General features: G+C 42.1%; 50 protein-coding genes (2 of these 50 running past the window's edge). 42 read left to right on the top strand and 8 right to left on the bottom strand.

What is annotated here, in order from left to right:
• Both rpsR and DW930_RS05490 read left to right on the top strand, forming a co-directional pair.
• Positions 1-133: the 3' portion of a 30S ribosomal protein S18 gene (gene rpsR, locus DW930_RS05495; protein ID WP_000068664.1), read on the top strand. Its footprint begins 107 nt before the window's first position; 133 of the gene's 240 nt are visible here — the last part of the coding sequence; its start codon lies off the left edge, out of view; it ends in the stop codon at positions 131-133.
• A 330-nt stretch (positions 134-463) separates the two neighbouring features.
• Positions 464-982, top strand: a complete 519-nt coding sequence (locus DW930_RS05490; protein ID WP_120701662.1) for a GNAT family N-acetyltransferase — start codon at positions 464-466, stop codon at positions 980-982.
• Between the two features lie 38 nt (positions 983-1,020).
• Here the strand turns inward: DW930_RS05490 and DW930_RS05485 are convergent, their stop codons facing one another.
• Positions 1,021-1,695 carry a DUF1129 family protein gene (locus tag DW930_RS05485; RefSeq protein WP_023024262.1) on the bottom strand — a complete coding sequence of 225 codons (675 nt, stop codon included), beginning with the start codon at positions 1,693-1,695 and terminating at the stop codon, positions 1,021-1,023.
• 28 nt (positions 1,696-1,723) lie between these two features.
• Positions 1,724-2,668 carry a magnesium transporter CorA family protein gene (locus DW930_RS05480; RefSeq protein WP_117744639.1) on the bottom strand — a complete coding sequence of 315 codons (945 nt, stop codon included), beginning with the start codon at positions 2,666-2,668 and terminating at the stop codon, positions 1,724-1,726.
• A 121-nt stretch (positions 2,669-2,789) separates the two neighbouring features.
• Between DW930_RS05480 and uvrA the strand changes: the two genes are divergently transcribed.
• The 5 genes from uvrA to nusB all read left to right on the top strand — a co-directional run bounded on the left by uvrA (position 2,790) and on the right by nusB (position 8,599).
• Positions 2,790-5,615, top strand: a complete 2,826-nt coding sequence (gene uvrA / locus DW930_RS05475) for an excinuclease ABC subunit UvrA (protein ID WP_117744638.1) — start codon at positions 2,790-2,792, stop codon at positions 5,613-5,615.
• Entirely contained in the window at positions 5,612-6,679 is a 1,068-nt protein-coding gene (locus DW930_RS05470; protein WP_123159525.1) for a Xaa-Pro peptidase family protein, read from the top strand. Before uvrA ends, DW930_RS05470 begins: the two co-directional genes overlap by 4 nt.
• 512 nt (positions 6,680-7,191) lie before the next feature.
• Positions 7,192-7,752, top strand: coding sequence for an elongation factor P (efp, locus tag DW930_RS05460; protein ID WP_023027202.1), 561 nt, complete (start codon positions 7,192-7,194; stop codon positions 7,750-7,752).
• A 36-nt stretch (positions 7,753-7,788) separates the two neighbouring features.
• Entirely contained in the window at positions 7,789-8,178 is a 390-nt protein-coding gene (locus tag DW930_RS05455; protein ID WP_006595687.1) for an Asp23/Gls24 family envelope stress response protein, read from the top strand.
• On the top strand, positions 8,171-8,599 hold the full coding sequence (gene nusB, locus DW930_RS05450; RefSeq protein ID WP_023024252.1) for a transcription antitermination factor NusB: 429 nt from the start codon (positions 8,171-8,173) through the stop codon (positions 8,597-8,599). The genes DW930_RS05455 and nusB overlap by 8 nt, the downstream gene beginning before the upstream one ends.
• Before the next feature lie 53 nt (positions 8,600-8,652).
• Here the strand turns inward: nusB and DW930_RS05445 are convergent, their stop codons facing one another.
• On the bottom strand, positions 8,653-9,618 hold the full coding sequence (locus tag DW930_RS05445) for a LacI family DNA-binding transcriptional regulator (protein ID WP_023024250.1): 966 nt from the start codon (positions 9,616-9,618) through the stop codon (positions 8,653-8,655).
• Positions 9,599-11,053, bottom strand: a complete 1,455-nt coding sequence (locus tag DW930_RS05440; RefSeq protein ID WP_023024248.1) for a sucrose-6-phosphate hydrolase — start codon at positions 11,051-11,053, stop codon at positions 9,599-9,601. Before DW930_RS05440 ends, DW930_RS05445 begins: the two co-directional genes overlap by 20 nt.
• A gap of 380 nt (positions 11,054-11,433) precedes the next feature.
• On the opposite strand from DW930_RS05440, the gene DW930_RS05435 reads away from it, so the two are divergent.
• From DW930_RS05435 to DW930_RS05420, 4 genes are all read left to right on the top strand, one after another.
• Complete coding sequence (locus DW930_RS05435) at positions 11,434-13,353, top strand: sucrose-specific PTS transporter subunit IIBC (protein WP_123159523.1); 1,920 nt, start codon at positions 11,434-11,436, stop codon at positions 13,351-13,353.
• Between the two features lie 199 nt (positions 13,354-13,552).
• Positions 13,553-14,446 carry a fructokinase ScrK gene (scrK, locus tag DW930_RS05430; protein WP_117744633.1) on the top strand — a complete coding sequence of 298 codons (894 nt, stop codon included), beginning with the start codon at positions 13,553-13,555 and terminating at the stop codon, positions 14,444-14,446.
• A 108-nt stretch (positions 14,447-14,554) separates the two neighbouring features.
• Positions 14,555-14,965 carry a peptide deformylase gene (locus DW930_RS05425; protein WP_123159522.1) on the top strand — a complete coding sequence of 137 codons (411 nt, stop codon included), beginning with the start codon at positions 14,555-14,557 and terminating at the stop codon, positions 14,963-14,965.
• A 44-nt stretch (positions 14,966-15,009) separates the two neighbouring features.
• Positions 15,010-15,525 (top strand): phosphatase PAP2 family protein, encoded by a 516-nt coding sequence (locus DW930_RS05420; protein ID WP_123159521.1) that lies wholly within the window; start codon positions 15,010-15,012, stop codon positions 15,523-15,525.
• Between the two features lie 212 nt (positions 15,526-15,737).
• On the opposite strand, the gene queG is transcribed toward DW930_RS05420, so the two are convergent.
• Positions 15,738-16,877, bottom strand: a complete 1,140-nt coding sequence (gene queG, locus DW930_RS05410) for a tRNA epoxyqueuosine(34) reductase QueG (RefSeq protein ID WP_123159520.1) — start codon at positions 16,875-16,877, stop codon at positions 15,738-15,740.
• A 143-nt stretch (positions 16,878-17,020) separates the two neighbouring features.
• Here queG and manA point away from each other — a divergent pair, with 143 nt between their 5' ends.
• The 6 genes from manA to recG all read left to right on the top strand — a co-directional run bounded on the left by manA (position 17,021) and on the right by recG (position 25,420).
• The gene (gene manA, locus DW930_RS05405; RefSeq protein WP_123159519.1) at positions 17,021-17,965 is read left to right on the top strand and encodes a mannose-6-phosphate isomerase, class I; all 945 of its coding nucleotides are present in this window, start codon (positions 17,021-17,023) and stop codon (positions 17,963-17,965) included.
• Positions 17,966-18,172: 207 nt separating this feature from the next.
• Positions 18,173-20,692: a preprotein translocase subunit SecA gene (gene secA, locus DW930_RS05400; RefSeq protein WP_023024235.1), complete on the top strand. Its 2,520-nt coding sequence runs from the start codon at positions 18,173-18,175 to the stop codon at positions 20,690-20,692.
• Between the two features lie 20 nt (positions 20,693-20,712).
• Complete coding sequence (locus tag DW930_RS05395; RefSeq protein WP_023024233.1) at positions 20,713-21,744, top strand: 3-deoxy-7-phosphoheptulonate synthase; 1,032 nt, start codon at positions 20,713-20,715, stop codon at positions 21,742-21,744.
• 83 nt (positions 21,745-21,827) lie between these two features.
• The gene (gene acpS, locus DW930_RS05390; protein ID WP_023024231.1) at positions 21,828-22,190 is read left to right on the top strand and encodes a holo-ACP synthase; all 363 of its coding nucleotides are present in this window, start codon (positions 21,828-21,830) and stop codon (positions 22,188-22,190) included.
• Positions 22,180-23,307: an alanine racemase gene (gene alr / locus DW930_RS05385; RefSeq protein WP_123159518.1), complete on the top strand. Its 1,128-nt coding sequence runs from the start codon at positions 22,180-22,182 to the stop codon at positions 23,305-23,307. The genes acpS and alr overlap by 11 nt, the downstream gene beginning before the upstream one ends.
• Positions 23,308-23,404: 97 nt before the next feature.
• Positions 23,405-25,420, top strand: a complete 2,016-nt coding sequence (recG, locus tag DW930_RS05380; RefSeq protein ID WP_123159517.1) for an ATP-dependent DNA helicase RecG — start codon at positions 23,405-23,407, stop codon at positions 25,418-25,420.
• 356 nt (positions 25,421-25,776) lie between these two features.
• Here the strand turns inward: recG and DW930_RS05370 are convergent, their stop codons facing one another.
• The gene (locus DW930_RS05370) at positions 25,777-26,739 is read right to left on the bottom strand and encodes an asparaginase (RefSeq protein WP_123159516.1); all 963 of its coding nucleotides are present in this window, start codon (positions 26,737-26,739) and stop codon (positions 25,777-25,779) included.
• A gap of 64 nt (positions 26,740-26,803) precedes the next feature.
• On the opposite strand from DW930_RS05370, the gene DW930_RS05365 reads away from it, so the two are divergent.
• Positions 26,804-28,231 (top strand): Cof-type HAD-IIB family hydrolase, encoded by a 1,428-nt coding sequence (locus DW930_RS05365; protein WP_123159515.1) that lies wholly within the window; start codon positions 26,804-26,806, stop codon positions 28,229-28,231.
• A gap of 169 nt (positions 28,232-28,400) precedes the next feature.
• Here the strand turns inward: DW930_RS05365 and DW930_RS05360 are convergent, their stop codons facing one another.
• Complete coding sequence (locus DW930_RS05360) at positions 28,401-28,853, bottom strand: universal stress protein (protein WP_123159514.1); 453 nt, start codon at positions 28,851-28,853, stop codon at positions 28,401-28,403.
• A gap of 213 nt (positions 28,854-29,066) precedes the next feature.
• Here DW930_RS05360 and DW930_RS05355 point away from each other — a divergent pair, with 213 nt between their 5' ends.
• From DW930_RS05355 to DW930_RS05315, 9 genes are all read left to right on the top strand, one after another.
• Positions 29,067-30,281: a pyridoxal phosphate-dependent aminotransferase gene (locus DW930_RS05355; RefSeq protein WP_123159513.1), complete on the top strand. Its 1,215-nt coding sequence runs from the start codon at positions 29,067-29,069 to the stop codon at positions 30,279-30,281.
• Positions 30,282-30,618: 337 nt separating this feature from the next.
• A complete protein-coding gene (gene codY, locus DW930_RS05350) occupies positions 30,619-31,407 on the top strand; it encodes a GTP-sensing pleiotropic transcriptional regulator CodY (protein WP_023024217.1) in 789 nt (262 codons plus the stop codon).
• Entirely contained in the window at positions 31,407-31,976 is a 570-nt protein-coding gene (locus tag DW930_RS05345; protein ID WP_023024215.1) for an isochorismatase family cysteine hydrolase, read from the top strand. Before codY ends, DW930_RS05345 begins: the two co-directional genes overlap by 1 nt.
• 136 nt (positions 31,977-32,112) lie before the next feature.
• The gene (gene gatC, locus DW930_RS05340) at positions 32,113-32,415 is read left to right on the top strand and encodes an Asp-tRNA(Asn)/Glu-tRNA(Gln) amidotransferase subunit GatC (RefSeq protein ID WP_117744623.1); all 303 of its coding nucleotides are present in this window, start codon (positions 32,113-32,115) and stop codon (positions 32,413-32,415) included.
• Positions 32,415-33,881, top strand: a complete 1,467-nt coding sequence (gatA, locus tag DW930_RS05335) for an Asp-tRNA(Asn)/Glu-tRNA(Gln) amidotransferase subunit GatA (protein ID WP_123159512.1) — start codon at positions 32,415-32,417, stop codon at positions 33,879-33,881. Before gatC ends, gatA begins: the two co-directional genes overlap by 1 nt.
• The gene (gene gatB, locus DW930_RS05330; protein WP_123159511.1) at positions 33,881-35,326 is read left to right on the top strand and encodes an Asp-tRNA(Asn)/Glu-tRNA(Gln) amidotransferase subunit GatB; all 1,446 of its coding nucleotides are present in this window, start codon (positions 33,881-33,883) and stop codon (positions 35,324-35,326) included. The genes gatA and gatB overlap by 1 nt, the downstream gene beginning before the upstream one ends.
• A 196-nt stretch (positions 35,327-35,522) precedes the next feature.
• Positions 35,523-36,563 (top strand): 2,3-butanediol dehydrogenase, encoded by a 1,041-nt coding sequence (locus tag DW930_RS05325; protein WP_023024207.1) that lies wholly within the window; start codon positions 35,523-35,525, stop codon positions 36,561-36,563.
• Positions 36,564-36,718: 155 nt separating this feature from the next.
• Complete coding sequence (locus DW930_RS05320) at positions 36,719-40,417, top strand: pullulanase (protein WP_123159510.1); 3,699 nt, start codon at positions 36,719-36,721, stop codon at positions 40,415-40,417.
• Positions 40,418-40,528: 111 nt separating this feature from the next.
• Positions 40,529-41,440, top strand: a complete 912-nt coding sequence (locus tag DW930_RS05315) for a DMT family transporter (RefSeq protein WP_120701676.1) — start codon at positions 40,529-40,531, stop codon at positions 41,438-41,440.
• Between the two features lie 184 nt (positions 41,441-41,624).
• Here the strand turns inward: DW930_RS05315 and DW930_RS05305 are convergent, their stop codons facing one another.
• On the bottom strand, positions 41,625-42,245 hold the full coding sequence (locus DW930_RS05305) for a TVP38/TMEM64 family protein (RefSeq protein ID WP_023024202.1): 621 nt from the start codon (positions 42,243-42,245) through the stop codon (positions 41,625-41,627).
• Between the two features lie 173 nt (positions 42,246-42,418).
• Here DW930_RS05305 and DW930_RS05300 point away from each other — a divergent pair, with 173 nt between their 5' ends.
• The 15 genes from DW930_RS05300 to DW930_RS05230 form a co-directional block, all read left to right on the top strand.
• On the top strand, positions 42,419-42,946 hold the full coding sequence (locus DW930_RS05300) for a YqeG family HAD IIIA-type phosphatase (protein ID WP_123159640.1): 528 nt from the start codon (positions 42,419-42,421) through the stop codon (positions 42,944-42,946).
• 2 nt (positions 42,947-42,948) lie between these two features.
• The gene (gene yqeH / locus DW930_RS05295; protein WP_023027189.1) at positions 42,949-44,055 is read left to right on the top strand and encodes a ribosome biogenesis GTPase YqeH; all 1,107 of its coding nucleotides are present in this window, start codon (positions 42,949-42,951) and stop codon (positions 44,053-44,055) included.
• 218 nt (positions 44,056-44,273) lie between these two features.
• A complete protein-coding gene (gene yhbY / locus DW930_RS05290; RefSeq protein WP_006595720.1) occupies positions 44,274-44,585 on the top strand; it encodes a ribosome assembly RNA-binding protein YhbY in 312 nt (103 codons plus the stop codon).
• Between the two features lie 21 nt (positions 44,586-44,606).
• A complete protein-coding gene (locus tag DW930_RS05285) occupies positions 44,607-45,239 on the top strand; it encodes a nicotinate-nucleotide adenylyltransferase (protein WP_120701677.1) in 633 nt (210 codons plus the stop codon).
• On the top strand, positions 45,236-45,832 hold the full coding sequence (yqeK, locus tag DW930_RS05280; protein WP_120701678.1) for a bis(5'-nucleosyl)-tetraphosphatase (symmetrical) YqeK: 597 nt from the start codon (positions 45,236-45,238) through the stop codon (positions 45,830-45,832). Before DW930_RS05285 ends, yqeK begins: the two co-directional genes overlap by 4 nt.
• Entirely contained in the window at positions 45,833-46,333 is a 501-nt protein-coding gene (locus DW930_RS05275) for a cysteine hydrolase family protein (protein WP_120701679.1), read from the top strand. It begins immediately after the preceding gene.
• Positions 46,334-46,347: 14 nt separating this feature from the next.
• Positions 46,348-46,701, top strand: coding sequence for a ribosome silencing factor (gene rsfS, locus DW930_RS05270; protein WP_120701680.1), 354 nt, complete (start codon positions 46,348-46,350; stop codon positions 46,699-46,701).
• A gap of 207 nt (positions 46,702-46,908) precedes the next feature.
• A complete protein-coding gene (locus DW930_RS05265; protein ID WP_279387258.1) occupies positions 46,909-47,649 on the top strand; it encodes a class I SAM-dependent methyltransferase in 741 nt (246 codons plus the stop codon).
• A 6-nt stretch (positions 47,650-47,655) separates the two neighbouring features.
• Positions 47,656-48,750, top strand: a complete 1,095-nt coding sequence (locus tag DW930_RS05260) for a nucleotidyltransferase (RefSeq protein WP_123159508.1) — start codon at positions 47,656-47,658, stop codon at positions 48,748-48,750.
• A gap of 250 nt (positions 48,751-49,000) precedes the next feature.
• The gene (locus DW930_RS05255) at positions 49,001-49,255 is read left to right on the top strand and encodes a type II toxin-antitoxin system Phd/YefM family antitoxin (protein WP_207801602.1); all 255 of its coding nucleotides are present in this window, start codon (positions 49,001-49,003) and stop codon (positions 49,253-49,255) included.
• A 3-nt stretch (positions 49,256-49,258) separates the two neighbouring features.
• On the top strand, positions 49,259-49,513 hold the full coding sequence (locus tag DW930_RS05250) for a Txe/YoeB family addiction module toxin (RefSeq protein WP_013903192.1): 255 nt from the start codon (positions 49,259-49,261) through the stop codon (positions 49,511-49,513).
• 120 nt (positions 49,514-49,633) lie between these two features.
• Positions 49,634-51,742: a class I SAM-dependent DNA methyltransferase gene (locus DW930_RS05245; protein ID WP_123159506.1), complete on the top strand. Its 2,109-nt coding sequence runs from the start codon at positions 49,634-49,636 to the stop codon at positions 51,740-51,742.
• Positions 51,735-53,036: a restriction endonuclease subunit S gene (locus tag DW930_RS05240; protein ID WP_123159505.1), complete on the top strand. Its 1,302-nt coding sequence runs from the start codon at positions 51,735-51,737 to the stop codon at positions 53,034-53,036. The genes DW930_RS05245 and DW930_RS05240 overlap by 8 nt, the downstream gene beginning before the upstream one ends.
• 53 nt (positions 53,037-53,089) lie before the next feature.
• Positions 53,090-55,831: an SIR2 family protein gene (locus DW930_RS05235; RefSeq protein WP_123159504.1), complete on the top strand. Its 2,742-nt coding sequence runs from the start codon at positions 53,090-53,092 to the stop codon at positions 55,829-55,831.
• Positions 55,832-55,865: 34 nt separating this feature from the next.
• Positions 55,866-57,671 carry the 5' portion of a DEAD/DEAH box helicase family protein gene (locus DW930_RS05230; protein WP_123159503.1) on the top strand. 1,164 nt of this gene lie beyond the right edge of the window, so 1,806 of the gene's 2,970 nt are visible here — the first part of the coding sequence; its start codon is at positions 55,866-55,868; its stop codon lies beyond the right edge, outside the window.

Genomic DNA, 57,671 nt, shown 5'->3' with positions numbered 1-57,671 from the left:
TTTCGTTTCAGAACGTGGGAAAATCCTTCCTCGTCGTGTAACTGGAACTTCAGCGAAGAACCAACGTAAAGTAACAACAGCTATCAAACGCGCTCGCGTAATGGCTTTGATGCCTTTCGTAAACGAAGATTAAAAAAGAGGTCCAGTGGACCTCTTTTTCATGAGCTTGAAAACAAGAGAGCGAATAAGACCCTTACGGGTCTTTTTTTCAGATCCAGTGGACCTCTTTTTCATAAGCTTGAAAATAAGAAAGCGAATTAAGACCCTTACGGGTCTTTTTTTACGAGCCTGGAAATGTGAGAGCGAGTTGAGGTCCAGTGGACCTCTTTTTCATGAGTTCGGAGATTAGAGAGCGAGTCCAGACCCAGGTGGGTCTTTTTTTCAGGTCCGGGGGGACCTCTTTGACCTTTCCTAAGCTCTAATCATGCTATAATGAGGGGAGAAATATATCAAGGAGCGCAACATGAAGGAAAGTACGATCATCAGAAGGATGATGAAATCTGATATTGAAGAGATCTCTCAAGCCTTTATCCATCAAGGGTGGCTGGGTAGAGAGGATACCTTGACCAGCTATTTGCAGGATCAGGAGAATGGAGAGAGGGATGTATTAGTAGCTGACTTTGATGGAAGTGTGGCAGGTTATATCACTATATTGCCTGATGCCAAGCACGGTCCTTTCGTGGGAGTCTATCCTGAACTAACTGATTTTAATGTTTTTGAGCTATTTAGAAATCGAGGAATTGGGAATCAACTCCTAGAGGAGGCGGAAAAAAGAGTCGGGCTACTGTCAGAGATTGTTACTTTAGGGGTTGGTTTACACTCGGGTTATGGCCCGGCTCAAAGGCTTTATGTTAAACGGGGGTATATCCCAGATGGATCTGGAATTTGGTTTAGGGATCAGCCCTTGGCCCCTTACAGTCCATGTGAGAACAATGATGACTTAGTTCTCTATTTTTCAAAAAGGTTGAACAAGGAAATATAGTAAATCAAAAAACGGATGAAATTTTCATCCGTTTATTTTTAGCGTCGTTGAGGTGCTGTATTGGCGCTCTTGATATTGTATTTTTTCTTCAAGTAGTAGCGGAGAAGAAGAGCCCCACCACCGAGTAAGAGCATGAACCAGTTTGGTACACGCGGGTTGAGGAATTGTGGGAGCAGAGCAGTGACCATGAGAATCACCACCCAAAGAATCATCGCCAACATTAAGATAGGGAGTGACTTGGTTAGAGCCGGACGTTTCATGCCACGTTTTGAAACATCGTAGTACTGATAGAAGTAGTAATACATCAAATAGAGCACAACCCCACCAGCCAAGCTACCAAGAGTCAAGGTGAGAAGTCCATAAGTAGTTCCCTGAGGTGCAAATAAGTTCATGAAGGCTGAAATCGCAGCAAAGAGACCGAAGACAAGAAGGAAGGAATCCGTAATCATGAGAAGAGGAGTATCATTTTCTTTTGGATGCTCTTTTTCATAGCGTTCCTGATTGCTAAATGCATTGGCCCAAACAGTTGGCGCTCCAAAGAGAGTTCGTGCCGTTACTCCTTTTGGTTGGTTTTCAAAGATAGCTGGAAGAATCTCTTCAATTAGGCTGGTAGCCTCTTCTTCCGTTTTGCCATTTTCAATCAATTGGTGTTTAGCGATACGAACGAATTCTTGGTTTTTCTTACTTAATTGGGTCAAATCAAATTGAGACATACATACTCCTTAGTGTTATTTGTAGGTGTTAGAACCATTTTTTATGGATGAGGTAGACGACGAGGGAGCCGGTCATGGCGAAGGCGATAAAGATAATGAGCCAAAAGGCATTGGGTTCCCCGTTGAGCGGAAGATCATTGTTCTTGAAGTTCATCCCGTAGGCCGAGAAAATCATGGTTGGAATGGACATGACGATGGTCACCATGGCCAAGGTCTTCATGATATTATTCTGGTTGTTGGAGATGATCGATGCGAAGGTATCAGTCATGGAGTGGAGGATGTTTCCATAAATATCCGCCATCTCGATGGCCTGTTGGGTCTCAATCAAGGTATCTTCCAACAAGTCCTCGTCTTCCAGGTATTTCTTAATATTGCTGGTAGCGCTGGTTAATTTTTTAATCACGCGCTCATTAGTTTTCAGAGAGGCCTTGAAGTAGACGATGGTCTTTTCCAGCTCCATCAGTTCAATCAGTTCTTCGTTTCGAGTCGACTTGTGCAGTTGACTTTCAATCTGTTCACTCTTGCGATCCAAGGTACGAAGCGCGGTCAAGTAGAGCTCGGCATTTCGATAAAGGATCTGAAAGATAAAGCGAGACCGCATGAAGGTATAGAAATTCCGCAAGCGACGATTGATAAAGGAGTCTAGGAGAGGCAACTCTTCCAAACAAGTGGTGATGATAGCCTCTTCTGTTAGGATGATTCCCAAAGGGATGGTGACATAGTAGGTCTGATTGTTCCGTTCTTCCTTGATGGGAACGTCCACGATGATCAAGGTATACTCATCTTCGATGGTCATACGGGACATTTCTTCCGCATCGAGTGGTGCCCGTAAGTCGGCAATATCGATGTTAAAAGCAGAGGCGATTTCCATCGATTCACTTTGGGAAGGATTGACAAGGTTGATCCAGCTACCGGGTTCCAGTGTCTCTATTTCTTTAAATTCAGTCGTTGTTGATAAAAAGACCTGTTTCATGGTGCCTCCCCTTGTTTTTTTACACCTTAACATTATAACAGAAAAAGCACGCTTTTGGATAAAAGAATGCTGAAAAATTTGATATAATGAAGGATAAATAAATTGATGAAAAGTGGAAGAAATGCTCGATAAAATTGTCATTCATGGAGCGCGTGCTCATAATTTAAAAAATATTGATGTTGAAATCCCTCGAGACAAGCTGGTTGTGGTCACTGGTTTATCGGGTTCTGGGAAATCGAGCTTAGCCTTTGACACTCTCTATGCAGAAGGACAAAGACGTTACGTAGAGAGTTTATCAGCCTATGCTCGCCAGTTTTTAGGAAATATGGAAAAACCTGATGTGGACTCGATTGATGGCTTAAGCCCCGCCATTTCCATTGACCAAAAAACAACCAGCAAAAATCCGCGGTCAACGGTTGGTACGACAACGGAAATCAACGATTACTTACGTCTTTTATATGCTCGTGTGGGGACTCCCTACTGTATCAATGGCCATGGGGCGATCACCGCTTCTTCGGTCGAGCAGATTGTAGACCAAGTTTTGGAACTGCCAGATCGCCAACGCCTGCAAATCTTAGCTCCCATTGTTCGCAAGAAAAAAGGCCAGCATAAGAATATCATCGAAAAGGTTCAAAAAGATGGCTATGTCCGGGTGCGTGTGGATGGTGAGATCTTTGATGTGACAGAGATCCCAGAGTTGTCAAAAAGCCAGCAGCACACCATCGAGGTTGTCGTAGACCGGATTGTCATCAAAGACGGCATTCGTTCTCGTCTCTTTGACTCTGTAGAAGCAGCTCTCCGGATCGCAGATGGCTACGTGGTCATTGATACTATGGACGACAATGAACTGCTCTTTTCAGAGCATTATGCTTGCCCGGTATGTGGCTTTACCGTCCCTGAATTGGAACCCCGCCTCTTTTCATTTAATGCCCCCTTTGGCTCTTGTCCAGATTGTGATGGACTAGGGATCAAGCTAGAAGTGGACTTGGATTTGGTTGTTCCAGATTCTAGCAAGACTCTCCGTGAAGGAGCGCTTGCACCATGGAACCCGATTTCCTCTAATTACTATCCTCAGATGTTGGAACAGGCTATGATCCAGTTTGGGATTGATATGGACAAGCCCTTTGAAGACTTATCTCCAGAAGACCGCCACTTAATTTTTTATGGGTCTGATGGCAAGGAGTTCCATTTCCATTATGAGAATGAATTTGGTGGGGTTCGCGATATTGACATTCCTTTTGAAGGAGTCGTCACCAACATCAATCGCCGCTACCACGAAACTTCTAGTGACTTCACCCGCAATCAGATGTTGTCCTACATGAATGAATTGACTTGTGCCACCTGCCATGGTTATCGCTTGAATGACCAGGCCTTGTCTGTCCGAGTAGGAGGAGAGAAGGGGCTACATATCGGGCAAATCTCTGACTTGTCCATTGAGGACCATCTGAAGGTGATAGCTGATCTCCAATTAACCAAGAATGAAGAGACCATTGCTCGTCCGATTCTCAAAGAAGTCAAGGATCGCTTGAGCTTCTTGAACAATGTTGGCTTGAGTTATCTGACCCTTTCTCGCTCGGCCGGGACTCTATCTGGGGGGGAGAGTCAGCGGATTCGCTTGGCAACTCAGATTGGTTCCAATCTCTCAGGAGTCCTCTATATCCTAGATGAGCCGTCAATCGGTCTCCATCAAAGGGACAATGACCGCTTGATTGCTAGTCTTAAGAAGATGCGTGATTTGGGAAATACCTTGATCGTCGTCGAACACGATGAGGATACCATGAGAGAAGCTGATTATCTGATCGACGTCGGTCCAGGAGCCGGAGTCTTTGGAGGCGAGATTGTTGCGGCTGGAACGCCTAAGCAGGTAGCCCGCAATAGCAAATCCATCACTGGTCAGTATCTTTCTGGTAAACGGGCCATTCCAGTACCAACTGAACGGCGGGTAGGCAACGGACGCTTTATCGAGCTGACAGGGGCCGCTGAAAATAACTTAAAAGAGGTGACAGCACGCTTCCCGCTTGGCAAGTTCATTGCTGTAACTGGCGTTTCTGGCTCAGGGAAGTCAACCTTAGTCAACAGTATTTTGAAAAAGGTTCTGGCTCAAAAATTGAATCGCAATTCGGAGAAACCAGGGAAATACAAAACCATTTCAGGTGTCGAGCACATTGATCGACTGATCGATATCGATCAAAGTCCGATTGGGCGCACTCCACGCTCAAATCCAGCTACCTATACAGGAGTATTTGACGATATTCGCGATCTCTTTGCCCAAACCAATGAAGCCAAGATTAGAGGCTACAAAAAAGGCCGCTTTAGTTTCAATGTCAAAGGGGGCCGGTGTGAGGCTTGCTCGGGAGATGGTATTATCAAGATTGAGATGCATTTCCTACCGGATGTCTATGTCCCGTGTGAAGTCTGCCATGGGCGCCGCTACAACAGTGAAACCCTGGAAGTTCACTATAAAGAAAAGAATATCTCCCAGGTTTTGGACATGACCGTCAATGATGCAGTCGATTTCTTTAAACACATTCCAAAGATCAATCGCAAATTACAAACCATCAAGGATGTCGGCTTGGGCTATGTGACCCTGGGACAGCCGGCAACGACACTTTCCGGAGGAGAAGCCCAGCGGATGAAGTTGGCTTCCGAGCTTCATAAGCGCTCAACTGGTAAGTCCTTCTATATTTTGGATGAGCCGACAACAGGTCTTCATACAGAGGATATCTCTCGTTTGCTCAAGGTCTTGGAACGCTTTGTAGATGATGGCAATACCGTTTTGGTCATTGAGCACAACTTGGATGTGATTAAGACAGCGGACCATATCATCGACTTAGGACCAGAAGGTGGTGTCGGTGGTGGTACCATTATTGCAACAGGGACACCAGAAGAAGTAGCCAGCAACCCAGCTAGCTTTACAGGACAGTATTTGAAAGGGAAATTACAATGAACCAACGAATTACAAATCTACGAACTAAAATGAAGGCACAGGATCTAAAAGCTGTCCTCATTAACAACTTGAAAAATGTTTACTATTTGACAGGTTTCTGGGGATCAAATGGGACTGTTTTGGTAACAGAAGAGCGCGTGGTCCTCTTTACGGATTCTCGCTATACCATTCATGCCCATGCGACTTGTTTCCCCTTTGTTGAGATTGTTGAGACCCGCAATGAATTGGAAGAAGCAGCAAAAATTGTCAAAGATGCAGCTATCCATGAACTTGGCTTTGAGGATGAGATCACAGTTGCCTATCAGACCCGTCTGGCAACGGCTTTCTCAGGAGTCTCTCTAAGGGCCTTGTCTGATTTTGTGATGGAATTTCGTTTGATTAAAGATGAGACAGAAGTGGCAACCATCCGCAAGGCCTGCAGTATTTCAGATCAAGCCTTCCTAGATGTGCTTGAATTTATCAAGGTTGGTCAAACAACAGAGTTAGAAGCTGCGACCTTCCTGGATTTCAGAATGCGAGAATTGGGAGCTTCAGGTGTATCCTTTGATATCATCTCTGCTGCGGGAGAACGCTCTGCTATGCCCCATGCGACTCCTAGTGATCGCATTATCTCTGCTGGGGATGCCTTGACCTTGGACTTTGGCTGTCTTTACAACCATTACGTGAGTGATATGACTCGGACCATTTATGTAGGTCATGTCAGCGATAAGGAAAGAGAAATTTACGAAACGGTCTTGAAAGCCAACAAAGCTCTCATTGCTGAAGTGAAGGATGGACTAGGTTTCCGTGATTTTGATAAAATTCCTCGAGACATTATTGAGGCTGCAGGATACGGTCAGTACTTTAGCCATGGAATTGGACATGGAATTGGCTTGGATATCCACGAAGAACCCTACTTCAACCAAGCATCAAAAGAAGTTATCAAGGCGGGGATGGTCTTGACAGATGAGCCAGGAATCTACATTGAAGGTCTATCAGGTGTCCGGATTGAAGATGATCTTTTGATTACGGAAAGTGGCTGTGAAGTCTTGACCCTTGCACCAAAAGAGTTGATTGTGATCTAAGGAAATTTGCAGAGACAGATTTGAGAAATCTGAGCTGTTTATGATAAAATATGCTACAATTGAATATGTGGTAGGCGGTCGAACACCCATTGGTGCGCGGTGGCCTACCATTTTTTGTTTTTGACATAAAAAGCACGCGCCACCTTTTGCATTATTAATTCTTTAAAAGCTTTTAAAATGTGAAAAAGTGTATAAAATATGCTATAATTGAACCAGTCGTAGGCCTTCGAGTACCCATTGGTACGCGGACGCCTACCATTTTTTAAGATAAAAAAAGCACCGTGTGAGGGTGCTAGATCTTGCCTGCTGAACTCATAAATTGATAGATACTCTATGGGGTATTTTTTTGTGACCTTTTTTAGGAACTTTTTGAAAAAACTATTTGGTAATGAAAAGATCATAATTTTCTAAAAAGCTAGTAAAATCAAGGGTTTTGAAGTTACAAATTGACAAAACGAGATATAAACTGTAAAATAAAGAGTAATATATTTTTTAAAAAGAGGTATGAAAACATGATTGAAGCAAGTAAGTTGAAAGCTGGTATGACCTTTGAAACAGCTGATGGAAAATTGATCCGCGTTTTGGAAGCTAGCCACCACAAACCAGGTAAAGGAAATACTATCATGCGTATGAAATTGCGTGATGTTCGTACTGGTTCAACTTTTGATACAAGCTACCGTCCAGAAGAAAAATTTGAGCAAGCTATTATTGAAACAGTACCAGCTCAATATTTGTATAAAATGGATGACACAGCTTACTTCATGAATACTGAAACATACGACCAATATGAAATTCCTGTTGCCAATATTGAGAACGAATTGCTTTACATCCTTGAAAACTCAGAAGTAAAAATCCAATTCTATGGAAACGAAGTGATTGGGGTGACTGTTCCTACAACTGTTGAATTGACAGTTGCTGAAACTCAACCATCTATTAAAGGTGCTACAGTTACAGGTTCTGGTAAACCAGCTACAATGGAAACAGGTCTTGTGGTTAACGTTCCAGACTTCATCGAAGCAGGACAAAAATTGATTATCAATACAGCTGAAGGAACTTACGTTTCTCGTGCCTAATCAGCTCTAAAATAGGTCTGATAGAAAGGAACTTCTATGGCAACTGAACAATACGGCGAAATCGTCATTGCACCTCGTGTGCTAGAAAAAATTATTGCGATTGCGACTGCAAAAGTAGATGGTGTTCATTCTCTTGAAAACAAGAGTGTATCGGATAGCCTTTCAAAACGTGCTCTTGGTCGTGGGGTTTACCTTCGTACACAAGAAGATGGTCAAATCTCTGTTGATATTTACCTCTATCTAGAGTATGGTGTGGCAGTCCCTAAAGTAGCGGTTGCAATCCAAAAAGCAGTAAAAACAGCTGTCTACAATATGGCGGACGTCACATTGGATGATGTCAACATCCATGTAGTTGGAATCGTGACTGAAAAAGCAGCGAAACCTGATTTGAAAGATTTGTTTAATGAGGATTTCCTCAATGACTGATATTTTATTTGAATCACGTCGTGATCTACGGGAGCGTGCCTTTCAAGCTCTGATGAGTTTAGAGTATGAAGGGGATGTTGTAGAAGCGTGTCGATTTGCTTTTACTCATGACAAAGAGGAAACAGACCAGGAAGTGGAAATTCCAGCTTTTCTCCTCAATTTGGTATCGGGTGTTCGTCAATCAAAGGATGAATTGGATCAACAGATTGCCCAACACTTGAAAACTGGCTGGACCGTAGAACGCTTGACTCTAGTGGAGAAAAACATTCTTCGTTTGGGTGTGTTTGAAATGACTTCCTTTGATACACCTCAATTGGTTGCGGTGAATGAAGCAATTGAATTAGCAAAAACTTTTTCAGATGAGAAATCTGCTCGGTTTGTGAATGGTGTCTTAAGCCAATTTGTGACGGAAGCAGAATAAAAAAGAAGCTACCTAAAAGGTGGCTTCTTTTTTGTGATTAATTTCTTACTCATTTACACACTTTTGCCGGGTAAAACACTAACAGGGAGAAAATAGCCTGTAGTCTTTACCTCTTTCCCTTCGATTTTCTGTAGAAGAAGATCGACCGTCAGGTGAGCAATCTCTTGTAAAGGTTGCTTGATGGTGGTTAGACGGGGGAAAAATTTTTCAATAAAGTAGGTCCCGTCGTAGCCAATGACTTTGAGGTCTTCTGGAATTGAAATGCCGAGTTCATCAGCAATTTTCATCACCAAAATCGCCGTTAGATCGTCAGATGCAAAGATAGCATCAGGTTTTTGCTGGGTCAAGATAGACTTGATTTCCATTTCTTTGCGAATGGGGGAATAATCACTAGAAACATTAATGATTTGTGCTCCTGGCAGTACCGAAGCAAACCCTGCATGGCGAAGACCTGTTGGGGAATTGGAGTTATCATTCCCCGTAATCATGATAATCTTCTTTGCACCTGTCTTGGCAAGGGTTTCCGCAGCAAGGACGCCACCGGCGTAGTTATCTGAGGAGACGACAGGGATCTCAGGTGATAGGTTTCGGTCAAAAGCTATGATAGGAGCTGTAACTCGGTTATAATCTTCAATTCCCAGATTATGACTACCAGAAATAATACCATCTACTTGATTGGCTTCTAGCATTTCAATGTATTCACGTTCTTTTTCAGAATCATGCTCGCTATTACAAATAATGGTTTTATACCCATGTTTGAACAGTTCTTCTTCCAATTTATCGATTAATTCTGCATAGAAGACATGACTGATTTTTGGGAAGATTAAGCCGATTAATTTGGCTGATTTTCCTTGTAGGCTCCGAGCGATTGTATTAGGCTTGTAGCCCAACTCCCTCATGGCCTCTTTGACTTTTGAGATAGTTTTTTCAGATAAATAGCCCTTTTTATTGATGACTCGTGAAACTGTCGTAGGGCTGACGCCAGCTAATTTGGCGACATCAGTGAGCTTTGCGACCATAGTCTAGTTCGTAGTATGTTCCAGTAGGTGTTCCAGATTTAATCAAAATACCAGTTTGATTAGCATGCGGGAAGACGCGACCAGAGAATACTTTTTCTCCTTTGTTGATAAAAATTTCAAAAATAGAATGATCGACGAAAATAGTAGCAGTTGTAGCTTGGTTTTCGATCGGGCAAGTACGAGTAGTCCCAAACTCTTGGGCATATTGTTCACCAGCTTGGCTACGATCGACAATGACTTGACCATTTGCAATATCGAAAGTAATAGAAAGACCTTTTCCTTCTTTATCTGCTAGGAGAACAATCTCACTTTTGCTATTCGCTTCAAAGGCTAATTCTAACTCGTAACAATTGTTGGTAACCTCTTTGTTACGAAACTCGGATGAAGAGGAGCGGAGCTCTTTTATAGCTTCAACTGGATATTGATAAAGTTTACCGTCCTTAATACTTAGCTCTTTGACCAAAGAGAAAGCTCCTTGGTGGTCATAACGATCAGATGGATAAGCGACATCTGGTAGACCTAACCAGCTAACAGTTAAGGCTCTTCCATCAGGAGCATTGAAGCCTTGAGTTGCATAGGCTTCGAAGCCATAGTCTAAGTTTTGCAATTCAGATACATCAACTAAACGAGCCTGTTCAGGATCAAAAGAAGCCCCAATCTTATACATATTTGGGTAGATATTGTCGTAATCGAGGACCGCTTTGTCCAAACCTTGAGGGCAATAAAGAAGGATAGGTTGCTCGCCGACGAAGACCAAGTTAGGACATTCCATCATATAAGCTGTACGATCATTGTTGAAATCAAGATCTCCTACTTCAACCCAGTTGGTATAATCGTTATTCACTGCTTTGTAAAGACGAACGAATCCTTTTTTCTCAAGGTCTTGACCACCGACAATGGCGTAGTATTGGCCTTTGAAATTAAAAATCTGTGGGTCACGGAAGTGATCAGTAGAATCAGCAGGTTGATCAATCAAGATTTTGTTGATTTTTTCAATCTTTCCTTCTTTGTCCATCAAAGCCCCGATTTGGTAGGGATGGCGGATCCAGTTCTCATCTCGTACATTTCCTGTATAGAATAAGAAAAGTTTGTCATCGAATTGCATAGCTGATCCAGAATAGGCTCCATGGCTATCTAAAGGTGTGTCTGGAAAGACCTTCACTCCGGTTTCGTTAAAATGGACTAAATCGTCACTTTCGAGTTGTACCCAAGACTTCAATCCATGTGCGGCTCCAAACGGAAAGTTTTGGTAAAAGAGGATCCATTTGCCGTCAAAATAAGAGAAACCATTTGGATCATTTAAGAGACCAGATGTTGGTTCAACATGGTAGTGAGTATGCCAAGGGGATTTGGCCATATTTTCTTTAATTTGTTTCTTTTCTTCTTCGGTCCAGTCTTCATACCGTTTGTACCGAAGTTCGGTTGTCCATTCCATTTGACTCCTCCAAAATTTTTCTTACTTCCATAGTACCGATTTCTAAAAAAAAAAGCAAGAATTTGGCCAAATAATTGAGAAAAAATGTCAAACGTTTATCATAAAATATCGAAGTCAAGCCTAGTTTTGATTTATGAAAATAAATGAAAGTATGAAAGTTTTTGAAAATTCAAAAACAAGATAGAGGTTTTTATATAGAGCATACGGGCTTTTTAGTGAATGAAAATAAGAAATCCATCTTTCAAACAATCAAAAATCGCAAATAAACACCAAAAACATTCTGCAAAACGGTTGACATATTCTTAATACGTGGTACAATTAAGAGCGTAGAGATGGTTTAACCGTTTTCAAAACAATAAAAAATAAGGAGATTTTTGCAAATGTCAAATACAGAAATTGCAAAAAAAGTCATCGATGCAATCGGTGGAGTTGAGAACGTTAGCAGTGTTGCTCACTGTGCGACTCGTCTTCGCGTGATGGTTAAAGATGAATCAAAAATCAACAAAGATGTTGTTGAGAACATTGAAAAAGTACAGGGAGCTTTCTTTAACTCAGGTCAATACCAAATCATCTTTGGTACTGGTACTGTAAATAAGATCTACGATGAAGTAGTAGCTCTAGGCTTGCCAACTTCTTCAAAAGATGAAATGAAAGCTGAAGCAGCGAAACAAGGAAATTGGTTCCAACGCGCAATCCGTACCTTCGGAGATGTTTTTGTCCCAATTTTGCCAGCAATCGTTGCAACTGGTTTGTTTATGGGAATTCGTGGTGCTATTGCTCAAGATCAAGTGCTGGCTTTGTTTGGTACTACAGCAGACGCATTTAAATCTACAGATTTCTATACCTATTCAACAATTTTGACAGATACTGCGTTTGCTTTCTTCCCAGCCTTGATTTCATGGTCTGCGTTCCGAGTGTTTGGAGGAAATCCTGTTCTTGGAATTGTAATTGGTTTGATGATGGTTAGTCCGACACTTCCTAATGCGTGGGTTGTAGCGGAAGATCCTTCTAAAGCAGCAACATTCTTTGGTATCTTCCATCATGTAGTTGGATTCCAGAACTCAGTTCTTCCCGCTTTCTTCGTTGGTCTAATTGGTGCAAAACTTGAAAAATGGCTCCATAAGAAAATTCCAGATGTCTTAGATTTGTTATTGGTTCCATTATTTACATTAACAATCATGTCATTCCTCGCTTTGTTTATTATTGGACCATTCTTCCACAGCATCGAGGAACATGTACTGAATGCAACTAAGTTTATTTTAAATTTACCATTCGGCCTTGCAGGTCTTCTTATCGGTGGGGTTCATCAGTTGATTGTCGTTACTGGTGTCCATCATATTTTTAACCTTCTTGAATCGCAATTAATTACTTCGGATAAAAAAGATCCATTTAATGCAATTATTACAGCTGCTATGACTGCACAAGCTGGTGCGACTTTAGCGGTGGCAGTGAAATCAAAATCTCAAAAAGTGAAAGCTTTAGCATTTCCTGCAACTATTTCTGCCTTATTAGGTATTACTGAGCCTGCAATCTTTGGTGTGAACTTGCGTTATGTGAAACCATTCGTTATTGCTTTGGGAGCAGGTGCTGTAGGTGGTTGGATTGCATCTATGTTAAACCTTGCTGGTACAGGATTTGGTATTACAATTATTCCAGGAACACTTCTCTATCTAAACGGTCAATTATTGAAATATGTATTTATGGTTGTATTTACAACTGCACTAAGTTTTGGTTTGACATATATGTTCGGTTACGAAGATGAAGCTTCATCAGTTCCTGCAGAAGACGAAGAAGCTGGTGCAATTATTGAAGAAGAAACAACTGGAACTGTTCCAGCATCTCTTCAAGATGAAACCATCATCTCTCCAATCATTGGTCAAGCGGTTGCTTTAGAAAACGTAAATGACCCTGTATTCTCAAGTGGTGCTATGGGACAAGGGATTGCCATCAAACCAACTGAAGGTGTTGTATATGCTCCGGCGGATGCTGAAGTAACCATTGCTTTTGCAACTGGACATGCTTTTGGCTTGAAGACAGCCAATGGTGCTGAAGTTTTGATCCACGTTGGGATTGATACAGTTTCAATGAACGGTGAAGGATTTGATCAGAAAGTTGCTCAAGGTGACAAGGTCAAAGCTGGCGATGTTCTTGGAACATTTGATTCTGCTAAAATTGCAGCAGCTGGTCTTGATGATACAACAATGGTCATCGTCACAAACACAGCTGATTATGCTTCAGTAACTCCAGTAGCTAATGGTGCAGTTGCTAAAGGCGATGCGATTATTGAAGTAAAAGCATAATCTAAAATAGGATTACTCAAGGACTGGTTAGGGCTTCCTCCAGTCCTTGAATTTTGTTTGGAGGTGAGGCTTGGAATAAAAAAGTCGCTCACCTAATGTTTAAACATAAATAAGAGTAGTTTTTTCTATAAGGAATAGAAGTGAACCGTTTCCCTTTGTGATATAATAGAAAAAAAGAGAATTGAAAAAGAGGTTTGATATGACTAAATTATATGGAAGTCTTGAAGCTGGTGGAACAAAGTTTGTTTGTGCTGTAGGTGACGAAAATAATAACGTCATTGAAAAGACACAGTTTCCGACAACAACCCCAATTGAAACCCTTGATAAATGTATTGAGTTTTTCTCTAAATTTGAAAGTCTTGCTGGTTTAGCCATTGGTTCATTTGGACCGATTGATATTGATAAGAATTCAAAGACCTATGGTTTTATTACAACAACTCCCAAACCACATTGGGCAAATGTAGATGTGGTGGGAGCTTTCCGTCGATCCTTGAATGTACCGATTTACTTCACCACTGATGTGAATAGCTCAGCTTATGGTGAGGTCGTGGCTCGTAATAATGCGGGTGGTCGTATTGAGAACTTAGTTTACTACACAATTGGTACAGGGATTGGTGCAGGTGTCATCCAGCGTGGTGAATTCATTGGTGGAGTGGGACATCCTGAGATGGGCCATTATTATGTTGCCAAACACCCGATGGATGTTGAAAAAGAATTTAATGGTGTGTGTCCATTCCACAGAGGCTGTTTAGAAGGTCTTGCGGCTGGCCCAAGCTTGGAAGCTCGTACCGGTATTCGTGGGGAAAATATTGAACTGAATAGCTCTGTATGGGATATCCAAGCCTACTATATTGCCCAAGCTGCTGTCAATGCAACTGTAACCTTCCGCCCAGATGTGATTGTATTTGGTGGAGGAGTGATGGCACAACAACACATGTTGGATCGCGTTCGTGAAAAATTCACCGTCTTATTGAACGGCTATTTACCAGTGCCAGATGTTCGTGACTATATCGTAACACCAGCAGTAGCAGGAAATGGTTCAGCGACCTTGGGTAACTTTGTCTTAGCAAAACAAGTCAGCAAAAAAGACTAATAAGTTAAGGTTGAAATAACATAAAGCATCAAAATGCTAGGGGGAGGGAGTTCTTCGTCGGGAAGATGGATGAATGACCTTCTCTTTTTTAGCAAGAGAGGAGAAATGATGGAAAAAGCCATTATGAAGGATCCCTTCTTTTTGAGTCAAGTGTCTGAAGAAGCGACAAAAGAGGATTTGTATTTGGCGCAAGATTTACAAGATACCCTACGAGCTAACCAGGAAGCCTGTGTTGGCATGGCTGCTAATATGATTGGTGTACGTAAGCGAGTCATCATCATCCAACTAGGTTTGATGCCCTTGGTTCTCTTTAATCCTGTTCTAGTTAAGAAAGAAGGGATTTATGAGACAGAAGAAGGCTGTCTTTCTTTGCCAGGAAGTCGAAAGACAAGTCGCTTTGAAAAGATTCAAGTCTCCTACCGTGATACCAATTGGAAACCTCAGCTCATAAGCTTAGAAGGTTTTGCGGCCCAGATTTGCCAGCATGAGCTCGATCACCTGGAAGGGATTTTGATCTAGCTGAACTGTTGCTTGTTAAATGACTGATTGAAGAGAGAATCCTTATGAAAAAAGAATGTTTGTTCTATGAACGGGTTAGACCATTTTTTGTGACCCATCCCTATTATCTTTCTTTATTAAAGTGGACCAATCGGCTCGTCACCTTGTTGATGCCTCTCCTTTATTTCTATGTTCTTTGGGCAGCCTATCTAAAGGCTAGCAAGGCTTGGATCGTGCTTGCCTATCTGTTGGTACCAGCAACTGGTTTTATCATATTGAGTGTCATTCGAAAACGAATGAATTGGCCGCGTCCCTATGAGCTGGGGACTTTCCCTCCGTTACTGAATCGAGAGGGGAAGGGGAGTTCTATGCCAAGTCGGCACGTCTTTTCTGCGGCGATCATTTCTACAGTAGCCTGGGGAGTGCATCCTCTTCTATCGGTCCTTGGTCTGTTCTTGGCTCTTCTATTGGCGGGGGTTCGTGTTCTAGCTGGACTCCATTTTGTTCGTGATGTTGTGGTTGGTTTTTTATCTGCTATTCTTTGGGGGTTCTTTTGGTTTTATCTCTTGGGGCTTTTTTAAAAACAAGGTCAGAAAGAAGGATGATGTGAACGATAAAAGAGGCTGGGACAAAAGTCCTAGCCTCTCAATTGTCTTTGGATTGTCGAGCAAGACGCAGTGGTTGAGTGGGCTCTACTAGGCTGATTGCATCAGCTTTTACAGACCTACTCAACTGTGCGGAGGTGGGACGACGAAATCGAATTCTAACGAATGACCGATTTCTGTCCCACTCTCTATTTTTGTATCTCTATTTCATCTACATGAAATTTTTGGAAAAACCGTTCGCGTTCTTCTATAATAGCAGGACTTGGATTTTTGAGGGAAGTTAATAAATCGACCAAGTCAGGTGTGACTTCTCGAATCAGCTCCCCCAGTGACCAAATGGCTGTTGCAATATGAATCTGGTTTTGCGAGGTTTCGATAATTTCTAGAAGTTTAGGAATGGCAGACCGGTCATTAGCATTGGCCAATGCAATAATGGCATTGCGCTGAAGGATATTTTTCCCCCGCCAACTACCAGCGACCATTCCGAATTTTTCTTTGAATTGACCATTGGATAGCTCGATAAAGGGGATTAATTCTGGGTGAGCTAGTTCAGGGTCAATGTCAGTGGCTAGTGGGTTATCCAGACCACGATTATAGGGACAACAGATTTGACAGATATCACAACCGTAGATGACCGTTTTAATCTTTTTACGAAATTCCATATCCATCATGCCCTTGTCTTGGGTCTGAAAGGATAGACAACGTCGGGCATTCATGGTGCCATCTCCAATTAAGCAAGATGTCGGGCAGGCTTCTACACAGCGGTTACAATCTCCACAACCATAGTCGACTGCTTGATCGGGTTCAATTTCTAGGTTGGTGATGAGCTCTCCTAGAAACATATAAGAACCGTATTCTTTTGAGATGACGAGGCCGTTCTTACCGATAAATCCAATGCCAGCCCGTTGAGCAACGGCAGTATCCACCAAGGCTCCGGTATCCACCATGCCCTTGTATTCGAAGTTAGCCGTCAATTCTTCAATCCCTTTAGCCAGGCGGTCCAACTTATCCTGTAGGACATAGTGGTAGTCTATGCCCCAACTGTTGGGAGTGAATTTTCCGCGTTTATAGGCTGTCTTCTGAGGTTGTTGTTTTAACTTGTGAGGATATGCAACGGCAATGGAAATAATCGTTTTAGCAGAAGCTAAACTTAAGCGTGGCTGGATTCGTTCTTCGATATTTTTGTGCTCAAACCCTGAATTTCGGCCTTCCTCTACAGCTAGGCGGAGGGATTTTTCTAAATAGGAAAAATCATCTGCGGTGGTAAAACCGATTTTTGAAATACCGATGGAGTGAGCCAATTCGATAATGGATTCTTTGAGATTCATATACCTATTATAGCGAAAAGCCGGTAAAAATGCGAAAAACGTGCAAAAAATTAAAAAGGGGATGAAGGGATTGGTAGAGCTTTCAAAAACGAATGAAATTTTGTATAATAAGGTATTGAATACAAGGATATATGGAGGCAGGTATGTCACAACCGTTATTTTTACAATCCGTCATGCAGGAAAAAATTTGGGGTGGAACTAGATTACGAGATGAGTTTGGCTATGAAATCCCGAGCGATCATGTTGGTGAATACTGGGCTATTTCGGCCCATCCCCATGGTGTTTCAGTTGTTAAAAATGGGCCTTATGCTGGAATAGGCTTGGATCAACTTTATGCAGAGCATCGTGAATTATTTGGAGATCGAACAGAACCGGTCTTTCCTTTATTGACAAAGATTCTGGATGCCAATGACTGGCTCAGTGTTCAGGTTCATCCAGATGATGCCTATGGAATGGAGCATGAAGGAGAACTTGGGAAAACCGAATGCTGGTATATTATTGCTGCGGATGAAGGGGCGGAGATTATCTATGGTCACCACGCCCAGTCCAAGGAAGAATTACGTCGAATGATCGAAGCCAAAGAATGGGATGATCTTTTAGCACGGGTTCCTGTGAAAGCGGGAGATTTCTTCTATGTTCCAAGTGGAACCATGCATGCCATCGGTTCGGGTATCTTGATTTTGGAAACCCAGCAATCAAGCGACACGACGTATCGAGTTTACGACTTTGATCGCAAAGATGATCAAGGGAATTTACGTGAATTGCACATTGAACAGTCTATTGATGTACTGAACTTAGGTGCTCCGGCAAATAGCCGACCAGTTGAGGAAAAAGTTGACCACTTGTCATCGACTTTGTTAGTGGCCAATGACTTCTTTGGTGTTCACAAATGGGTCATCAATGGGGAAGTTCGATTTGAAAAGACCCATGATTATAGTTTGGTGAGCGTTCTCTCAGGGCAAGGAAGTCTTCAGGTAGATAGGGTAGATTATCCGATTGGAAAAGGAGAACATTTTATCTTAACGAGTGATATCCAGAATTGGACCTTATCAGGAGAAGAGATGGAATTAATTGTCAGTCATCCATAAACGTAGATAGAAGGTTGAGTCGTCAAGTACTTAACCTTTTGTTGTTTTAAGGATTTTTCTAATAGATGAGCAAAAGGTGAAATGGATAAGGGAAAAAAGAGGGGGAAACCATCTTCTAATCAATGGAATTTCTTGATGGATAAGCTACAGTGTGCTATAATAAAAAGAACGTTTAAAATTTAAGAAATTTGAAAAGTAAGGATACTAATGGCTAATTTATTAAAAACAATTATCGAAAATGATAAAGGTGAATTAAGACGATTGGAAAAGATGGCAGACAAGGTCTTCTCCTATGAAGATCAAATGGCTGCCTTGTCAGATGATGAACTGAAGGCGAAAACAGAAGAGTTCAAACAACGCTACCAAGATGGTGAATCATTGGATGATCTCCTCTATGAAGCTTTCGCAGTAGTTCGTGAAGGTGCTAAGCGTGTCTTGGGCTTGTTCCCTTATAAAGTACAGGTCATGGGGGGGATTGTTCTTCACCATGGTGACGTTCCAGAAATGCGTACAGGGGAAGGGAAAACCTTGACTGCGACCATGCCGGTGTATTTGAATGCCCTATCTGGTAAAGGGGTTCACGTTGTTACGGTCAATGAATACCTGACAGAACGTGATGCGACAGAGATGGGTGAATTGTACTCATGGCTTGGTTTGTCAGTTGGGATCAACCTGGCTGCAAAATCACCTTCTGAAAAACAAGAAGCTTATGCTTGTGATATCACCTATTCAACCAATGCGGAAATCGGTTTCGACTACTTGCGTGATAACATGGTTGTTCGTGCCGAAAATATGGTACAACGTCCTTTGAACTATGCCTTGGTCGATGAGGTAGACTCGATCTTGATTGATGAAGCCCGTACTCCATTGATTGTTTCAGGTCAGACTTCTACAGAAACTAGCCAACTCTATCACATGGCGGATGCCTTTGTGAAATCTTTGGAAGAAGAAGACTATATCATTGATGTTCCTTCAAAAACGATTGGTTTGTCAGATTCTGGGATTGATAAGGCTGAAAGCTACTTTAAGCTTGAAAACTTGTATGACATCGAAAATGTTGCTTTAACGCATTACATTGACAATGCCCTCCGTGCCAACTATATCATGATTTTGGACATCGACTATGTGGTCAGTGAGGATCAAGAAATCTTGATCGTCGACCAATTTACAGGTCGGACCATGGAAGGACGTCGTTATTCAGACGGCTTGCACCAAGCGATTGAGGCTAAAGAAGGTGTACCAGTCCAAGAAGAAACCAAAACATCAGCTTCTATTACTTACCAAAACCTCTTCCGGATGTACAAAAAACTTTCAGGGATGACAGGTACTGGTAAGACAGAAGAAGAAGAATTCCGTGAAATTTACAACATTCGCGTCATTCCAATTCCAACAAACCGTCCGATTGCTCGTATTGACCATCCAGATCTTCTTTACCCAAGCTTGAAATCGAAGTTTAAGGCTGTAGTAGAAGATGTAAAAGCACGTTACGAAAAAGGGCAACCAGTCTTGGTGGGTACCGTTGCCGTTGAAACCAGTGACTATTTATCTCGTCTCTTGGTCGAAGCAGGAGTTCCCCACGAAGTTTTGAATGCGAAAAACCACTACAAAGAAGCTCAAATCATCATGAATGCGGGTCAACGTGGTGCCGTTACCATCGCGACCAACATGGCCGGACGTGGTACCGATATCAAGCTCGGTGAAGGGGTTCGTGAATTGGGCGGACTATGTGTCATTGGTACAGAGCGTCATGAAAGCCGTCGTATTGATAACCAGTTGCGTGGACGTTCCGGACGTCAAGGGGACCCGGGTGAATCTCAATTCTACCTTTCTCTTGAAGATGAGTTGATGCGTCGTTTCGGTTCAGAGCGCATCAAAGCCTTGCTAGACCGCTTCAAACTAAGCGAAGAAGAATCTGTCATCCGATCCAACATGTTTACACGTCAAGTTGAAGCAGCCCAAAAACGAGTGGAAGGGAACAACTATGACACTCGTAAGCAAGTCCTTCAGTATGATGACGTCATGCGGGAGCAACGCGAGATTATCTACTCTCAACGCTATGATGTGATTACAGCGGATCGTGATTTGGCTCCAGAAATCAAGGCCATGATCAAACGAACCATTAAACGGATCGTTGAAGGGGCAAGCCACTCAAGCAAGGAAGAACGTACGGAAGCTATCTTGAACTTTGCCAAATACAATTTGGTCCCTGAAGATACCATTTCAGAGAGCGATATTGAAGGCAAATCGGATAAAGATGTGATTGATTACTTGTTCCAACGAGCTGAAGAGGTTTATGAAAACCAAGTAGCGAAATTACGCGATGAAGAAGCAGTTAGAGAATTCCAAAAAGTCTTGATCCTTCGTGTTGTGGATAGTAAATGGACAGATCACATCGATGCCTTAGACCAATTGCGTAATGCTGTCGGTCTCCGTGGCTATGCGCAAAATAATCCAGTGGTTGAATACCAATCTGAAGGATTCCGTATGTTCAACGATATGATTGGTTCTATTGAGTTTGATGTGACTCGTCTCATGATGAAAGCTCAAATTCACGAACAAGAGCGCCCACGTACAGAACATAGTATTTCAACGACAGCGACTCGTAATATTGCTGCTCAAAAAACTGATTTACCAGAAGATCTTGATTTGAGCCAAATCAAACGTAACGACATTTGTCCATGTGGATCTGGTAAGAAATTTAAAAACTGCCACGGTAAAAAACTCTAATCGTATGAAAGGATCTGCCTATGTCTTTTACAGCTACTAGCCCAATCATTGATGAAACAGCGGTGACTTCTCTTTATCGCTTAGAGGGTGAACAATTGGCTCGCAAAGAAGCGCGTGACCGTGAACTAGCCTCTATTTTAAAGGGAGAAGACAAGCGTATCTTGCTTGTGATGGGACCATGTTCATCAGATAATGAGGAAGCAGTGATGGAGTATGCTTGCCGCCTTGCAGCCCTTCAAGAAGAAGTCAAAGATCGGGTCTTCATTGTGATGCGGGTCTATACTGCCAAGCCTCGGACCAATGGAGATGGCTATAAAGGTTTGATGCATCAGCCGGATACTGCTTCAGAACCAAGTTTTGTAGCTGGTTTAAAGGCAGTTCGTCGCCTGCATCATCGAGTGATTACCGAAACCGGATTGACTACAGCAGACGAACTTTTGTATCCTGAGACCTACCCATTTGTTGAAGATTTACTTTCCTATGTTGCTATTGGGGCCCGTTCTGTAGAAGATCAAGGCCACCGCTTTGTGGCAAGTGGGATCTCAGTCCCAACGGGATTGAAAAATCCGACATCTGGAAATCTGTCTGTCATGTTTAATGCGATTTATGCTGCACAGCATGGGCATCATTTCTTCTATAATGGTCGTTCTGTGGAAACAAATGGAAATCCATTCGGACACGCTATTCTGCGTGGAGCTTTAGACGCGAATGGGAAAAACATTCCAAACTACCACTATGAAGATTTGCTAGAAGCTGCTCATCGTTACCAAGCCTTGGGATTGCAACATCCATTTATCTTGGTTGATACCAATCATGATAATTCTGGGAAAAAATTTGCTGAACAGATTCGCATTGTCAGAGAGACCCTTAGTAATCGAAGCTGGAATCCAATTATCCATGATGTGGTTCGTGGATTTATGATTGAATCTTATCTGGAGGACGGTCGTCAAGATCAACCAGAAGTATTTGGTCAATCAATCACAGACCCATGCTTGGGTTGGGAAAAGACAGAAAGCTTAGTACGAGAAATATATCAGTATGTAGCTGAATAAGAGGAGAGGGCTAGAGAAAACATTCTCAGCCCTTTCCTTCTTAAATGGAGTTGCGGATAGAGAATTATCAAAGAGGAATAGATATGATTGTTGGACATGGGATAGATATCGAATCGATCCAATCCATTGAAGAGGCCTACCAGAGACATCCCAGATTTGCTTCCAAGGTATTGACAGAGACAGAACGAGAACGGTTCGATCAATTATCCGGGAAACGGAAAATGGAATACCTGGCCGGACGATGGTCTGCAAAAGAAGCCTTTTCCAAGGCTTGGGGAACAGGAATTGGTCCAGTAGGATTTCAGGATCTGGAAATTCTAACCAATCAAAAAGGAGCTCCCTATTTTTCTAAAGCCCCTTTTAGTGGAAAGATATGGGTTTCGATTAGTCACTCAGGCGATTTAGTTTCGACCAGTGTCATTTTGGAGGAAAGAAATGAAAGCTAGTATACATAGACCAACGCGAGCATATGTGGATGTAGAGGCTATTGCCTATAATGTTCAACAAATACAGGCCCATATTCCGAAAGAGACCTTGACCTTTGCGGTTGTCAAGGCCAATGCATACGGTCATGGGGTTCAGCCAGTGGTAGAACGCTTATTGCCAATGGTAGATGTTTTTTGTGTATCCAACCTAGACGAAGCCATAGAAGTTCGCCAAGTAGCTGGCGAAAAGCCGATTTTAATTTTGGGAGTTGCTCCAATAGATTTCATAGAGATTGCCATCAAAGAAGGAATTCGTTATACAGTGGCTAGTCTCGAGTGGTTGAAATCTTTATTAGCTAAAAAGTCTGATTTGACTGGTTTGAAGCTTCATATTAAAGTGGATTCAGGAATGGGACGAATTGGTTTCCGTTCAGCAGAAGACTTGCAAGAGGCTATGATCTTATTAAGAAACCATGGGGCAGAAGTGGAAGGGATCTTTACCCATTTTGCAACAGCTGACGAGAAAGATGACCGTCATTTCCAAGGACAATTGCAACGATTTAAGACCCTGTTGGAGCTTTTGCCCTATACTCCAGAAATCGTTCACGCCAGCAATTCAGCAACGACTTTATGGCATGCTGATACCATTTTTAATGCTGTCCGACTGGGCGATGTCATGTATGGCCTCAATCCAAGTGGAAGAGAGTTAGAACTACCTTACAATATCCGTCCTGCTTTAAGTTTGGAAACAGAATTGGTGCATGTCAAGCCACTAGAGGTGGGGCAGACAGTTGGCTATGGAGCGACCTATCAGACTACTGAGGAAGAGTGGATTGGGACGATTCCGATTGGCTATGCAGATGGCTGGACTAGAGATATGCAAGGTTTTCATGTCCTTATTGATGGTCAATTCTGTCCAATTGTCGGTCGCGTATCCATGGACCAAATCACCATTCGCCTACCCAAGGGCTATCCGATTGGGACCAAGGTGGTATTGATTGGAACAGATGGTGATCTAGCTATCACGGCAACGGATGTAGCAGTCTATAGAGGCACGATCAACTATGAGGTGGTTTGTGTCTTGAGCGATCGCGTACCAAGAGTTTATCGTCCAACAAAGGAAGTCAGTGGGAAGTAAGCTGTTTAAGTTTTCCTAGCTTCCTTTCATGAAAAGTACGAGATGAAAGAGGTTGATGACGGAGGTCCCAGCCTCCTTTCTTATCTAGGAGGAATGAATGAACTTACACCAACCACTCTCTGTCTTACCAGGAATTGGACCAAAATCAGCAGAGAAATACAAAAAATTGGGTATCGAAACGGTTGAAGATCTCTTGCTCTACTTTCCATTTCGATATGAAGATTTTAAATCAAAAAATGTTTTAGACTTGGAAGATGGAGAAAAAGCGGTCGTTTCTGGACTTGTCGCAACTCCAGCCAATGTTCAATATTATGGCTACAAACGCAACCGTCTTCGCTTCACCATTAAACAAGGGGAGCTGGTGTTAGCAGTTAGTTTCTTTAACCAGCCCTATCTAGCGGACAAGATTGAACTGGGGCAAACGGTGGCTGTCTTTGGTAAATGGGACAAGGCCAAGGGAGCCTTGACAGGGATGAAGCTACTCGCGCAAGTCGAAGATGACCTTCAACCGGTCTACCGCTTGGCTCAAGGGGTGAGTCAGTCTGCTCTAGTGAAGGTTATCAAAACAGCTTTTGAAGCAGGCTTGGACCAACTATTAGAAGAAAATTTACCCCAAGTCCTAATGGACAAGTACCAGTTGCTTTCTCGCAGACAAGCGGTCAGGGCTATGCATTTTCCCAAGGATCTTAATGAATACAAGCAGGCCCTGAGACGAGTGAAATTTGAAGAACTGCTCTTTTTCCAATTGCAACTGCAGGTCTTGAAGGAAGAAAATCGTTCCGTCGGACAGGGAATCGTGCTAGACTGGGATGAGACGAAGCTAAGAGCTCTTCAAGCCAGTCTTCCCTTTGCTTTGACAGAGGCCCAGGAGAGAAGTCTGAAGGAAATTCTTACAGATATGCGTTCTCCTTACCATATGAATCGTCTCTTGCAAGGGGATGTTGGAAGTGGAAAAACCGTCGTAGCTGGACTAGCCATGTATGCTGCTGTGACGGCTGGCAAGCAAGCGGCCTTGATGGTACCGACAGAAATTTTGGCCGAGCAACATTTACAAAGTTTGACTTCTCTTTTTCCTAATCTTAGAATCCTTCTTTTGACAGGAAGTTTAAAAGCTGCGGAGAGACGAGAGCGATTGGCTTCGATTGAAGCAGGGGAAGTGGACCTTATTGTGGGGACCCATGCCTTGATTCAGGAGGGAGTCCATTTCCATGATTTAGGCTTGGTCATTATTGATGAGCAGCACCGCTTTGGTGTGGCCCAAAGACGGATCCTGCGTGAAAAGGGCCAAAATCCTGATGTCTTGATGATGACAGCGACCCCAATCCCTCGGACGCTAGCGATCACTGCTTTTGGAGATATGGATGTTTCGATTATCGACCAAATGCCAGCTGGTCGAAAAGAAATCATCACCCGATGGGTCAAGCACCAACAGTTAAACTTGGTTTTGGATTGGTTGGTTAAAGAAATTCAAAAAGGTTCCCAAGCCTATGTTATTTCTCCCTTGATTGAAGAATCTGAAGCCCTGGACCTCAAAAATGCTATTGCCTTAGAGGAAGAATTGATTGCCTACTTCGGAGATCGTGCCCGTATTGCCCTCCTCCATGGTAAGATGAAGGGGGAAGAAAAAGAGGCCATTATGCAGGCCTTCAAGCAGGGAGAAATTGACTTGCTAGTTTCGACAACCGTTATCGAAGTCGGGGTCAATGTTCCCAATGCCACCGTCATGATTATCATAGATGCAGACCGCTTTGGCTTGAGTCAATTGCACCAGCTGAGAGGCCGGGTAGGACGTGGTGATAAGCAGTCTTACGCGGTCTTAGTTGCCAATCCCAAAACAGAATCTGGCAAGCGTCGGATGAAAATCATGACTGAAACAACCAATGGGTTTGTCTTGGCAGAAGAAGATCTCAAGCTAAGGGGCTCTGGGGAAATCTTTGGAACGCGTCAATCAGGCATACCAGAATTTCAAGTGGCCAACCTCATTGAAGATTATCCAATCTTAGAGGAAGCGCGAAAGGTAGCTGTTCAGGTGGTGACAACTCCTAATTGGCGGGAACACCCAGACTGGCACTGTCTGTCTCTACATTTGGAACAGAAAGAACACCTGGATTAAGAAGTGATAAAAGAGAGTGAGACAGAAATCGGTCATTCGTTAGAATTCGATTTCGTCGTCCCACCTCCGCACAGTTGAGTAGAGCTGTAAAAGCTGATGAAATCAGCGTAGTAGAGCCCACTCAACCACTGCATCTTGCTTGACAATCCAAAGACAATTGAGAGGCTGGGACTTTTGTCCCAGCCTCTTTTATCTTATTTTAAGTTTGTGGACCTATAATTCTAAAAAACAGAAAAGAGGTCCTAGCTATGCGAACCATGTTAAAATTCATTTTGTCCGTCATTATCTCAGTCCATCAAAGCTATTTTTAACTTCAAAAGGCGGATGGATTAACCATCACGCCTTCTATCCTTATTTTACCCTTCCATATAGTCTCTTAATTCTTCATCTTTTAAGCCAGCATTGATGGCAATCAAGAGTTTTAACCGGGCCTTAGCTGCATTGAGCTCTTTGACAAAGAAGATGCCGTGCTCGTGAAGTTTGACTCCGCCCCCATCGTAAGCATAGACAGGTTCCGCAATTCCATTGAAGCAACGGGAAACCAAGGCAATAGGAAGGTCAGCCTCTTGAAATTCAAAGAGTTTCTCAGCTACTTCCTTAGGAAGATTTCCAGCTCCAAAGGCTTCAATGATCAAACCATCCATTTGTTGGACATCTAGTAGGTCAAGGAGTTCTGTTTTCATGCCAGCATAGGCTGAAATGATGGGGACAACTCCCTTGATTTCTTGCAAATCAAAACGCACACGGGGTTCAGCTGTTTTGAAGAAAAGAACTTCTTTTTTCATGACCAAGCCTAGAGGGCCATGTGTGGGAGTCTGGAAGGTGCTGACATTGGTGGTATGTGTTTTGGTCACGTACTTGGCTGCATGGACTTCATCATTCATCACGACCAAGACACCCTTGTCTTGTGATTTGGGATCTGCTGCTACTCGGATGGCGGTCAGATAGTTATAGACGCCGTCGCTTCCTAATTCATTGGAGCTTCTCATGGCTCCTGTCAGGACTACAGAAATAGTTGGCAAGTCCATGGTATCTAAGAAGTAGGCTGTTTCTTCGAGAGTATCGGTACCATGGGTGATGACAATACCATCATACTGGTAAGCCTCTTTCTGAATCTTATGATAGAGTTGCAACATGTGCTGAGGAGTTACATGAGGGCTTGGTAAATTTAAAAAATCTTCTGAAGTGAGCTCAATCCCAGCTAGTGACAAATCAATATGGTTCATGGGGTTGGCTGAATTGGTCACGACAGCTCCTGTGGCATCAGCCTGCATGGAGATGGTCCCTCCTGTATGAAGGGCCAAAATTTTCTTAATCATGTGTGTCTCCTTGAAATGTGTGTTATAATTTATTGTATCATAAAACGGAAAGAAAGCAGTCATCATGGAAATAAAAGCGGTCTTTTTTGACATTGACGGAACCTTGGTCAATGATAGTCGAATGGTTTTAAAGTCAACTGAAAAAGCCATTCGCGCCTTAAAGGAACAAGGGATTTTTGTTGGTTTGGCGACAGGGCGAGGACCGTTCTTTGTCCGTCCTTTTATCGAGCGTTATGACTTTGATTTCGCAGTCACCTATAATGGTCAGTATATTTTTACCAAGGACAAGATTTTATCTGCCTCTCCGATTGATAAGAAGAATCTTCGTCTCTTAATTGAATATGCAAAGAAACATCGCATCGAAATCGCCTTAGGAACAGAAGATGGAGTCGAAGGCTCTCGCATTATGAGTTTTGGCCTGAGTCCGATTTCTCAATGGTCTGCACGTTTTGTACCGAAAGGTTTTTCGAAGGCAGTTAGTCAGGGCTTCAATAAGGTAGTCAGCAAGGCTGTTCCTCAGGATCAAAAGCAACTGCTACAAATTGCTCAAGGACCGGTTTATCAGGTTCTCTTATTAGCTAGTCCCAAGGACACCCAAAAAGTTGAGCAAGCTTTTCCTGAATTAAAATTCACTCGTTCTAGTCCCTTTGCGGCAGATGTCATCAACCCTGATAACTCAAAAATGGAGGGGATTCGGATTGTAGGAGAAGCATTTGGCTTCTCGATGGACCAAGTTATGGCCTTTGGAGATTCTGATAATGACATAGAGATGCTTTCGGGTGTCGGTCTGTCAATTGCGATGGGGAATGGGACCAGCAAGGTCAAAGAAGTGGCTCAGCACACAACGACTAGTAATACCAAGGACGGAATTCAAAAAGCGCTGGAACATTTTGGAATTATTACGGATCAGACTCTTTTTGTCAGTCGCGACGACCACTTTAATAAGGTCAAAGCCTTCCATCAACTCATGGATGGTCAAACTCAGGAAGAACCAAAGGCCTGGGACAATCAAGAGGCTCTTTACCGAACCATGTTTAAGCAGGAAGAATTGGTTGAATTTATTCGGGCAGCTAGTAAGGATGAAGCAATCTTCGATCGTTCAATTGAAAAATTGCATCAAGCTCTAGATGAGGCAGCGAATAAGGTTCGCAGCAAGCATCCCGCCGAGATCTCCATGGTAGGGCAGGTCGATGCCTTGATTGATACGCTGTATCTGACTTATGGTAGTTTCGTTCTAATGGGGGTCGATCCTGAAGAGGTCTTTGAGATTGTTCACCGCGCCAATATGGGGAAAATTTTCCCAGATGGTCAGGCTCACTTTGATGAAGTCACGCATAAAATTTTAAAACCAGACGACTGGGAAGAAAAGTATGCACCTGAACCAGCTATTCAAAAAGAGCTGGAACGGCAAATCAAAGCTTATCAAAAACATTGCTCTGAAAAGACAGTAGAATCTGAAGAAAATAAAAGAGAGTGGGACAGAAATCGGTAATTCGTTAGAATTCGATTTCGTCGTCCCACCTCCGCACAGTTGAGTAGGGCTGTAAAAGCTGATGAAATCAGCGTAGTAGAGCCCACTCAACCACTGCGTCTTGCTCGACAATCCAAAGACAATTGAGAGGCTAGGACTTTTGTCCCAGCCTCTTTGTTTTTTATAAAGTTTATAAGGTCTTTTCGGTCTCACGCACCACTAACAAATCAACTTTGGCATGGCGGAGGATGTATTCAGAAGAAGAGCCGACTAGTAAACGTTCAAAAGCATTTAGACCAGTCGCCCCAACCATGATGAGATCAACTTCCTCTGCTTCAGGGATATCAGTCGCTAAGAGGACTTTTGGATTTCCCATTTCGACCACTGAAGCAATATTTTGGACACCGGCTTCTTTTGCACGTTTGATATAACCTTCTAATAGTTCATTAGCCTCTGTTTGGAATCCTTCATACATTTCGGCATCAAAACTAGAGACACTTTGTAAGGCACGTGTATCAACGACATGAGCAAGGGTAAGTTTTGAACCGTTTCGCAAGGCTACATTCACACCTTTCTCAAAAGCGAGTTCAGCTTCGCGAGATCCATCAACTGCAACCATAATGTTTTCGTATTTTTGAGACATGTTCCGTCCTCCTTTAGTGCTTGAAAACGTGAAAATGAAATGGATGAGCCCATTTATGTTACCTATAATTATATTTTAAACTTTTTAGCATAGAAAGTAAAGGTCAAATAAGCTATCTATAGGATTTCATCTAGAATGAAAGAGGTTGCTCAGTTGTACTCAAGATTAACTAGTGGTATAATGGAAGCAGTTTGATAAAGTGAGGAAAAAATCATGAAAGAATACAATAAGTCCGTCAAGCTAGAGCACGTTGCTTACGATATTCGTGGTCCAGTATTAGAAGAAGCGATGCGCATGCGGGCAAACGGGGAGAAGATCCTTCGCTTAAATACAGGAAATCCGGCTGAATTTGGTTTCACGGCTCCCGATGAAGTCATTCATGATTTGATTATGAATGCTCGGGATAGTGAAGGGTATTCAGATTCAAAAGGAATTTTTTCTGCCCGTAAGGCAATTATGCAGTATAGCCAATTGAAAAAGATTCCGAATGTTGAGATTGATGACATTTATATTGGAAATGGTGTCAGTGAGCTAATCGTGATGTCTATGCAAGGCTTGTTGGATAATGGCGATGAAGTACTTGTACCGATGCCAGACTATCCTCTATGGACAGCAGCGGTCAGCCTAGCAGGTGGTAATGCAGTGCACTATGTCTGTGATGAAGAGGCTGAGTGGTATCCTGATATTGAAGATATCAAGTCAAAAATCACTTCAAACACCAAGGCTATCGTCGTGATCAATCCCAATAACCCGACCGGGGCTCTCTATCCAGATGAGGTGTTGTTGGAAATCGTCGAGATTGCGCGCCAACATGGCTTGATTATCTTTGCGGATGAAATCTATGATCGCTTGGTCATGGATGGTGCTAAACATACAGCCATTGCCAGCCTGGCTCCAGATTTGTTCTGTGTCAGCATGAACGGTTTGTCCAAATCACACCGCATCGCGGGCTTCCGTGTGGGCTGGATGGTTTTATCTGGACCCAAACACCATGTGAAAGGCTATATCGAAGGTTTGAACATGCTCTCTAATATGCGCCTGTGTTCAAACGTCTTGGCTCAACAAGTGGTTCAGACTTCTTTGGGAGGCTACCAGTCAGTGGACGAACTCTTGCTTCCAGGTGGTCGAATCTACGAACAACGGAACTTTATCTATAAGGCCATCAATGATATTCCAGGACTCTCAGCTGTCAAACCAAAAGCCGGTCTCTATATCTTCCCTAAGATTGATCGAGAAATGTACCGAGTAGATGATGATGAGCAGTTTGTCTTGAATTTCTTAAAACAAGAAAAGGTTCTCTTGGTTCACGGACGTGGATTCAACTGGAAAGAGCCGGATCATTTCCGGATTGTTTACCTTCCTCGAGTAGAAGAATTGGCTCAAATTCAAGAGAAGATGACTCGTTTCTTAAAACAATACAAACGATAAGCAGATAGAGAGAGTGGGACAGAAATCGTTAATTCGTTAGAATTCGATTTCTTCGTCCCACCTCCGCACAGTTGAGTAGGGCTGTAAAAGCTGATGAAATCAGTGTAATAGAGCCCACTCAACTACTGCGTCTTGCTCGACAATCCAAAGACAATTGAGAGGCTGGGATTTTTGTCCCAGCCTCTTTTTTGACTGAGTGAAGCGAATATTTTGTTACATAAGGATAATTATTCTGAATTGAATAGAATTGTAGAAAAAATAAATAATTTTCAGATAATTTGATTGAAATTCCCTCGCTTATATGATATACTTTAGCTGACTATATGCGAGGTTTATTATGGCTAAATTATTAGAAAAAACGAGAAAAATTACATCTATCTTGAAGCGTTCTGAAGAACAGTTGCAAGACGAAATGCCTTACAATGCAATTGCCCGTCAACTGGCTGATATCATTCATTGTAATGCTTGTATTATTAATAGCAAGGGGACTCTCCTTGGTTATTTCATGCGTTACAAGACTAATAATGACCGGGTTGAGGCTTTTTTTGACAATAAAAAATTACCAGAAGATTATGCTAAAGCAGCTAGTTTAGTCTATGATACAGAGGCAAATTTAGATGTGGACCACGATTTAAGTATCTTTCCAGTAGAGACCAAGTCTGAATTTCCTGATGGCTTGACGACCATTGCTCCTATTCATGTATCTGGGATTCGCTTGGGATCTTTGATTATCTGGCGCAATGATAAAGAGTTTGATGACGATGATTTGATCTTGGTTGAGATTGCTAGTACAGTAGTTGGGATTCAAATGTTGAACTTCCAACGAGAGGAAGACGAGAAAAATATTCGTCGCCGTACTGCAGTCAATATGGCTGTGAACACCTTGTCCTATTCAGAATTGCGGGCAGTTTCTGCTATCCTTGGTGAATTGAAAGGAAATGAAGGACAGTTGACGGCTTCTGTGATTGCGGATCGGATTGGTATTACGCGCTCTGTGATTGTCAATGCGTTGCGGAAGCTGGAGTCAGCAGGAATTATTGAAAGTCGTTCGCTTGGGATGAAGGGAACCTACCTCAAAGTGTTGATCCCAGATATTTTTGAAGAAATTAAGAAAAGAGACTACTAATGACTAAAGCGTTAATTTCGATTGACTACACCTTTGATTTTGTAGCGGATGAAGGTAAGCTTACTGCAGGAGCTCCTGCACAAGCCATTTCTGAGAGCATTGCCCAGGTGACCCAGTGGGCCTTTGATCAAGGTGCCTATGTCTTTTTTGCTATTGATGCTCATGAAGGGAATGATCCCTTTCATCCAGAGAGCAAGCTTTTCCCACCCCATAATATCATTGGGACCAGTGGGCGGGACTTGTACGGCCCCTTAGCTGATTTTTATCAGCAACATCAAGCTGATCCACGCGTCTTTTGGATGGACAAGCGTCATTATTCTGCTTTTTCGGGAACTGACTTGGATATCCGTCTTCGAGAACGTGGCGTCGATACTGTTGTTTTGACGGGAGTCTTAACAGATATTTGTGTCCTCCATACAGCGGTTGATGCCTACAATCTTGGCTATCAGATTGAAGTGGTAGAACCGGCAGTAGCGTCGCTTACTCCTGAAAACCACCAGTTTGCTTTAAATCATTTCAAACATGTTTTGGGAGCAAAACTTGTGAATGAACAATTAGAAGAATGTTAAGAAGAGAGTTCGAGGAGAGAGGCCTAATGGCTAGCCTTCCTCGGACTCTATTTTCTTGCCAAACTACCGCATAAATACTAAAAATATGGTAAAATAGAGGGTATTGAAAAATCATCATTTCACGAAAGGAAGCAAGATGAAAATTACGCAAGAAGAGGTAACACACGTTGCCAATCTTTCAAAATTGAAATTCTCTCCAGAAGAGACAGCTGAGTTTGCGATAACCTTATCGAAGATTGTGGATATGGTGGAATTGTTGGAAGAGGTGGACACAACCGATGTGGCTCCAACAACGACCATGGCGGATCGCAAGACTGTATTGCGTCCGGATATTGCTGAAAAAGGCACTGACCGCGACCGTTTGTTTAAAAATGTACCTGAAAAAGACAATTACTACATCAAGGTGCCAGCTATCCTAGAAGATGGAGGAGATGCCTAATGTCATTCAACAATAAAACCATTGAAGAGTTGCACAATCTCCTTGTCTCTAAGGAAATTTCAGCGACAGAATTGACTCAAGCGACACTTGACGATATCAAGGCGCGTGAAGAAGCAGTCAATGCCTTTGTAACGGTAGCAGAAGAAGCAGCCCTTGCACAAGCCAAGGCCATTGACGAAAAAGGAATCGATGCAGACAACCTCCTGTCAGGGATCCCACTCGCTGTCAAAGATAACATCTCTACTGACGGCATCTTGACCACTGCGGCTTCAAAAATGCTCTACAACTACGAGCCGATCTTTGATGCGACAGCGGTTGCCAATGCCAAAGCTAAAGATATGATTGTCATCGGGAAGACCAACATGGACGAGTTTGCCATGGGTGGATCTGGTGAGACTTCTTACTATGGACCAACCAAGAATGCTTGGGACCACAGCAAGGTTCCTGGTGGATCATCTAGTGGTTCGGCAGCAGCTGTAGCTTCGGGTCAAGTCCGTTTGTCCCTTGGTTCGGATACAGGTGGTTCTATCCGCCAGCCAGCGGCTTTTAACGGGATTGTTGGACTCAAGCCTACCTATGGAACGGTTTCCCGTTTTGGTCTGATTGCTTTTGGTAGCTCATTGGATCAAATTGGTCCTTTTGCGCCAACAGTTAAGGAAAATGCCCTCTTGCTTAATGTCATTGCTAGCGAAGATGTTAAAGATTCAACTTCTGCCCCAGTACGTGTAGCAGACTATACTTCTAAGATTGGTCAAGACATCAAAGGTATGAAGATTGCCCTTCCGAAAGAATATCTTGGGGAAGGAATTGACCCAGAAGTCAAAGAAACCATCCTTAATGCGGCTAAGCACTTTGAAAAATTGGGAGCAACAGTCGAAGAAGTCAGCTTGCCTCATTCTAAATACGGGGTTGCTGTCTACTACATCATTGCTTCTTCAGAAGCATCTTCAAACTTGCAACGTTTCGATGGCATTCGTTATGGTTTCCGTGCGGAAGATGCTAAGAACTTGGACGATATCTATGTCAACACTCGTAGCCAAGGTTTTGGTGATGAGGTCAAACGCCGGATCATGCTTGGGACCTTTAGTTTGTCATCAGGTTACTACGATGCTTACTACAAGAAGGCTGGTCAAGTCCGGACCCTTATTATTCAAGACTTTGAAAAAGTCTTTGCGGATTACGATTTGATTTTAGGTCCTACAGCTCCAAGTGTAGCCTTTGATTTAGATTCACTCAGCCATGATCCGGTTGCCATGTACTTGGCGGACTTGTTGACCATCCCAGTTAACTTGGCAGGTCTACCAGGGATTTCGATTCCTGCAGGCTTTGCCCAAGGACTGCCAGTTGGTTTGCAGTTGATTGGTCCTAAGTATTCCGAAGAAACGATCTATCAAGTCGCAGCAGCTTTTGAAGCAACGACGGATTACCACAAGCAACAACCCCTTATTTTCGGAGGTGACAATTAATGAACTTTGAAACAGTCATCGGACTTGAAGTCCACGTTGAATTGAATACAAATTCAAAAATTTTCTCACCAACCTCTGCTCACTTTGGGAACGAGCAAAATGCCAATACCAATGTGATCGACTGGTCTTTCCCAGGGGTACTTCCTGTCTTGAACAAGGGTGTTGTGGATGCTGGAATCAAGACTGCCTTGGCGCTGAACATGGATATCCACCAGCACATGCACTTTGACCGTAAGAACTATTTCTATCCTGATAATCCAAAGGCCTACCAAATTTCGCAATTTGACGAGCCAATTGGTTACAACGGTTGGATTGAAGTGCAATTAGAAGACGGCTCAACCAAGAAAATCGGGATTGAACGGGCTCACTTGGAAGAAGATGCCGGTAAGAACACGCATGGAACAGACGGTTTCTCATATGTAGACCTTAACCGTCAAGGGGTGCCATTGATCGAAATCGTATCTGAAGCCGATATGCGTTCTCCTGAAGAAGCCTATGCCTATTTGACAGCTCTCAAAGAAGTGATCCAATACACAGGCATTTCTGACGTGAAGATGGAAGAAGGATCCATGCGGGTCGATGCCAACATTTCTCTACGTCCATACGGTCAAGAGGAATTTGGTACCAAGACGGAGTTGAAAAACTTGAACTCTTTCTCAAACGTCCGTAAGGGTCTTGAATATGAAGTGGAGCGTCAAGCGAAAATCTTGCGTTCAGGTGGGATCATTCGTCAAGAAACACGTCGTTACGATGAAGCCAACAAGAGCACCATCCTTATGCGGGTCAAAGAAGGGGCAGCGGATTATCGTTACTTCCCAGAACCAGACCTTCCCTTGTTTGAAATCTCAGACGAGTGGATCGAGGAAATGCGTGAGGAGTTGCCAGAATTTCCAAAAGACCGTCGGGCTCGCTATGTGGCAGAGCTTGGCTTGTCTGATTATGATGCCAACCAATTGACAGCGACTAAAGTGACCTCTGACTTCTTTGAAGCAGCGGTAGCCCTTGGTGGAGATGCTAAACAAGTGTCTAACTGGCTCCAAGGAGAAGTGGCGCAATTCTTGAATGCAGAAGGCAAAACTCTTGAAGAAATCCAATTGACACCAGAAAACTTGGTAGAAATGATTGCCATCATCGAAGATGGTACCATCTCATCTAAGATTGCCAAGAAGGTATTCGTTCATTTGGCGAAAAATGGTGGCGGTGCGCGTGAATACGTTGAAAAAGCCGGATTGGTACAGATTTCAGATCCTGAAGTCTTGATCCCAATCATCCACCAAGTCTTTGCAGACAATGAAGCAGCCGTAGCTGACTTCAAGTCAGGGAAGCGGAATGCAGATAAGGCCTTCACAGGCTTCCTTATGAAAGCAACTAAAGGCCAAGCCAACCCACAAGTAGCCCTTAAGTTACTTGCCCAAGAATTGGCAAAGTTGAAGGATAGTGAATAAAAGGAACAGGCACCTTTAGGTGTCTGTTTTTTTAGTACTTAATAAGTGGGTTAAAAATTTTTTCTATTTTCGAATGGAAAATAGTCATTTAAGATTTCAATCCATCTTGACAAAGTTTGTGAAAAGGCTTACAATGTAGTTGTCGGTTTTCCTGAAAGGGAAAAATGTAAGTTATGGAAATACAAAGGAGAAACACATGGAAACAATGAAAGCTGCCCGCTGGCATGGCAAAAAGGACGTTCGTATCGAGGAAGTGGAAGTCCCAGAAGTACAACCTCATCAAGTAAAGGTTGCGGTCAAATTCACGGGAATCTGTGGAACAGACTTGCATGAATACTTGGATGGGCCAATCTTCATTCCAACAGAAGAGCATGTTTATTCTGGTCAAAAAGCACCCGTGACCCTCGGTCATGAGTTTGCTGGAGAAATTGTTGAGGTTGGAAGCAATGTGACTCGTGTCAAAGTTGGCGATCGTGTGACAATTGAACCTATTTTGGCAAAACACAATTTAATTGGTGATTATAACCTCGATCCAAACTTGAATTTTGTCGGTCTTGCTGCAGATGGTGGTTTTGCTAAATATTGTGTTCTAGATGGAGATTTGGTCCATGTGATTCCAGATAGCTTGAGCTATGAACAAGCTGCTCTTACAGAACCTGCTGCTGTTGCCGTTTATGCAGTTCGTCAGTCTGCTTTGAAAACTGGGGATACAGCTGTTATCTTTGGTTTGGGCCCAATCGGTCTTTTGATTGTGGAAGCTCTCCGTGCAGCTGGAGCATCGAAAATTTATGCGGTTGAATTGTCTCCTGAACGCCAAGCTAAGGCTGAAGAATTGGGTGCCATTGTGGTTCGCCCAGAAGAAGGTGAATCAATCGTTGAAGCCATTCATCGTTTGACGGATGGTGGAGCGGATGTTTCTTATGAAGTGACAGGGGTTCCTGTTGTTCTTGGACAAGCTTTGGCAGCTGTGCATAAGGCTGGTGAGTGTATGGTTGTTTCTATTTGGGAACGTGAAGCCAGCATCAATCCAAATGAATTCGCTATTCAAGAAAAGACCCTCAAAGGGATTATCGCTTATCGTCACATCTTCCCTAAAGTATTGGAATTGATGGAACAAGGCTACTTCTCTGCTGAAAAATTGGTGACCAAGAAAATTAAATTGGAAAATATCGTTGAAGAAGGATTTGTTGAATTAACACAAGATAAGGCCCAAATTAAGATTTTGGTTGAGCCATGATCTACCATACATTTAGAATATAACCAGTCCATTTGGGCTGGTTTTTTTAATGAGGGAGAACAATAGAAAAAGGTAGTATAAATTACGAAAACGCTTGCATAAATAATTTTAACATGCTATACTGGTTGAACACTAATCATTTTAAGGAGACATTTATGAAACAGAAACCTTCTGTGACAGGCGATAAACAAGTCGTCTATGCGATTCGTCGATTGAAAAATGGCGTTGGTTCAGTTGCGATTGCGACAAGCTTAGCCCTATTAACAACCTTTGCTAGTCCGGTTAGTGCGGATGAAGCCATCAACACCCCTGCACAAGCCTCAGAAGTGGTGACAAGCCCTTCTAATGAAGAGGTGAGTTCTTCATCTGATGTGAAACAAGCTACGAAGACTGAGACAAGTGAAACCCCAAAAGTGGCGGATGAAAGTGTCACAGCGCCTAAAAATGTAAGCGCAGTCACTGAAGAGGTGGTATCTCCTAAGTCTGAGAAGGCAGAGGAACCGATTGCTGATCAGACTATCCGGATTCACGTGAAAAAGCTACCGGAAGAAAACAAGGAAACGCAAGGCCTTTGGACCTGGGATGATGTTGAAAAACCATCGGAAAACTGGCCGACAGGTGCCCAATCCTTTAAGGATGCAAAGACAGATGACTACGGCTATTATCTAGATGTTAAGCTTAAAAATGAGCAGGCTAAGAAGATTAGCTTCCTCATCAACAATGTTAAAGGGGACAATATCACTGGGGACAAGTCAATTGAATTGCTCTCCCCAAAAATGAATGAAGCTTGGTTGGACGACAAATTTAAAGTCTATTCTTATCAACCTCAAGCAGAGGGAACTGTCCGAGTAAATTACTACCGGACAGATGGCAACTATGACAAAAAATCTCTCTGGTATTGGGGAGATGTAAAGAATCCGAGCAGTGCCGCCTGGCCAGATGGGACAGATTTTACAGCGACAGGGAAATACGGTCGTTACATCGATATCCCCCTAAAGGAAGCTGCAAAAGAATTTGGTTTCTTATTATTGGACGAGAGCAAGTCTGGAGACGATGTGAAGATTCGACAAGAAGATTATAAATTTACTGATTTAAAGAACCATAGCCAGATCTTCTTACGGGATGATGATCCGACCGTTTACACCAACCCATACTATGTCAACGATATCCGTATGACGGGGGCTCAACATGTCGGTAAAGAAAAAATTGAAGCCAGCTTCTCGACCTTGGCTGGAGCACAGAAAGAGGAGTTGCTCAAGCGGACCAAGATCACGGATGCTCAGGGCAATCCTGTCACCATCTCGGACCTGCTTTTAGATGAGAAAGGCAAGAAAGTAACCTATACGGGGGATTTCTCACAAGTTGATCAGTCCTATACCGTTCAATACGATAATGACCGCTTTACGACCAAAATGAACTGGCGCCTCAAGGATGAAGCCTATAGCTATGATGGGACTCTCGGAGCTCATCTTCATGAAGCTGGGAAAAAAGTGGATCTCACCCTCTGGTCACCAAGTGCGGACAAAGTATCTGTTGTCGTCTATGATAAAAAGGATTCTGAAAAACTAGTTGGCCGTGTGGCTCTGGAAAAAGGGGAGCGAGGCACTTGGAAGCAGACTCTTTCAGGTGATTCAGGACTGGGAATCCAAGATTATACCGGCTATTTCTACCAGTATGAAATTGAACGCCAAGGGAAAACCTTCACAGTCCTTGATCCTTATGCCAAATCGTTGGCAGCTTGGAACAGTGAATTGGCCAAGACAGATGATGTCCATAAGGTAGCAAAAGCAGCCTTTGTTGATCCAAGTAGATTAGGTCCGAGTGACTTAACCTATGCGTCCATTCCAAACTTTAAGAAACGGGAAGATGCTATCATCTATGAAGCCCATGTCCGAGATTTCACTTCTGATCCGGCTTTGGCATCAGAGCTTAAGAGTCAATTTGGGACCTTTGCCTCCTTTGTTGAAAAATTGGATTACCTCAAAGACCTTGGTGTAACGCACATTCAACTCTTACCAGTTCTATCTTATTACCACGTCAATGAATTAAAAAACAACGAGCGCTTGTTAGAGTATGCCTCAAGCAATAGCAACTACAACTGGGGATATGATCCACAGAACTACTTTGCCTTGACAGGTATGTACTCAACCGATCCAAGCAATCCTCAAAAACGAATTGAAGAATTCAAGAATTTGGTCAATGAAATTCATAAGCGAGGAATGGGAGTGGTCCTAGACGTTGTCTATAACCATACAGCGAATGTCGACATCTTTGAAGATATCGAGCCAAATTACTACCATTTCATGGATGCGGATGGGACACCTCGGACGAGCTTTGGTGGTGGACGCTTGGGTACAACCCACTACATGTCCAAACGGGTCTTGGTCGATTCGATCAAGTATTTAGTGGATACTTACAAGGTAGACGGTTTCCGATTTGATATGATGGGCGACCATGATGCGGCCTCTATCGAAGAAGCCTACAAGGCAGCCCGGGCTCTAAACCCTAATCTGATCATGTTGGGAGAAGGCTGGGTGACCTATGCAGGTGATGAAAACAGTCCTGTACAACCAGCAGACCAATCCTGGATGAAGAAAACAGACACGGTTGCAGTATTCTCAGATGATGTTCGAAACAATCTAAAATCGGGCTATCCAAATGAGGGACAACCAGCCTTTATCACCAATGGAAAACGGAAGATTGCGACTATCTTTAAGAATCTCATCGCACAACCAACCAACTTTGAGGCAGATAGTCCCGGTGATGTTATCCAATACATTGCAGCCCATGATAATTTGACCCTCTTTGATATTATCGCTCAGTCTATCAAGAAAGATCCTAGCATTCCAGCTAATAATGCAGAGATCCATCGTCGCTTGCGTCTCGGAAATCTGCTTGTCTTGACAGCTCAAGGCACACCTTTCCTTCATTCTGGTCAAGAATATGGTCGGACCAAGCAGTTTAAGGATCCAGCTTACCGCACGCCTGTTTCTGATGACAAGGTTCCAAACAAATCTCATTTGTTGGTAGATGAAAATGGAAAACCATTTGAATACCCTTACTTTATCCATGATTCCTATGACTCAAGTGATGCCGTCAACCACTTTGATTGGGAAAAAGCAACTAATGAAGCCCTCTATCCAGAGAATACGCGTTCTCGCGCCTTCACCAAAGGATTGATTGCCCTTCGTAAGTCGACAGACGCCTTCCGCATGGATAACATGGAAGAAGTGAAGAGCCGCGTCAAGCTTTTGACGATTCCAGGTGAGAATGGAGTGGAAGAAGAGGATCAGGTGATTGGCTACCAAATCACTGCAAGCAATGGAGAAGTATACTTGGTTTTGGTCAATGCAGATACCAAGGCGCGTAACTTTGCTCTAGGAACTGACCTAGCACGCTTTAGAAATGCAGATGTTCTAGTGGATGGGGAACGTGCAGGTGTGATCAATTTGAGTGATCCAAAAGGAATTTCTTGGACAGAAACAGGGCTTCGACTAGATGCATTAACAGCAACTATCTTGCGCTTGTCTACTAAGGAAGAAGTTGAAAATCCTGTTCTCCCGGATCGTCCTGAATACCATACGCCGGTATCTCCATCTCCAAAGAAAGTCCTTCCTTCGCAAACTGCTCAACCGACGCCACAGCTTCTTGCTCAAAAGAAAGAAAATACAGAGGTTCAAGCTTTAGCTCCTCATCATGACTCCGTGTCAGTTGAAAATGGAGAAGAGGCAAGTCCAGCCCGCGCGCTTCCTCAAACAGGAGAAGCGAGATCCAACCTCACCAGCTTGGCCGAGCTTCTACTTTTAGGTAGTCTCGGGTTAGGGATGGCTAAGAAAGGGAGAAAAGAAGACTAATCTCTTCTAGATAGGCCCTTAAAAATACTTTTTAAATCCTACAGTAAATCAGCCCATTTGGGCTGATTTTTGTGTTACAATTAGGATGTAAAAAAAATCTGTGGAGGCAGCATGTCTACAACTCTAAAAGGGACTCTGATTACTTTAATAGCGGGGATTGCTTGGGGACTATCCGGAGTCAGCGGGCAATATTTAATGGTTCACGGATTTTCGGCTATTGGCTTAACAAATCTTCGTTTACTTTTTTCTGGCATTGTCCTTATTATTCTTTCCTGCCTTGCAGATAAGGAGAAGTTTTTGGCCTTTGTCAAAGATAAATCTTCCTACCTTCCGCTCCTTAATTTTGCCTTTTTAGGATTGTTATTGACTCAGCTAACCTATTTAGAGGCGATTGCAGAATCCAATGCTGGGACAGCCACTGTGTTACAGTATCTCTGTCCAGTGGGTATTTTGGCTTATACCTGTGTCAAGGATAGAGTGGCCCCTACACTAGCAGAAGTGGTTTCGATGCTTCTAGCGATTGGTGGCACATTCTTAATAGCAACACACGGTCAAGTCAACCATCTGGCCATTAATCCCAAAGGTTTGGCTTGGGGAGTGGTGTCAGCCTTTGCCTATGCCCTCTATATCATTTTACCTCTTAAATTGATTCAAAAATGGGGAAGTATGCTGGTAATTGGAGTTGGGATGGCCATTCCAGGAATCTTGATGCTCCCTTTTAGCGGTCTTCTTTCTTCTTCTGGAAACTACAGACTGGATACCTGGATGGCTCTTTTTGGTTTGGTGGTCATTGGGACGATTTTTGCCTATACAGCCTTTCTGAAAGGGACCTCTCTGGTAGGGGCTGTTAAAGGAAGCTTGCTGGCATCCTTTGAGCCGATTTCGGCGGTTTTCTTTGCCTTTGTCATTATGAAGGAACATTTCTTTATCATTGATTTTTTGGGGATGGGCATGATTCTGTTAGCAGTCCTCCTCATCACCCTAAAAGACTTCATTATTCAAAAGGAAAAAGGGATTCTATAAATAAAAGAGGCTGGGACAAAAGTCCTAGCCTCTCAATTGTCTTTGGATTGTAGAGCAAGACGCAGTGGTTGAGTGGGCTCTACTACGCTGATTTCATCAGCTTTTACAGCCCTACTCAACTGTGCGGAGGTGGGACGACGAAATCGAATTCTAACGAATTACCGATTTCTGTCCCACTCTCTTTTTACATCATTTGCCAGAAATAGTCGATGATATAGGTGAGACCGTAGGTGTAGATGACCAAAGTAATCGGCTTGCACAAAATAATAATCGTCATGTAGCGTTTGAAGGTCATATTGGTCAAACCAGCTAACATGCAGAGGAAGTCTGCAGGGCTGATGGGCCAGATCATCATGAAGATAAAGAAGCGATCGAACCGTTTGCCTTCATTGAGCCAGTTAATATACTTGTCGTAAGTCTTCTGACTGACCATAGACTGGACAAACTTAGGCCCGTACATTCTTGCGAGCTGGAAGATAATGGCACAGCCAATGACAATTCCAATGTAGTTATAAACGGTCCCAACGATGTGGCCATAGATAAAGACACCAGCGACAGATGTTAGAGCGCCGGGGATAATAGGGACCACTGTTTGAAGGATCTGAAGAAGGATAAAGAGAGGAGGTCCAAAGATTCCTGCTTGGAGAATAAAGGCCGACAAGGTTTCCTTGGATTGGAGGATACCAGCAAAGTAGGCCCAGATACAGAAAGCAAGGGTTGCAAGGGCTCCAATGATGGAGGACCAATTGATGATTTTTTGGAGGAGAGGAGAAACCTCCCTCAATTTTTTTTCTTTTGCTATCATAACGATTCCATGTATTTTTTCTTCTACTATATCATGTTTTTGATAGTTTGTAACGATTTTGTCTATTTTAGAGAACAAACCAACAGATGCTTTTTCCAATAGGGGCGATGAAGCAAGTGCAAAATACGTCCAATTATGCTACAATGAAGAGAATATAAAAAATGGAGAACAACGTGTCAATCGAAAATTACAAACCAGATTTTGCGGTGGAAGCGGCCTACGATCTCACCGTTGCAGACTTGAAAAAAGAGGGCATCAAGGCGGTCCTTGTGGATTTGGATAATACCTTGATTGCTTGGAATAATCCGGATGGAACTCCTGAAATGCGCCAGTGGTTGCATGACCTTCGTGATGGCGGGATTCGGGTCATCGTGGTGTCCAATAATAGTCCTAAACGGGTCAAACGTGCGGTTGAGAAATTTGATATTGACTATGAAGCTTGGTCACTCAAGCCCTTTACCTTTGGGATTGATCGGGCTCTCAAGCGTTTCCACTATGAGAAAAATGAAGTGGTCATGGTGGGGGATCAACTGATGACCGATATTCGGGCTGCTCATCGGGCGGGCATTCGTTCGATTTTGGTTAAGCCTTTGGTCAAGCATGATTCCATCAAGACCCAGATCAACCGAGCGCGTGAACGCCGTGTTATGAAGCAAATGGCCGAAAAATATGGTCCGATTGTATACAAAAAAGGAATTTAAGAATGGAAGAATTATTCTGTATTGGCTGTGGAGCGCCCATTCAGACAGAAAACAAAGAGGGACTAGGCTATACTCCCCAATCAGCTCTTGAAAAGGGATTGGAAACAGGCGAAGTTTATTGCCAACGCTGTTTCCGTCTCCGTCACTACAATGAAATTACAGATGTGCATCTGACAGATGATGATTTCCTAAAATTGCTTCACGAAGTAGGAGATAGTGATGCCCTCGTGGTCAATGTAGTGGATATTTTTGACTTTAATGGCTCCGTCATTCCTGGATTGCCTCGTTTTGTAGCAGGAAATGATGTCCTCTTGGTCGGAAATAAAAAGGATATCCTGCCCAAGTCTGTCAAGGACAACAAGGTGACCCATTGGTTGATGGAGCGAGCCCACGAAGAAGGTATGCGTCCTGTCGATGTGGTCCTCACCTCTGCCCAAAACAAGAGTGCCATCAAGGATTTGATGGAAAAGATTGAGCAACACCGCAAAGGCCGTGATGTTTACGTGGTGGGTGTGACCAACGTAGGGAAATCGACCCTCATCAATGCGATTATCCAAGAAATCACTGGGGACAAGGATATCATCACGACCTCTCGCTTCCCAGGGACGACACTGGATAAGATTGAAATCCCACTGGACGATGGATCCTACATCTACGATACACCGGGGATTATCCATCGCCACCAGATGGCTCACTACTTGACAGCTAAAAACCTCAAGTATGTCAGCCCTAAAAAGGAAATCAAGCCCAAGACTTATCAGCTCAACCCCGAGCAAACCCTCTTCTTGGGTGGTTTGGGGCGCTTTGACTTTATCAAGGGAGAAAAGCAAGGTTTCACAGCTTTCTTTGATAACGAACTCAAGCTTCACCGAACCAAACTCGAAGGAGCGACGGCCTTTTACGACAAGCATGTCGGAGGCTTACTAACCCCTCCTAATAGCAAGGAAAAGGAAGACTTCCCACCATTGGTTTCCCATGAGTTTACCATCAAGGACAAGACGGACCTCGTCATTTCTGGACTTGGCTGGATCCGTGTCAATGGAGAAGCTAAAGTAGCCGTCTGGGCACCAGAAGGCGTCGCCGTCGTATCACGCAAAGCTATCATTTAAAAATATGAAAGGAAACCGTTTCTTTTTAGACAGGGGCGAGTGCAACGAGCCTAGAAAGGATACTTTTCACTGTGGTGAAAGCCTAAGTAGATGTTTTACTACTTAGGCGCGGAAAGTTTGAGACCTAGGCTCAAATTTAAGTCATGGAACTCCGTAAGGAGGTCGCTGACGACCGCCACCACAAGAGAAAAGTATCAAAAAAGAAGCATTGTAAAAACATGACATTAACATCCAAACAACGGGCTTTCCTCAATAGCCAAGCCCACAGCCTCAAACCCATTATCCAAATCGGGAAAAACGGGCTCAATGACCAAATCAAAACCAGTGTTCGCCAAGCACTAGACGCTCGCGAACTGATCAAGGTGACCCTTCTTCAAAATACAGATGAGAACATTCATGAAGTAGCGGAAATCTTGGAAGAAGAAATCGGTGTGGATACGGTTCAAAAAATTGGACGCATCCTGATTTTGTACAAACAATCAAGCAAAAAAGAAAACCGGAAGATTTCAGTCAAAGTAAAAGAGATCTAAGAGACACAGGAGAGCAGGTATATGGCCATTGAACTATTAACCCCCTTTACCAAGGTGGAGTTAGAGCCAGAGATCAAAGATAAGAAACGCAAACAAGTGGGAATCCTCGGAGGGAATTTCAATCCTGTCCATAATGCCCATCTTGTAGTTGCGGACCAGGTCCGCCAACAATTGGGCTTGGACAAGGTCCTTCTCATGCCAGAATATGAGCCTCCGCATGTGGATAAAAAAGAAACCATTGATGAGCGTCATCGCCTGAAAATGTTAGAACTAGCCATTGAAGGGATTGAAGGACTAGAAATCGAGACGATTGAGCTAGAGCGTAAAGGGATTTCTTATACCTACGATACGATGAAGTTACTCAATGAGCGAGACCCTGATACAGACTATTACTTTATCATTGGAGCCGATATGGTGGACTACCTGCCAAAATGGTATCGGATTGACGAGTTAGTGGAGATGGTCCAGTTTGTCGGTGTTCAACGTCCCCGTTACAAGGCGGGAACCTCTTACCCCGTGATTTGGGTCGATGTTCCCTTGATGGATATCTCTTCTAGCATGGTTCGCGAGTTTATCGCTCAAGGTCGGACGCCCAACTTTATGCTTCCAAAACCAGTCTTGGACTTCATCAAGAAAGAAGGTTTGTATCAATGACCTATGAAAACTATCTCGGATTTTCTCGTGAGGTCTTGCTCGAAAAAATGGGTCAAATCCTGCCAGAAAAACGGTTAACCCACTGTTTAGGAGTTGAGAAGGCCGCACGTGACTTGGCCAAACGCTATGGTGCAGATGAAGAACAGGCTGGCCTAGCAGGTTTGTTGCATGACTATGCTAAGAAATTATCGGATCAGGAATTTTTAGACTTGATTGATCGCTATGAGTTGGATCCAGCTTTAAAAAACTGGGGCAACAATGTCTGGCATGGAATGGTTGGGATTTACAAGATCCAAGAAGATCTCGGGCTGACAGATCCAGCTATTCTTCGCAGTATTGAGATTCATACAGTGGGAAGTGGGCAGATGTCAACCTTAGACAAGATTGTCTATGTAGCAGATTACATTGAACACAACCGGGCCTTTCCAGGGGTGGAGCAAGCGCGCGACATCGCTCAAGTCTCTTTGGATCGTGCCGTGGCCTATGAAACAGCTCGTACAGTCGAACACCTGGCCCACCAAGGATTGCCCATTTATCCCCAAACCCTTGAAACCTACAACGCCTTTGTGAAGTATTTGAAAGAGGAGCAGTGAGTGAAGACAGCTTTTATCATTATTGATGTACAAAATATCTTAGTGGAAACAGGTTTTGAGACAAAAAAGCTCTTAGAGAAGATTACTTATTTACAAGATCAGGCTAGAAGCAAGAATATCGAAATTATCTATGTTCAACATATTGAAACGCCAGAGGCTATCACCTCGGAAGATTGGCAGTTATCTCCACTGTTGAAGAGACAGGCAAATGAAAAGGTATTTCAGAAGCGATACAATAGCATGTTTAAAGAGACAGGATTAAAAGAATACTTGGATCAACAAGGGATTGAACAACTGGTCCTGTGTGGCATGCAGACAGAATATTGTGTCGATACATCCGTCAAAGTGGGGTTTGAATACGGCTATAAGCTGGTCATTCCAGAAGGAGCTGTTACAACCTTTGATGGAGAGGATATCCCAGCAGAAACGCTCAATGAATTTTATGAAAATATTTGGGAAGAACGTTTTGCGGATGTCTTAGACTACAAAACAATTTTTTAAAGAAAGAGGACTAAATGAAAGAAAAAGAATTACTTGAACTTGTTGTTAAAGCTGCCGATGAAAAACGTGCAGAAGATATTGTAGCTTTGGATGTTCAAAGCTTGACCAGTGTGACAGACTACTTTGTTATCGCGAGCTCTATGAATAGCCGTCAGTTGGAAGCTATCGCAGAAAATATTCGTGAGAAGGTTGTTGAAGCTGGCTTTAATGCTAGCCATGTAGAAGGGAATTCAGCTGGAGGTTGGGTCCTTCTTGACCTAGGTGGTGTAGTGGTCCATGTCTTTTCAGAAGAAATGCGTGCTCATTATAACCTAGAAAAGCTCTGGCATGAAGCAAGTGCTGTCGATCTTTCAGCAGCCCTAGCATAAGCAGGTAAACTCAGTTGGTGACAACTGGGTTTTGTTGGTTAAATTGAAATTCTATGGAAAGAAAGGATGGGGCCTCGTGTTTGGTTAGGTTGGTAACGGAACACGAGCTAAAAGCTGTGAGAAACAGAGTAACTTTCTTGGTGTCTGATGATACGTCGGAAAGCTTTCTATTTTCTCTATGTCTTTAACGCTCTTTGTATCATGATTATGGCGACTTATGAAACCTTTGCGGCTGTCTATGATGCCGTTATGGATGACAGGCTGTATGATTTGTGGACGGATTTTTCCCTCCGCCATCTCCCAAAGACAAAAGATAAGAAAAAATTACTGGAATTGGCGTGTGGGACAGGGATTCAGTCTGTCCGCTTTTCCCAAGCTGGTTTTGATGTGACAGGGTTTGACCTGAGTTCTGATATGCTGAAAATCGCTGAGAAAAGAGCGGCTTCAGCCAAGCAAAAGATTGATTTTATCGAGGGCAATATGCTGGACTTGTCGCAAGCAGGTAGCTACGACTTTGTGACCTGCTATTCCGATTCCATCTGCTACATGCAAGACGAAGTAGAAGTGGGAGATGTCTTCAAAGAAGTCTATAATGCTCTGAATGAAGATGGTGTTTTTATCTTTGATGTCCATTCGACCTACCAGACTGATGAGGTTTTTCCAGGCTATTCTTACCATGAAAATGCGGAAGATTTTGCCATGCTCTGGGATACCTACGAGGATGGAGCCCCTCATTCGATTGTCCATGAGCTGACCTTCTTCGTCCAAGAAGAGGATGGCTCCTTTAGTCGCCACGATGAAGTCCATGAAGAACGCACCTATGAAGTCTTGACCTATGATATCTTATTGGAGCAGGCTGGCTTTAAATCCTTTAAACTCTACGCGGACTTTGAAGATAAGGAGCCAACAAAGACTAGCAAACGTTGGTTTTTCGTAGCACAGAAGTAGGATAGCATGACAGTTACAGGAATTATTGCAGAATTTAATCCCTTTCACAATGGCCACAAGTACTTGTTGGATCAGGCAGAGGGACTGAAGATTGTTGCCATGTCCGGCAATTTTGTCCAACGTGGTGAGCCTGCCATTGTAGACAAGTGGATACGGGCCCAGATGGCTTTGGAAAATGGAGCGGACCTGGTGGTCGAGCTCCCCTTTCTCGTGGCTGTTCAGTCAGCTGACCATTTTGCCAAAGGCGCGATAGAGATCTTGTCCCGTTTGGGAATTTATCAATTGACCTTTGGGACAGAAGAAGTTTTGGATTACCAATCGATTGCAACTGTTTACTCAGAGCAAGCAGAGGAAATGGAAGCTTTTTTGCGAAGACTTCCAGAAGAGTTATCCTATCCACAAAAGACCCAAAAAATGTGGGAAACCTTTGCTGGAGTGGAGTTTACAGGGGCTACTCCCAACCATATCTTGGGCTTGGCTTATGCCAAGGCTTGTGCTGGGAAGGCAATTGTGCTTAAGCCTATCCGACGACAGGGAGCGGGCTACCACTCGGAAGAAAAAGAAGTGGCCTATGCTTCTGCTACAAGTCTACGCTTACACAAGGAAGATCAGGACTTTGTCGATAAATTTATGCCCAATAGCCAACTCTTTCAGTCTGCTCCGCAGGTGACTTGGGAAGATTATTTTCAACTGCTCAATTATCAAATCCTAACCCATCCGGATCTGACACAGATATTTCAGGTCAATGAAGAACTGGCCAATCGGATAAAGGATGCCATTCGAAGCGCGAGCTCTGTGGAAGACTTGGTTAACCAGGTGGCGACCAAGCGCTATACCAAGGCGCGTGTGCGCCGCATTTTGACTTATATCTTAGTAGGTGCGAGAGAAGAAATCTTGCCGACCGCTATCCATGTCTTGGGCTTCACTGAAAAAGGCCAAGCCCACCTCAAGTCACTAAAAGGCCAAGTGAACGTTGTGACGCGGATTGGCAGAGAACCTTGGGATTCCTTGAGCCAGCAAGCGGACCAAGTCTATCAATTGGGGCATCCCCAACTACCGGAACAAATCTGGGGCCGGGTGCCGGTGAGAGTGGAAGAATAAATAGTCTTACGTAACCATTCTGCTCACCTAACAAAAGCATCTTTGTTGGATTAGGCAAGAAAGAAATGATGCACGGAAACAGTGTTTATCTACTGTCTAAAAAATCTTTTTAGACAGTAGATTTTTTTTTTACAAAATTTAGAAACTTTTACGAATAATTAGGTAGAGAGGAAACATACTTGTACAAGATCCTGACAAGTTTTTCTTTTTCGTGTATAATAATAGAAAAGAGGTAGAATGAGGTATGGTAATGGAAGCAGTCGTTTATTCAACATTCCGCAATCATTTGAAGGATTATATGAAGAAGGTGAATGATGAGTTTGAGCCTTTGACGGTTGTCAATAAGAATCCAGATGAAGATATTGTAGTTATCTCTAAGAGCGAGTGGGATAGCCTTCAAGAGACCCTGCGAGTAGCTCAGAACAAGGAACTGTCGGATAAGGTCTTACAAGGCATGGCAGAAGTCCGAGCTGGCCAGGTTCAACTCCATGAGATTGAGGGGTAACGGATGTTACTCAAGTTTACAGAAGATGCTTGGAAGGATTATTGTTACTGGCAAAGTCAGGACAAAAAAACACTGAAGCGAATTAATACCCTTATTAAGGAGATCCAAAGGGATCCATTTGCAGGGATTGGCAAACCTGAGCCCTTGAAATATGACTTTCAAGGGGCATGGTCAAGACGGATTGATGCAGAAAATCGTCTGATTTATATGCTAGATGAATCAGGAGTTGCCTTTCTGTCATTTAAAGATCATTACTAAGTCTTTGTGCTTAAAGATCTTGTATAATCCTTTTGCTTAAAATCTTATTTGAGCCCACTTTATAAGTGGGCTTTTATGGTATAATAAAAGCGAATATTAATATAAAAACAGGGGAAGCAAATGTCTAATTTTAAAGAAAAACTACCGATATTCCAATCGAACGACGTTCAGATTTCAAATGTGGTCAACGCAGTTTGGTCGATTGCGAACACCTTACGTGGGGCTTACCGTGCGGATAAGTATCGCGATGTCATCATTCCGATGTTTGTCTTGACTCGTCTAGAAGCTGCCCTATTACCGACCAAAGATGAAGTAGTTGCGCTTTATCAGTCAAATCCCAATACACCAGAGAAAGTTCTTGAGAACAAGTCTGGCTATAAATACTATAATACCAGTCCTTTTACGCTTGAAAACCTCCAAAATGATCCCAATGCGATTGAGGAAAATTTTATTGCCTATCTAGATGGTTACTCTTGTCGTGTGAAGGATATTATCGAAAATCTAAAGTTTAAAGAACAGGTCCACACGCTTGCAAAGTCTGGGCGTCTTTTTACTGTCATCAAAAAGTTCTCTCAGATTGACCTATCGCCAAGTTCTGTGGACTCTATGGTGATGGGCTATATGTTTGAGGATATTATCCGTCGCTTTTCTGAAAATGAGGAAGCTGGATCTCACTATACACCACGTGAAGTCATTGCTCTAATGGTCAATCTGCTCTTGATCGAAGCTGATGAAGAATTATTTGTTGATAAAAAAGAGTTGAAAATCTTAGATATGGCTGCAGGGACAGGTGGTATGCTAGCGACAGCTAAAAGTTATATCCGCAAGCTCGATACAGGGGCAACTGTCCGTCTTTTTGGTCAGGAAGTTTTAGATGAGACTTTCGGGATTGGCCGAGCGGATATGTTGATTCGTCAAGAAGATTCGGATTATTTTGTGAAGGCGGATACCCTAAAAGATTCAGATCCATTCCCGGATACGAAGATGAGTTTTGTCATTGCCAATCCTCCTTTTGGTCAACCTTGGGGCGGGAAGGATGCGGACGATGGAGTAGAAGACGCTGTCAAGAGAGATCATAAACTCTTTGAGAGCACAGAAGGTCAACAAGGACGTTTTGTAGCGACTCCTGGTACTAGCGATGCCCAATTGCTTTTCCATCTTCATGGTTTAGCTAAACTAGAAGAAAATGGGCGAGCAGCTATTATTTCAAATGGTTCTCCTCTCTTTTCTGGTGGTACTTCATCTGGAGAAAGTCAGATCCGTCGTTACATTCTTGAGAATGACTTACTCGAAGCTATTATTGCCCTACCAGGACAGTTTTTCTACAATACAGGGATTGGGATTTATATCTGGATTTACAACAAAAACAAATCTCCTGAACGTCAAAACAAGGTCCAGTTTATCGATGCGACAGAAGAGTTTGTTCCTCTGCGTAAATCTCTCGGACAAAAACGTCGTGAATTATCTCAAGATAATATCCGCCAAATCCTCCAATGGTATGATGACTTTACAGAAAATGGCCATGTGAAGATCTTTGATAAAAATGAGTTTCTCTACCGAGAATATACAGTCATGCAACCTCTACAACGCCGTGGCTACATTACAAAGGAAACTATTGAGAAGGCGAAGAGTGTTCCTTTCCTAGCTAAACTATTTGACGAATACCAGTATCAAGAATTGCTAGAGATGGAACCACGTTCAGCCAAAGATGAGAAGAAATTACAAGATTTTGTAGCTGGCAAGATCAAGCAAGAAGCTATCTTAGATGCTCTTCGTAAGGGAATCTCTAAAGAGACCTATCCTAACTTCGAAATCTTTGTCCAAGTCATTAAGGACTTGTTGGAGGATATCAAGGTAACACCTGCTAATATCAATGCTTTAGCTCTTGCTATGAGCGAAATGGACAAGACAGCAGAAGTCATCCGAACCAATAAGAAAGACAAGCCAAATGAGATTGCTGATGGAATCGTCTATGATAAGACAACTAAGGATAGTGAAATCGTTAAGCTGACAGAGGATGTGGAAGACTACTTTGCGCGTGAGGTTTATCCTCATGTACCTGATGCCCACTACTGGTTTGATGAGGAAAAGGGCTATGGAGCCGAGATTCCTTTTACTCGCTATTTCTATCAATACCAAGCACCAGAAAGTGCCGATAAGCTCTTGGCAGAATTCTATGACTTAGAAGCAGAATTACAGACTCTCTTGGAGGAACTCAAACATGACTAGGATGAAAGAGAGTGGTATCGACTGGATCGGACAGATACCAGAAGAGTGGGAGATTTCAAAAATAAAATTTACGACCCAGCTTAATGGTAGAATCGGTTGGCAAGGATTAACATCAGCTGAATATAAAGAAGAAGGTCCATATTTAATCACCGGAACTGATTTTCAAGATGGAACAATTAATTTTAAAACAGCTGTACATATTGATGAAAAACGTTGGTTGGAAGCCCCTCAGATTCAAGTTGAAAATGGTGATTTGCTAATTACAAAAGATGGGACAGTTGGTAAAGTAGCTATTATTTCAGGACTTGATGATAAGGCTTCGTTAAATAGTGGTGTATTAAGGATCCAAACAATTGATGAGATTGATAGAAAATTTTTATATTATATTTTACTATCAGATGAATTTTGGATGTGGTTTAACTATACAAATTCAGGGGCCAGCACTATTTTACATTTATATCAAAATGTATTTGACGAATTCACTTTTACCTTTCCCCAAAAAAATGAACAACAAAAAATTGCTGATTTCCTTGACAAGAAAACGGCTCAGTTAGATAAGGTCAAAGCCTTATTGGAAGAGCAGATTCAAAAACTTAAAGACTACCGCGCCAGCTTGATTTATGAAACCGTCACAAAAGGACTGGATAAAACAGTCCCAATGAAAGATTCAGGAATCGACTGGATTGGACAGGTGCCTGAAGGGTGGGGAGTGAAAGCTATTAAATATATCTTTGATGAAATTGGTAGTGGTTCTACTCCTAAAAGCGATAATGAAATATTCTATGATGGTGATATAAATTGGATTCAATCTGGAGATTTATATCAAACCGATACAGTGACGAGTGTAAGTAAAACTATTAGTTATCAAGGTTTTAAATCTACTTCGGCATTAAAAATATATCAACCACCTTTTGTTGCTCTAGCAATGTATGGTGCTTCAGTTGGCAATGTGGCTGTGAGTTATATTGATGCTTGTGTTAATCAGGCAGTTGTCGTAATGTTGGGATCCTCTGAAAAAGTTGGTTTTGGGAAATATGCCATAGAAGCAAGTAAAAGTAATTTAATTTTTTCTGCACAAGGTGGAACTCAACCAAACATCAGTCAAAATTTAATTAAAAATTGGAGTATTCCTCAGCCTAAAAGTGAAGAACAAGACCAAATTGTTGATTTTCTTGATAATGAAACAAGCAGAATTGATAAACTGATTCAAATCAAGAATCAGCAGATTGAAAATATTAATAAACAACGACAAACTCTTATTTATGATTATGTGACAGGGAAGAGAAGGGTATAGAAGAGTAACTTGTATTTAGTTGAAACAAGTGAATGATAGGACGGTCTTAAAATATGAAAGAAAATTATAGTCTATCTGTATCTCAAATAAAGAAATCGATTAAGGAAAATTCTTTAATCTTATTTGTTGGTGCAGGGATATCTGCTAATTCAAATTTACCGACTTGGAGAGAATTGATTCAATCATTTAAAAAAGAATTGGATTTGCCAGATGGTGATTCGGATGATTATTTACGAGTTGCTCAGTATTATTATGATACCTTTGGGAAAAATCAGTATACAAAAAAGATAGAGGAAGTTTTCTTTAGTAAGGGAACAAGTAAAACAAATGACTTACATACACTAATAGAGAAAATAGCTCCGAAACATATTATTACAACAAACTATGATTCTCTACTGGAAGATCAGTTTGAAAATGGCTTGCTAAAGTACAATGTCGTCGCAGAGGATAAAGATATCCCTTACACAAGTTCTGAAAGATATTTAATTAAAATGCATGGTGACTTCAGCAAGAAAAATATTGTTTTAAAAGAGGATGATTACTTAGACTATGCGTTGAACTTCCCAATGGTTTCTACTTTAATTCAGTCATTGATAATGAACCATACCTTATTGTTCGTAGGTTATTCTTTAGGTGATTCTACTTTTAATTCTATATTTCGATTGATTCAGAACACATTTAAATTGGATGCTAAATTCGCCTATTTTTATACACCTGAAGAACCTTCGATGATTATTAGAGAGTATTATAAGAAACAAGGCATTATCATTGTTTCTAACGAAACTTTTTCAGATGAAGAAACAGACAATCAGAACAAAAAGTATTTTAGTACAAAGAGATTTTTAGAGACTCTTGCTGAAAATAGGAATAGCACGGTAAAGAATGCTGAAGATTTATGGATTCAACTTGCTTTTTTAGATAGGCTCAGTTTTATCGATTCGAGATATTTTTCGACATACTCCACTTTAAAGAGAAGAGCTTTAAACAGGGGTGATAGCTATAGTTGGTTTGGAAATGATAGCTTAAGATTTAAACTCGAGGATCATGAAGAACTACGAAATATGGTCACTAACAAATCTCTCTTAAAACATTTTTTTGATATTGACTTAGAAGAAACAAGAGAATTCAAAGCAAATGGATTTTTAATAGAGGCGTTCGAGTTATATGAGGAAAGACAATATGCTTTCGCAAAAGCAAAGTTTAGAGAGTTAGCGAATATAGCATTTCGCCAGAAAGACTATTTTAATTTCCTTGTGTGTGAATTTAATTTCCAACGCATCCCTATAAGTATTTTTGAAGAAGCACCTAATTATGCTGAATCATTATATAGTGGAGAACTAAATGAACTCACGGAACAAATCATTAACTCGGTTACAGGTGATGAGAAAAAAATTATCGAATTTTTTAGAGATTCAATCCTTAACTTTAATTTTTTTTACAGAAAATTAGAAACGATTAATGAATTATTCGATAAAATTCGTGAAGAGCATGAAAACTATAGGAGGGGAGGACAGTCTTTTAATAATCATCTCTATAATGCTGAATTTGAAGTGAAAAATCTTTATAACTTTATAAAACTAAACTGTTTGTGTGTTGAGCATTATAAGATGTTTAAATCAATCATTAATAGATACTTAGAAATGTTATTACTCAGTTATGATAATTCATATGTAAATCATGAAAAATCTATTTCTGAAGGGACAGCATCAATGATTTGGGAACTTGATTTAGACGATGTTCAATTGATTCTTCCTAGTATCGATTTTAAAGTAGTAGATTTATACTCTAGAAATTATTTATTTAGTAAAATAAAAGTTACTGAAGAAGCAAAAGAGTTTTTATTTAACAGAATAACTTATCTGCAAGAAGAAGTTAAATCTCACGTAGACGGTAATCTACATGACCTAAGGACTCTGCTAAATTTTCTGCCTCTGGTTGATGATATAGATGTATCAAAAATAATAAATATTTTAGACTCTCAAACACTATATTTTAGTTTAAATAAAGAAATTAAGGGGCTCATTAAACTTGTTCTTGATAATAAAAGTTTAATTAACAATGATTTGTTGAAATCTAAGATAGTTGAGATTGTTAATAAACATTTAAACATAATTTTAGGGAATGATTTTTCTTTATATCATTCAGCGTATCCATTATATTCTCAGTTATTAAAATACTGCTCAACTGAAGAAGAAACTGCGAAGATAATGCTTGAAAAGCTCAATATAGATATTTTAAAAATTAAATATCAAAATAATGATGTTAAAAATATTATGGAGTATTCTGATTTGTTACGTTATTTATTTAAAAATCTTGAAGAGGATACTAAACAAGATGTTCTAGAAATTCTAAGCACTTATGAGGATTCAGAAAATATCGATTATTACAAGGTAATTAAACTGATGCTTGCTAAAGTATATGATTTTTCTAAGCTACAAAATAAAATCTACCAATACTTGATTGAAAGAATTAATAAAAGTTATGAGGATGGAATAAAAACCATCCCAGATCCAAGAGAACAGTCAGTAGGTGATTTATACAATCTAAGCATAGAAGGATATTTTTCAGAGTTTGACATTTTAAAAGATATCAAAGAAAATATCCGAGGGCTTTACCCTGAAGTAGACTGGACTTGGTACAATGATAGAAGTGATGAAGTTATTCATCGCTTATTAGAGCGTAGAACTCCAATTAATATTAAAACTTATGTTTCAAAAAATGAAGAAGATAATAAATTGATTGATGAGTATATAATAAGAACTCTCAATGAAGAAAAAATTACGTTTAAGAAATGAACTGAACCAACGAAATGTTAGAAAGTGAGAAACTATGGCAAATTTGGGCTTGAAGGAGCGCTATGATTTCCAGCAGTGGATTATCAAAGACTTGAAAGAAAAAAATGGTTATATCCAGCGGGATGCTGCTTGCTACGACCCTCGATTAGCCATGGATGTGGAACTCTTGTGGGACTTTCTGTTGGAAACCCAGGAGGAGACCGTGGATTATCTCCTCAAAAAGCTGAGTAAGGAGACAATCATCAATCTCATCAATACAGAAATCGTCAAGGGTGGGTTTTTATTCGCCTTAAAAGAGGGTATCTTTATTGAAAACAAGCAACTGCGACTTCTCTATCGTAAACCTGCAACTAGTTTTAATGAAAAAGCCCTTCAGCAATACCAAGCCAATCGCTTGTCTGTGATTGAAGAGGTGGTTTATGAAGAAGATGATCGCATCGATCTTGTTATCTTTATCAATGGATTGGCTCTTTTTGCCATTGAACTCAAGTTCAATCCAAATGGCCAATCGGTCCAGGATGCTATCAAGCAACTCAAGGGTCGCAATCCCAAGAATCGTCTCTTTCGTTTTGAGCAGGGAGTTTTGGCTTCCTTTGCTGTAGATACCTTGGAAGTCTACATGACCACCCAGTTAAAAGGCCAAGAAACCTATTTCCTACCTTTTAACATGGGGAAAGGAGAAGGGATTGAAACAGGAAGTGGAAATCCCCATAATCCAGATGGAGTGGACACGGAGTATTTATGGCTAGACGTCCTGACCATGGACAGTATTCTCCAACTGCTTGAGAGTTTCATCTTTTATGAAGTCGATAAGAGCAACTCTAAAAAGAAAACTCTTATCTTTCCAAGATATCATCAACGTAGAGCCGTTAGTCGTCTTCTGGAAGATATGAAGACCAATCATACGGATAACAATTATTTGATTCAACACTCAGCTGGTTCAGGAAAAACAAATACAATTGCTTGGCTTGCCCACAGCTTAGTGTCCCTTCATGATGACCAAAATAGAAATATCGTCGATACAGTCTTGATTGTTACAGACCGTATTGTAGTAGATCGTCAGTTACAAGATGCTGTCAGACAGATCAACCATAAGAACGGTGTCGTGAAAGTGATGGGTGATCGTGAAACATCAAGTGATTTAGCTGATGCCATTGCAGGGAATACAAAAATCATTGCAACGACAATCCATAAGTTCGCCCAGATTAATCAGTCTGATTGGATGTCTGTTGGCAATACTGCTAATAAGAAGTTTGCTATTCTGATTGATGAAGCTCATAGTTCGACGACTGGCTCTTATATGAGCTCAGTTAGTCAGGTCTTGACCGAAACGGATACAGAAAATGGAACCATCGATGAGGTTCAGGAAGTAACAGTTGCGGATGCGATTGAGCAGGAGATTGCGCGTACAGGTAAACAAGATAATGTTTCAATTATTGCCTTTACAGCAACTCCTAAGGCAACTACCCTACAGTTGTTTGGTTCGACACAGTCAGATGGCTCGAAAGCTCCATTTGACGTCTATAGTATGAAGCAAGCAATCAATGAAGGCTTTATCTTGGATGTCCTCAATAACTATACGACCTATAAGACCTATTGCAAGCTAAACAAGGCTGTAGAGGAAGATCCTGAACTGAAAACTACTATTGCCAAACGTAAGATTGCTAAGTTTATTGAATTATCTGATGAAAATATCAATCAAAAAGTGGAGATCATCATGGATCACTTTATCAGTCATGATATTATGGCTGAGTTAGGTGGACATGGGAAGGCAATGATTGTGACATCTGGACGTGAAGCCGCTGTTAAATACCAGCTAGCCTTTCAGAAGTATTTTGAA

It is taken from the genome of Streptococcus sp. AM43-2AT, from assembly GCF_003603405.1.
Lineage (GTDB): Bacteria > Bacillota > Bacilli > Lactobacillales > Streptococcaceae > Streptococcus > Streptococcus ilei.
The sequence above is the reverse complement of the archived record's forward strand: the minus strand, read 5'-3'. Positions and strand labels throughout refer to the sequence as shown.

Coding starts and splice junctions, on each gene's coding strand:
- gatA (WP_123159512.1), top strand. CDS start 32,415: ATGTCATTCAACAATAAAACCATTGAAGAGTTGCACAATCTCCTTGTC.
- DW930_RS05345 (WP_023024215.1), top strand. CDS start 31,407: ATGACTAAAGCGTTAATTTCGATTGACTACACCTTTGATTTTGTAGCG.
- DW930_RS05370 (WP_123159516.1), bottom strand. CDS start 26,739: ATGATTAAGAAAATTTTGGCCCTTCATACAGGAGGGACCATCTCCATG.
- scrK (WP_117744633.1), top strand. CDS start 13,553: ATGACTAAATTATATGGAAGTCTTGAAGCTGGTGGAACAAAGTTTGTT.
- DW930_RS05365 (WP_123159515.1), top strand. CDS start 26,804: ATGGAAATAAAAGCGGTCTTTTTTGACATTGACGGAACCTTGGTCAAT.
- DW930_RS05355 (WP_123159513.1), top strand. CDS start 29,067: ATGAAAGAATACAATAAGTCCGTCAAGCTAGAGCACGTTGCTTACGAT.
- DW930_RS05420 (WP_123159521.1), top strand. CDS start 15,010: ATGAAAAAAGAATGTTTGTTCTATGAACGGGTTAGACCATTTTTTGTG.
- gatB (WP_123159511.1), top strand. CDS start 33,881: ATGAACTTTGAAACAGTCATCGGACTTGAAGTCCACGTTGAATTGAAT.
- DW930_RS05315 (WP_120701676.1), top strand. CDS start 40,529: ATGTCTACAACTCTAAAAGGGACTCTGATTACTTTAATAGCGGGGATT.
- DW930_RS05235 (WP_123159504.1), top strand. CDS start 53,090: ATGAAAGAAAATTATAGTCTATCTGTATCTCAAATAAAGAAATCGATT.
- queG (WP_123159520.1), bottom strand. CDS start 16,877: ATGAATCTCAAAGAATCCATTATCGAATTGGCTCACTCCATCGGTATT.
- DW930_RS05250 (WP_013903192.1), top strand. CDS start 49,259: ATGTTACTCAAGTTTACAGAAGATGCTTGGAAGGATTATTGTTACTGG.
- gatC (WP_117744623.1), top strand. CDS start 32,113: ATGAAAATTACGCAAGAAGAGGTAACACACGTTGCCAATCTTTCAAAA.
- efp (WP_023027202.1), top strand. CDS start 7,192: ATGATTGAAGCAAGTAAGTTGAAAGCTGGTATGACCTTTGAAACAGCT.
- DW930_RS05480 (WP_117744639.1), bottom strand. CDS start 2,668: ATGAAACAGGTCTTTTTATCAACAACGACTGAATTTAAAGAAATAGAG.
- DW930_RS05490 (WP_120701662.1), top strand. CDS start 464: ATGAAGGAAAGTACGATCATCAGAAGGATGATGAAATCTGATATTGAA.
- DW930_RS05260 (WP_123159508.1), top strand. CDS start 47,656: ATGACAGTTACAGGAATTATTGCAGAATTTAATCCCTTTCACAATGGC.
- DW930_RS05325 (WP_023024207.1), top strand. CDS start 35,523: ATGGAAACAATGAAAGCTGCCCGCTGGCATGGCAAAAAGGACGTTCGT.
- DW930_RS05440 (WP_023024248.1), bottom strand. CDS start 11,053: ATGGAATGGACAACCGAACTTCGGTACAAACGGTATGAAGACTGGACC.
- DW930_RS05455 (WP_006595687.1), top strand. CDS start 7,789: ATGGCAACTGAACAATACGGCGAAATCGTCATTGCACCTCGTGTGCTA.
- DW930_RS05425 (WP_123159522.1), top strand. CDS start 14,555: ATGGAAAAAGCCATTATGAAGGATCCCTTCTTTTTGAGTCAAGTGTCT.
- DW930_RS05435 (WP_123159523.1), top strand. CDS start 11,434: ATGTCAAATACAGAAATTGCAAAAAAAGTCATCGATGCAATCGGTGGA.
- nusB (WP_023024252.1), top strand. CDS start 8,171: ATGACTGATATTTTATTTGAATCACGTCGTGATCTACGGGAGCGTGCC.
- DW930_RS05240 (WP_123159505.1), top strand. CDS start 51,735: ATGACTAGGATGAAAGAGAGTGGTATCGACTGGATCGGACAGATACCA.
- rsfS (WP_120701680.1), top strand. CDS start 46,348: ATGAAAGAAAAAGAATTACTTGAACTTGTTGTTAAAGCTGCCGATGAA.
- yqeK (WP_120701678.1), top strand. CDS start 45,236: ATGACCTATGAAAACTATCTCGGATTTTCTCGTGAGGTCTTGCTCGAA.
- codY (WP_023024217.1), top strand. CDS start 30,619: ATGGCTAAATTATTAGAAAAAACGAGAAAAATTACATCTATCTTGAAG.
- DW930_RS05305 (WP_023024202.1), bottom strand. CDS start 42,245: ATGATAGCAAAAGAAAAAAAATTGAGGGAGGTTTCTCCTCTCCTCCAA.
- uvrA (WP_117744638.1), top strand. CDS start 2,790: ATGCTCGATAAAATTGTCATTCATGGAGCGCGTGCTCATAATTTAAAA.
- DW930_RS05395 (WP_023024233.1), top strand. CDS start 20,713: ATGTCTTTTACAGCTACTAGCCCAATCATTGATGAAACAGCGGTGACT.
- DW930_RS05265 (WP_279387258.1), top strand. CDS start 46,909: ATGGCGACTTATGAAACCTTTGCGGCTGTCTATGATGCCGTTATGGAT.
- DW930_RS05320 (WP_123159510.1), top strand. CDS start 36,719: ATGAAACAGAAACCTTCTGTGACAGGCGATAAACAAGTCGTCTATGCG.
- DW930_RS05470 (WP_123159525.1), top strand. CDS start 5,612: ATGAACCAACGAATTACAAATCTACGAACTAAAATGAAGGCACAGGAT.
- recG (WP_123159517.1), top strand. CDS start 23,405: ATGAACTTACACCAACCACTCTCTGTCTTACCAGGAATTGGACCAAAA.
- DW930_RS05255 (WP_207801602.1), top strand. CDS start 49,001: ATGGAAGCAGTCGTTTATTCAACATTCCGCAATCATTTGAAGGATTAT.
- alr (WP_123159518.1), top strand. CDS start 22,180: ATGAAAGCTAGTATACATAGACCAACGCGAGCATATGTGGATGTAGAG.
- DW930_RS05245 (WP_123159506.1), top strand. CDS start 49,634: ATGTCTAATTTTAAAGAAAAACTACCGATATTCCAATCGAACGACGTT.
- DW930_RS05360 (WP_123159514.1), bottom strand. CDS start 28,853: ATGTCTCAAAAATACGAAAACATTATGGTTGCAGTTGATGGATCTCGC.
- DW930_RS05485 (WP_023024262.1), bottom strand. CDS start 1,695: ATGTCTCAATTTGATTTGACCCAATTAAGTAAGAAAAACCAAGAATTC.
- DW930_RS05445 (WP_023024250.1), bottom strand. CDS start 9,618: ATGGTCGCAAAGCTCACTGATGTCGCCAAATTAGCTGGCGTCAGCCCT.
- DW930_RS05285 (WP_120701677.1), top strand. CDS start 44,607: ATGGCCATTGAACTATTAACCCCCTTTACCAAGGTGGAGTTAGAGCCA.
- manA (WP_123159519.1), top strand. CDS start 17,021: ATGTCACAACCGTTATTTTTACAATCCGTCATGCAGGAAAAAATTTGG.
- secA (WP_023024235.1), top strand. CDS start 18,173: ATGGCTAATTTATTAAAAACAATTATCGAAAATGATAAAGGTGAATTA.
- yqeH (WP_023027189.1), top strand. CDS start 42,949: ATGGAAGAATTATTCTGTATTGGCTGTGGAGCGCCCATTCAGACAGAA.
- acpS (WP_023024231.1), top strand. CDS start 21,828: ATGATTGTTGGACATGGGATAGATATCGAATCGATCCAATCCATTGAA.
- yhbY (WP_006595720.1), top strand. CDS start 44,274: ATGACATTAACATCCAAACAACGGGCTTTCCTCAATAGCCAAGCCCAC.